52 protein-coding genes, 4 tRNA genes and 4 pseudogenes are annotated in these 55,466 nt (G+C 64.3%); 34 read left to right on the top strand and 26 right to left on the bottom strand.

The window, feature by feature from the left end; genetic code table 11:
* The first annotated feature begins 180 nt into the window (after positions 1–180).
* Positions 181–1,146 (top strand): threo-3-hydroxy-L-aspartate ammonia-lyase, encoded by a 966-nt coding sequence (locus tag QM685_RS08830; RefSeq protein ID WP_415114839.1) that lies wholly within the window; start codon positions 181–183, stop codon positions 1,144–1,146.
* Positions 1,147–1,225: 79 nt separating this feature from the next.
* Here QM685_RS08830 and QM685_RS08825 read toward each other — a convergent pair whose 3' ends face one another.
* Both QM685_RS08825 and QM685_RS08820 read right to left on the bottom strand, forming a co-directional pair.
* The gene (locus tag QM685_RS08825; RefSeq protein ID WP_415114837.1) at positions 1,226–1,906 is read right to left on the bottom strand and encodes a LysE family translocator; all 681 of its coding nucleotides are present in this window, start codon (positions 1,904–1,906) and stop codon (positions 1,226–1,228) included.
* Positions 1,907–1,969: 63 nt separating this feature from the next.
* Positions 1,970–3,547 carry a UbiD family decarboxylase gene (locus QM685_RS08820; RefSeq protein ID WP_415114835.1) on the bottom strand — a complete coding sequence of 526 codons (1,578 nt, stop codon included), beginning with the start codon at positions 3,545–3,547 and terminating at the stop codon, positions 1,970–1,972.
* Between the two features lie 625 nt (positions 3,548–4,172).
* Here QM685_RS08820 and QM685_RS08815 point away from each other — a divergent pair.
* Positions 4,173–5,399: a transglycosylase SLT domain-containing protein gene (locus QM685_RS08815; RefSeq protein ID WP_415114833.1), complete on the top strand. Its 1,227-nt coding sequence runs from the start codon at positions 4,173–4,175 to the stop codon at positions 5,397–5,399.
* A 125-nt stretch (positions 5,400–5,524) separates the two neighbouring features.
* On the opposite strand, the gene QM685_RS08810 is transcribed toward QM685_RS08815, so the two are convergent.
* The 4 genes from QM685_RS08810 to ribBA all read right to left on the bottom strand — a co-directional run bounded on the left by QM685_RS08810 (position 5,525) and on the right by ribBA (position 8,938).
* A complete protein-coding gene (locus tag QM685_RS08810) occupies positions 5,525–6,721 on the bottom strand; it encodes a pyridoxal phosphate-dependent aminotransferase (RefSeq protein ID WP_415114831.1) in 1,197 nt (398 codons plus the stop codon).
* Between the two features lie 79 nt (positions 6,722–6,800).
* Positions 6,801–7,235: a transcription antitermination factor NusB gene (gene nusB / locus QM685_RS08805; RefSeq protein ID WP_415114829.1), complete on the bottom strand. Its 435-nt coding sequence runs from the start codon at positions 7,233–7,235 to the stop codon at positions 6,801–6,803.
* A complete protein-coding gene (gene ribH / locus QM685_RS08800) occupies positions 7,232–7,744 on the bottom strand; it encodes a 6,7-dimethyl-8-ribityllumazine synthase (protein ID WP_415114827.1) in 513 nt (170 codons plus the stop codon). The genes nusB and ribH overlap by 4 nt, the downstream gene beginning before the upstream one ends.
* Positions 7,745–7,804: 60 nt before the next feature.
* The gene (gene ribBA / locus QM685_RS08795) at positions 7,805–8,938 is read right to left on the bottom strand and encodes a bifunctional 3,4-dihydroxy-2-butanone-4-phosphate synthase/GTP cyclohydrolase II (protein ID WP_415114825.1); all 1,134 of its coding nucleotides are present in this window, start codon (positions 8,936–8,938) and stop codon (positions 7,805–7,807) included.
* 147 nt (positions 8,939–9,085) lie between these two features.
* Here ribBA and QM685_RS08790 point away from each other — a divergent pair.
* Positions 9,086–9,255, top strand: a pseudogene (locus tag QM685_RS08790) (GMC family oxidoreductase); the annotation flags it as partial.
* Between the two features lie 39 nt (positions 9,256–9,294).
* Here the strand turns inward: QM685_RS08790 and QM685_RS08785 are convergent.
* Positions 9,295–10,275: a zinc-dependent alcohol dehydrogenase family protein gene (locus QM685_RS08785; protein WP_415114823.1), complete on the bottom strand. Its 981-nt coding sequence runs from the start codon at positions 10,273–10,275 to the stop codon at positions 9,295–9,297.
* Between the two features lie 147 nt (positions 10,276–10,422).
* Between QM685_RS08785 and QM685_RS08780 the strand changes: the two genes are divergently transcribed.
* The 9 genes and pseudogenes from QM685_RS08780 to QM685_RS08740 all read left to right on the top strand — a co-directional run bounded on the left by QM685_RS08780 (position 10,423) and on the right by QM685_RS08740 (position 18,152).
* Entirely contained in the window at positions 10,423–11,310 is an 888-nt protein-coding gene (locus tag QM685_RS08780) for a LysR family transcriptional regulator (RefSeq protein ID WP_415114821.1), read from the top strand.
* 163 nt (positions 11,311–11,473) lie between these two features.
* Positions 11,474–11,854 (top strand): VOC family protein, encoded by a 381-nt coding sequence (locus QM685_RS08775; RefSeq protein WP_415114819.1) that lies wholly within the window; start codon positions 11,474–11,476, stop codon positions 11,852–11,854.
* 210 nt (positions 11,855–12,064) lie between these two features.
* Positions 12,065–13,201, top strand: a complete 1,137-nt coding sequence (locus tag QM685_RS08770; protein WP_415114817.1) for a muconate/chloromuconate family cycloisomerase — start codon at positions 12,065–12,067, stop codon at positions 13,199–13,201.
* Positions 13,202–13,228: 27 nt separating this feature from the next.
* The gene (gene catC, locus QM685_RS08765; RefSeq protein ID WP_415114815.1) at positions 13,229–13,519 is read left to right on the top strand and encodes a muconolactone Delta-isomerase; all 291 of its coding nucleotides are present in this window, start codon (positions 13,229–13,231) and stop codon (positions 13,517–13,519) included.
* A 75-nt stretch (positions 13,520–13,594) separates the two neighbouring features.
* Positions 13,595–14,530 carry a catechol 1,2-dioxygenase gene (gene catA, locus QM685_RS08760; protein WP_415114813.1) on the top strand — a complete coding sequence of 312 codons (936 nt, stop codon included), beginning with the start codon at positions 13,595–13,597 and terminating at the stop codon, positions 14,528–14,530.
* A gap of 143 nt (positions 14,531–14,673) precedes the next feature.
* Complete coding sequence (locus tag QM685_RS08755) at positions 14,674–15,924, top strand: GTPase (protein ID WP_415114811.1); 1,251 nt, start codon at positions 14,674–14,676, stop codon at positions 15,922–15,924.
* A gap of 206 nt (positions 15,925–16,130) precedes the next feature.
* Positions 16,131–17,507, top strand: a complete 1,377-nt coding sequence (locus QM685_RS08750) for a dynamin family protein (RefSeq protein ID WP_415114810.1) — start codon at positions 16,131–16,133, stop codon at positions 17,505–17,507.
* A gap of 39 nt (positions 17,508–17,546) precedes the next feature.
* Positions 17,547–17,773, top strand: a pseudogene (locus QM685_RS08745) (transcriptional regulator).
* Positions 17,770–18,152, top strand: a pseudogene (locus QM685_RS08740) (type II toxin-antitoxin system death-on-curing family toxin). The pseudogenes QM685_RS08745 and QM685_RS08740 overlap by 4 nt, the downstream one beginning before the upstream one ends.
* A 43-nt stretch (positions 18,153–18,195) precedes the next feature.
* On the opposite strand, the gene QM685_RS08735 reads toward QM685_RS08740, so the two are convergent.
* From QM685_RS08735 to QM685_RS08720, 4 genes and pseudogenes are all read right to left on the bottom strand, one after another.
* The gene (locus QM685_RS08735; protein WP_415114808.1) at positions 18,196–18,825 is read right to left on the bottom strand and encodes a riboflavin synthase; all 630 of its coding nucleotides are present in this window, start codon (positions 18,823–18,825) and stop codon (positions 18,196–18,198) included.
* Between the two features lie 15 nt (positions 18,826–18,840).
* Complete coding sequence (ribD, locus tag QM685_RS08730; protein ID WP_415114806.1) at positions 18,841–19,992, bottom strand: bifunctional diaminohydroxyphosphoribosylaminopyrimidine deaminase/5-amino-6-(5-phosphoribosylamino)uracil reductase RibD; 1,152 nt, start codon at positions 19,990–19,992, stop codon at positions 18,841–18,843.
* 51 nt (positions 19,993–20,043) lie between these two features.
* Positions 20,044–21,327 (bottom strand): glutamate-1-semialdehyde 2,1-aminomutase, encoded by a 1,284-nt coding sequence (gene hemL / locus QM685_RS08725; protein WP_415114804.1) that lies wholly within the window; start codon positions 21,325–21,327, stop codon positions 20,044–20,046.
* Positions 21,328–21,661: 334 nt separating this feature from the next.
* Positions 21,662–22,192 (bottom strand): annotated as a pseudogene (locus QM685_RS08720) (hypothetical protein); the annotation flags it as partial.
* A gap of 246 nt (positions 22,193–22,438) precedes the next feature.
* On the opposite strand from QM685_RS08720, the gene QM685_RS08715 reads away from it, so the two are divergent.
* The 3 genes from QM685_RS08715 to QM685_RS08705 all read left to right on the top strand — a co-directional run bounded on the left by QM685_RS08715 (position 22,439) and on the right by QM685_RS08705 (position 24,699).
* The gene (locus tag QM685_RS08715) at positions 22,439–23,659 is read left to right on the top strand and encodes a Bcr/CflA family multidrug efflux MFS transporter (RefSeq protein WP_415114802.1); all 1,221 of its coding nucleotides are present in this window, start codon (positions 22,439–22,441) and stop codon (positions 23,657–23,659) included.
* Between the two features lie 216 nt (positions 23,660–23,875).
* Positions 23,876–24,106, top strand: a complete 231-nt coding sequence (locus QM685_RS08710; protein ID WP_415115379.1) for a hypothetical protein — start codon at positions 23,876–23,878, stop codon at positions 24,104–24,106.
* Between the two features lie 188 nt (positions 24,107–24,294).
* The gene (locus tag QM685_RS08705; protein WP_415114800.1) at positions 24,295–24,699 is read left to right on the top strand and encodes a RidA family protein; all 405 of its coding nucleotides are present in this window, start codon (positions 24,295–24,297) and stop codon (positions 24,697–24,699) included.
* A 70-nt stretch (positions 24,700–24,769) separates the two neighbouring features.
* Here the strand turns inward: QM685_RS08705 and QM685_RS08700 are convergent, their stop codons facing one another.
* The 5 genes from QM685_RS08700 to rph form a co-directional block, all read right to left on the bottom strand.
* Entirely contained in the window at positions 24,770–25,120 is a 351-nt protein-coding gene (locus QM685_RS08700; protein ID WP_415114798.1) for a hypothetical protein, read from the bottom strand.
* A gap of 131 nt (positions 25,121–25,251) precedes the next feature.
* A tRNA-Ser gene (locus QM685_RS08695) sits at positions 25,252–25,341 on the bottom strand.
* A 205-nt stretch (positions 25,342–25,546) separates the two neighbouring features.
* Positions 25,547–26,776 carry a radical SAM family heme chaperone HemW gene (hemW, locus tag QM685_RS08690; protein WP_415114796.1) on the bottom strand — a complete coding sequence of 410 codons (1,230 nt, stop codon included), beginning with the start codon at positions 26,774–26,776 and terminating at the stop codon, positions 25,547–25,549.
* Positions 26,773–27,378 (bottom strand): RdgB/HAM1 family non-canonical purine NTP pyrophosphatase, encoded by a 606-nt coding sequence (gene rdgB, locus QM685_RS08685; protein ID WP_415115377.1) that lies wholly within the window; start codon positions 27,376–27,378, stop codon positions 26,773–26,775. Before rdgB ends, hemW begins: the two co-directional genes overlap by 4 nt.
* Before the next feature lie 20 nt (positions 27,379–27,398).
* Entirely contained in the window at positions 27,399–28,136 is a 738-nt protein-coding gene (rph, locus tag QM685_RS08680) for a ribonuclease PH (protein ID WP_415114794.1), read from the bottom strand.
* A 387-nt stretch (positions 28,137–28,523) separates the two neighbouring features.
* Between rph and QM685_RS08675 the strand changes: the two genes are divergently transcribed.
* From QM685_RS08675 to QM685_RS08655, 5 genes are all read left to right on the top strand, one after another.
* On the top strand, positions 28,524–29,447 hold the full coding sequence (locus tag QM685_RS08675; protein WP_415114792.1) for a YicC/YloC family endoribonuclease: 924 nt from the start codon (positions 28,524–28,526) through the stop codon (positions 29,445–29,447).
* A gap of 17 nt (positions 29,448–29,464) precedes the next feature.
* Complete coding sequence (gmk, locus tag QM685_RS08670; protein ID WP_415114790.1) at positions 29,465–30,148, top strand: guanylate kinase; 684 nt, start codon at positions 29,465–29,467, stop codon at positions 30,146–30,148.
* 60 nt (positions 30,149–30,208) lie between these two features.
* The gene (rpoZ, locus tag QM685_RS08665) at positions 30,209–30,412 is read left to right on the top strand and encodes a DNA-directed RNA polymerase subunit omega (RefSeq protein WP_006025620.1); all 204 of its coding nucleotides are present in this window, start codon (positions 30,209–30,211) and stop codon (positions 30,410–30,412) included.
* Positions 30,413–30,494: 82 nt separating this feature from the next.
* On the top strand, positions 30,495–32,855 hold the full coding sequence (locus QM685_RS08660; RefSeq protein ID WP_415114776.1) for a RelA/SpoT family protein: 2,361 nt from the start codon (positions 30,495–30,497) through the stop codon (positions 32,853–32,855).
* A 175-nt stretch (positions 32,856–33,030) separates the two neighbouring features.
* Positions 33,031–33,516, top strand: coding sequence for a phage protein NinX family protein (locus QM685_RS08655; protein ID WP_415114774.1), 486 nt, complete (start codon positions 33,031–33,033; stop codon positions 33,514–33,516).
* Positions 33,517–33,637: 121 nt separating this feature from the next.
* On the opposite strand, the gene QM685_RS08650 is transcribed toward QM685_RS08655, so the two are convergent.
* Both QM685_RS08650 and QM685_RS08645 read right to left on the bottom strand, forming a co-directional pair.
* Positions 33,638–33,714: transfer RNA gene (locus QM685_RS08650), tRNA-Arg, on the bottom strand.
* A gap of 77 nt (positions 33,715–33,791) precedes the next feature.
* Positions 33,792–33,868, bottom strand: a tRNA-Arg gene (locus tag QM685_RS08645).
* A gap of 123 nt (positions 33,869–33,991) precedes the next feature.
* Here QM685_RS08645 and greB point away from each other — a divergent pair.
* Positions 33,992–34,561, top strand: a complete 570-nt coding sequence (greB, locus tag QM685_RS08640; protein ID WP_415114772.1) for a transcription elongation factor GreB — start codon at positions 33,992–33,994, stop codon at positions 34,559–34,561.
* An 88-nt stretch (positions 34,562–34,649) separates the two neighbouring features.
* On the opposite strand, the gene QM685_RS08635 is transcribed toward greB, so the two are convergent.
* Together QM685_RS08635 and QM685_RS08630 are read right to left on the bottom strand one after the other, a co-directional pair.
* The gene (locus tag QM685_RS08635) at positions 34,650–35,798 is read right to left on the bottom strand and encodes a porin (RefSeq protein WP_415114770.1); all 1,149 of its coding nucleotides are present in this window, start codon (positions 35,796–35,798) and stop codon (positions 34,650–34,652) included.
* A 527-nt stretch (positions 35,799–36,325) separates the two neighbouring features.
* Positions 36,326–36,574 carry a hypothetical protein gene (locus QM685_RS08630; RefSeq protein WP_415114768.1) on the bottom strand — a complete coding sequence of 83 codons (249 nt, stop codon included), beginning with the start codon at positions 36,572–36,574 and terminating at the stop codon, positions 36,326–36,328.
* A gap of 400 nt (positions 36,575–36,974) precedes the next feature.
* Here QM685_RS08630 and QM685_RS08625 point away from each other — a divergent pair, with 400 nt between their 5' ends.
* Together QM685_RS08625 and QM685_RS08620 are read left to right on the top strand one after the other, a co-directional pair.
* Entirely contained in the window at positions 36,975–37,178 is a 204-nt protein-coding gene (locus QM685_RS08625) for a cold-shock protein (protein WP_415115375.1), read from the top strand.
* Positions 37,179–37,467: 289 nt separating this feature from the next.
* Positions 37,468–38,613 carry an exonuclease domain-containing protein gene (locus QM685_RS08620; RefSeq protein WP_415114766.1) on the top strand — a complete coding sequence of 382 codons (1,146 nt, stop codon included), beginning with the start codon at positions 37,468–37,470 and terminating at the stop codon, positions 38,611–38,613.
* Positions 38,614–38,652: 39 nt separating this feature from the next.
* On the opposite strand, the gene QM685_RS08615 is transcribed toward QM685_RS08620, so the two are convergent.
* The gene (locus QM685_RS08615) at positions 38,653–39,252 is read right to left on the bottom strand and encodes a chorismate mutase (RefSeq protein WP_415114764.1); all 600 of its coding nucleotides are present in this window, start codon (positions 39,250–39,252) and stop codon (positions 38,653–38,655) included.
* A 297-nt stretch (positions 39,253–39,549) separates the two neighbouring features.
* The gene (locus tag QM685_RS08610) at positions 39,550–39,699 is read right to left on the bottom strand and encodes a hypothetical protein (RefSeq protein WP_008921206.1); all 150 of its coding nucleotides are present in this window, start codon (positions 39,697–39,699) and stop codon (positions 39,550–39,552) included.
* 629 nt (positions 39,700–40,328) lie between these two features.
* Here QM685_RS08610 and QM685_RS08605 point away from each other — a divergent pair.
* Positions 40,329–40,529 carry a hypothetical protein gene (locus tag QM685_RS08605; RefSeq protein ID WP_415114761.1) on the top strand — a complete coding sequence of 67 codons (201 nt, stop codon included), beginning with the start codon at positions 40,329–40,331 and terminating at the stop codon, positions 40,527–40,529.
* A gap of 108 nt (positions 40,530–40,637) precedes the next feature.
* Here QM685_RS08605 and QM685_RS08600 read toward each other — a convergent pair.
* The 3 genes from QM685_RS08600 to pepN form a co-directional block, all read right to left on the bottom strand.
* A tRNA-Thr gene (locus QM685_RS08600) sits at positions 40,638–40,713 on the bottom strand.
* A gap of 85 nt (positions 40,714–40,798) precedes the next feature.
* Entirely contained in the window at positions 40,799–41,815 is a 1,017-nt protein-coding gene (locus QM685_RS08595; RefSeq protein WP_415114758.1) for a class 1 fructose-bisphosphatase, read from the bottom strand.
* A gap of 237 nt (positions 41,816–42,052) precedes the next feature.
* The gene (gene pepN, locus QM685_RS08590; protein WP_415114756.1) at positions 42,053–44,749 is read right to left on the bottom strand and encodes an aminopeptidase N; all 2,697 of its coding nucleotides are present in this window, start codon (positions 44,747–44,749) and stop codon (positions 42,053–42,055) included.
* Positions 44,750–45,060: 311 nt separating this feature from the next.
* Here pepN and QM685_RS08585 point away from each other — a divergent pair, with 311 nt between their 5' ends.
* Complete coding sequence (locus QM685_RS08585) at positions 45,061–45,768, top strand: DUF4136 domain-containing protein (protein ID WP_415114754.1); 708 nt, start codon at positions 45,061–45,063, stop codon at positions 45,766–45,768.
* A gap of 22 nt (positions 45,769–45,790) precedes the next feature.
* Here the strand turns inward: QM685_RS08585 and QM685_RS08580 are convergent, their stop codons facing one another.
* Entirely contained in the window at positions 45,791–46,363 is a 573-nt protein-coding gene (locus tag QM685_RS08580; protein WP_415114752.1) for a TMEM165/GDT1 family protein, read from the bottom strand.
* 785 nt (positions 46,364–47,148) lie between these two features.
* Here QM685_RS08580 and QM685_RS08575 point away from each other — a divergent pair.
* From QM685_RS08575 to QM685_RS08535, 9 genes are read left to right on the top strand one after another with little or no spacing between them, the layout of a single operon-like run.
* Positions 47,149–47,862 carry a beta-ketoacyl synthase chain length factor gene (locus tag QM685_RS08575; protein ID WP_415114750.1) on the top strand — a complete coding sequence of 238 codons (714 nt, stop codon included), beginning with the start codon at positions 47,149–47,151 and terminating at the stop codon, positions 47,860–47,862.
* Positions 47,846–48,640 carry a lysophospholipid acyltransferase family protein gene (locus QM685_RS08570; protein WP_415114748.1) on the top strand — a complete coding sequence of 265 codons (795 nt, stop codon included), beginning with the start codon at positions 47,846–47,848 and terminating at the stop codon, positions 48,638–48,640. Before QM685_RS08575 ends, QM685_RS08570 begins: the two co-directional genes overlap by 17 nt.
* On the top strand, positions 48,615–48,914 hold the full coding sequence (locus tag QM685_RS08565; protein WP_415114746.1) for a phosphopantetheine-binding protein: 300 nt from the start codon (positions 48,615–48,617) through the stop codon (positions 48,912–48,914). Before QM685_RS08570 ends, QM685_RS08565 begins: the two co-directional genes overlap by 26 nt.
* A gap of 3 nt (positions 48,915–48,917) precedes the next feature.
* A complete protein-coding gene (locus QM685_RS08560; protein WP_415114744.1) occupies positions 48,918–49,169 on the top strand; it encodes an acyl carrier protein in 252 nt (83 codons plus the stop codon).
* The gene (locus QM685_RS08555) at positions 49,169–49,837 is read left to right on the top strand and encodes a hypothetical protein (RefSeq protein WP_415114742.1); all 669 of its coding nucleotides are present in this window, start codon (positions 49,169–49,171) and stop codon (positions 49,835–49,837) included. The genes QM685_RS08560 and QM685_RS08555 overlap by 1 nt, the downstream gene beginning before the upstream one ends.
* Entirely contained in the window at positions 49,834–51,525 is a 1,692-nt protein-coding gene (locus tag QM685_RS08550) for an AMP-binding protein (RefSeq protein ID WP_415114740.1), read from the top strand. Before QM685_RS08555 ends, QM685_RS08550 begins: the two co-directional genes overlap by 4 nt.
* Positions 51,525–53,297: a glycosyltransferase family 2 protein gene (locus QM685_RS08545; protein WP_415114738.1), complete on the top strand. Its 1,773-nt coding sequence runs from the start codon at positions 51,525–51,527 to the stop codon at positions 53,295–53,297. Before QM685_RS08550 ends, QM685_RS08545 begins: the two co-directional genes overlap by 1 nt.
* Positions 53,284–54,897, top strand: coding sequence for an HAL/PAL/TAL family ammonia-lyase (locus QM685_RS08540; RefSeq protein WP_415114736.1), 1,614 nt, complete (start codon positions 53,284–53,286; stop codon positions 54,895–54,897). Before QM685_RS08545 ends, QM685_RS08540 begins: the two co-directional genes overlap by 14 nt.
* Positions 54,894–55,352 carry an acyl-CoA thioesterase gene (locus QM685_RS08535; protein WP_415114734.1) on the top strand — a complete coding sequence of 153 codons (459 nt, stop codon included), beginning with the start codon at positions 54,894–54,896 and terminating at the stop codon, positions 55,350–55,352. Before QM685_RS08540 ends, QM685_RS08535 begins: the two co-directional genes overlap by 4 nt.
* Positions 55,353–55,466: the final 114 nt, after the last annotated feature.

Below are 55,466 nucleotides of genomic sequence, written 5' to 3'. Positions count from 1 at the left end.
CGCGCGGAATGTCGACGGCGTAACGCCGGCTTGAGGGCCGGCGTTACGCCGTTTTGTTTGGTGCGGCCACTTTTTTTGATTCCCGCGTCCAGTACGGCGAGCCGCGCAAGCGTCGTTCCAAAGCATCGGCGAAGCTGGGAGAATGCCTGTTTCGCCACCGCTCTCTGGAGAGTTTCGCCGATGCAAGCGCTTCCCGCTCCCACCTTTAATGACGTTCTCGACGCCGCCACACGCCTCGAAGGCGTCGCGCACCGCACCCCCGTCCTGACGTCGAGCACGTTCAACGAGCGCACGGGCGCGTCCGTGTTCTTCAAGTGCGAAAACTTCCAGCGCATGGGCGCGTTCAAGTTTCGCGGCGCGTACAACGCGATCTCGCATTTCGACGCGGAGCAGCGCAAGGCGGGCGTGCTGACCTATTCGTCGGGCAATCATGCGCAGGCGATCGCGCTGTCGGCGCGTCTCGCCGGCATCCACGCGACGATCGTGATGCCGCACGACGCACCCGAAGCCAAGGTCGCCGCGACGAAAGGCTACGGCGGCGAAGTGATCACCTACGACCGCTACAAGGAAAACCGCGAGGAAATCGGCCGGCGGCTTGCCGGGGAGCGCGGCATGACGCTGATTCCGCCGTACGATCATCCGCATGTGATCGCCGGGCAGGGCACCGCGGTGAAGGAACTGATCGACGAAGCCGGCCCGCTCGACATGCTGTTCGTGTGCCTCGGCGGCGGCGGGCTGATCAGCGGCAGCGCGTTGTCGGCGGCGGCACTGAGCCCGCAATGCACGGTGATCGGCATCGAGCCGGAGGCGGGCAACGACGGCCAGCAATCGCTCGCGCGCGGCGAGATCGTGCATATCGACACGCCGCGCACGATCGCCGACGGCGCCGCATCGACGCATCTCGGCGACTACACGTTCGCGGTTATCCGCAAGCTGGTCGCGCGAATCGAAACGGTCAGCGACGCGCAACTGATCGACACGATGCGCTTTTTCGCACAGCGCATGAAGATCGTCGTCGAACCGACCGGCTGCCTCGCGGCGGCGGCGGTGCTGAACGGCATCGTGCCGGTGAAGGGCAAGCGCGTCGGCGTGGTGGTGAGCGGCGGCAATGTCGATCTGCCGAAGCTCGCGCAGTATCTCGCCTGAGCGCTTTGATTCACTCCGCCTGAATGGAAAACGGCTCGCAGATGCGAGCCGTTTTCCTGTCGGTTCGACGCTTCACGCTTCAGCTTGCCAGCGGCGTGGTGCCCTGCACGATCAGATCGTGATACCCGTTGACGATCACGCTGTACGAGAAATACGCGAACAGCAGCGCCGACAGCACGTGACAAACGCGCAGCAGACCGGTGCCCGCGCGCTTACGCCCGTGACTGCCGAGCCCGCAGATAAAGAGCGTCCAGCACAGCCCGCCGAGAAAGAACCCGCCGAGGAAGATCAGCGCGGTCTTCGGGCTCGTCGCACCGGCTTTCGCGATCAGCGCGCCGCCGACCGCCGCGAACCACAGGATCGCCGACGGCGACGACACCGCGAGCAGCACACCGCGCAGAAATCCGCGCCACGCGGACAGATGCGGGCCGCCGGTATTGCCGTCGCCGGCCACCGCGGGCGCCGTGGCCGGGAACATCGCTTCGCGCGCCATCTTCCATGTGAGAAACAGCAGGATCGCCGCGCCGCCGACCCACACGACCCAGCGCACCGATTCGAATTGCAGCAGCGCGGCCATGCCCGCGAGCGCGAGCGTCGCGTAAATGAGGTCGCCGACGCAGGAGCCGAGACCGAGCCAGAAACCCGGCCGGAAGCCATGCGACAGCGTCAGCGAAATCATGGCGACATTGACGAGACCGATATCGAGGCACAGCGACAGCGACAGAAAAAATCCGTCCGACATCATTGAAAAGGCGTGCATCCGGGCAACCGCTCCATCCATTCCGTGGTTCGTTGTTTTGTGGCGCGGCTTGGGGCTCAAGGCTCAGGGCTTACCGAGGCCCAATTCGTTCCACAAGCCGTCGATGCGCTGCTTGACCGCGTCGTCCATCATGATCGGGCGCCCCCATTCGCGGTCGGTTTCGCCGGGCCACTTGTTGGTCGCGTCGAGTCCCATCTTCGAGCCGAGTCCGGCCACCGGGGACGCGAAATCGAGATAGTCGATCGGGGTGCGATCGACGAGCACCGTGTCGCGCGTCGGGTCGACACGCGTGGTGATCGCCCAGATCACTTCCTTCCAGTCGCGGATATTGACGTCCTCGTCGACGACGACGATGAACTTCGTGTACATGAACTGGCGCAGGAAGCTCCATACGCCGAACATCACGCGCTTCGCGTGGCCGGGGTAGCTCTTCTTCATCTGCACGATCGCCATGCGGTAGCTGCAACCCTCGGGCGGCAGATAGAAGTCGGTGATTTCGGTGAACTGCTTCTGCAGCAGCGGCACGAACACTTCGTTCAGCGCGACGCCGAGCACAGCGGGCTCGTCGGGTGGCTTGCCGGTGTAGGTGGAGTGGTAGATCGCGTCGCGCCGCATCGTGATGCGCTCGACCGTGAAGACTGGGAACCACTCCTGTTCGTTGTAGTAGCCGGTGTGGTCGCCGTACGGACCTTCGAGCGCGTGTTCGTAGCGCGCCGCGCCGCCCTTCGACGGACGCGGCGGTGCGCCCGCGGGAGCAGGGGCGGGCTCGCCGTCCTGCGGGTGGATAAAGCCCTCGAGCACGATCTCGGCGCGCGCGGGCACCTGCAGGCCATCGACGCCCGGCGTCAGGCACTTCGCGAGTTCGGTGCGCCCGCCGCGCAACAGACCGGCGAACTGGTATTCGGACAGCGTGTCGGGCACCGGCGTAACCGCGCCGAGGATCGTGGCGGGGTCCGCGCCGAGCACCACCGCCACCGGATACGGCTGGCCCGGATTGCGCAGCGCGAACTCGCGGAAATCGAGCGCGCCGCCGCGATGCGCGAGCCACCGCATGATCAGCTTGTTGCGGCCGATCAATTGTTGCCGATAGATTCCGAGATTCTGCCGGCTCTTGTTCGGGCCTTTCGTGACGGTCAGCCCCCAGGTGATCAGCGGGCCGGCGTCGCCGGGCCAGCAGGTCTGGATCGGCAGTTTGGCGAGATCGACGTCGCCGCCTTCCCAGACGATTTCCTGGCAGGGCGGCGCGCTTACCGTCTTCGGCGCCATATCCCACACCGCCTTGGCGAGCGAGAACAGCTTGCCGGCGTCCTTGAGCCCCTTTGGCGGCTCCGGTTCCTTCAGCGCGGAGAGCAGCCGGCCGACGTCGCGCAGCGACTCGAACGCCGCGTTGTCGCCAACGCCCGCCTGCGCGTCGATCCCCATGCCGAGCGCGACGCGGCGCGGCGTACCGAACAGATTGCCGAGCACCGGGAACGCGTGCTGCCCGGTGTTCTCGAACAACAAAGCCGGACCACCCGCGCGCAACACGCGGTCGCAAAGTTCGGTCATTTCGAGATTCGGCGATACCTTCTGCGAGATACGGCGCAATTCACCGATCGTTTCAAGGCGGCTGACGAAATCGCGCAGGTCTTTGTATTTCATCTGTGATGGTTCGGGGCCGCTGGGCGGCGGGTAAGGGGAAAGAGCGGGCAATCAGCGGCAAAGAGAACCCTGACCCTGCCTCAAAAAACGCGATTGTCGATTTTACCTGTGTTGGCGAGCGCACGTAGACCCAGCCAAATGGCCTGATCGAGGCGGCTAAGGCCAAATTGCCCCAAACGCGCCTCGCACGCGGTTATCGAGCAACTGAACACTGTTCATAATTACAAATAGTTATAAATTTTGATTCTTATAGTGTTGACGATCTATAAAACCGTGCATAGAATCCGTCGACATTGGTTGCAGGGCGCTAACCTTTTTACCGGCGCCCCCGGTTCTTAAGACGCATCGCGTCACCGTTTCCGCTCCCAAGCAGGGTACGAACGGCCTATTGAAGTCCTCGCCGGCGTTCATCAACGCTGGTTTTTTTCGCGCGGGAGCCGAGCCCGGCATGCATCGAGCATGTACGGGCTGTTTTTGAGATGGCTCCCCCAAACGGTATTTGCCGTTTTCCCGACGTCGCTGCTGCCCAACCAGACAGAGCATGCGATGTCTTGACTCTGCGAACACGTGGTATCGCCTGATCATCCGGGCGGGATTCGCGGATCATGCAAGATGGGAGATCTGAATGAACGCCTGGTTATCGTGGCGTCCCGATGAGCGTATTGCGCAGATTATGCGTGGGGCGCTGCGTCGCGGGACGCGACTGAGTCATCATCTGTTCAGCATTGTCGGCGGCATCGCCGTGGTGCTGGCTCTCGCACTGTGGCTGATGCCGACCTGGCGCGGCATGCTCGCCGCGCGGCTGATGCCCGTGATTTCCGCCGCCGTGCAGGCGGGCCCCGTCCGTCTGCTGCAAGGCAACCCGCTGCCGTCCATCGGACCGGCTGGAACCGCCGGCGCATCGTCCGACGAGTCGCTGTCGGCCAATTCCCCGAACAGCAATATCAATATCGACGGCGCGAACGACGGCAGCACTACCTTCACCGCGAGCAACACCAGCTTCGATGGCGCCTTCGACGGCTCGGGCTCCGCCGGCATGGGCATCGCGGCGCTGAACGGCCTCGATCCGCGCACGATGCAGAGCGTGAGCGCACTCGCGCGCCTGATTCCGGCGCAGCGCGTGTCCGCCGATGCGCGCGACGACCGCGTGCTCGTATCGAGCCATGAGCAGGAGCTGGTCGCGTCGTACCTCGCTCGCCGCTATCGGGTCGCTCAGGAGCCCGTCAGTGAGCTCGTCAAGGCCGCGTTCGATACCGGCCGCGAAGTCGGCCTCGATCCGCTGCTGCTGCTGTCCGTCATGGCGATCGAGTCGGGCTTCAATCCATACGCCGAAAGCGGCGTCGGCGCGCAAGGCCTGATGCAGGTGATGTCGAAGGTACATTCGGACAAATTCCAGTATTTCGGCGGCGAGAGCGCGGCGCTCGAACCGCTCGCGAACATCAAGGTCGGCGCGCTGGTGCTGAAGGATTGCATCGCGCGCGGCGGTTCGTTGCCGGGTGGCCTGCGCCTCTACGTTGGTTCGAGCACGCAGGACGACGGTGGCTACGGTGCCAAGGTGATGGCCGAGCGTGGCCGTCTGCGCGACGTCGCGCGCGGCCGCAAGGTGCCGATCAACGCACCGCAGGCGCCGGTTCTGACCGCGTCGGCCAATCCGGCTCCGGCCGGCGCAACCAGTAGCGGCGGTAACGGCAAGCGAGTGCAGGTGACGCTGCAGACCGGCCATACGTTGAGCTCGGCGGCAGCGGCGACGACGTCGGCGGCGCCGGCAACGCATACGCAATCGGTTGAGCAGGACGATGCGAGCGCCGGTGCGACGCGGCATGTGGCGTCGGCTTCGGAGCTTGGAGCCTGAATCAGGCGACTCTGAGTTTCGCGGCGGTGCGCGCCTGAAAATCTCTGGCACGTGTGAAAAAAGGACACTCGAGGGTGTCCTTTTTGCGTTTGGGGCGCTACCGCCGTTTTACGTGCGCGCCTCGCTCAATGCCGCCCGAACAGCTTCGCCAGCCGCTCGACCGCCTCTTCGAGCTTCGGATACGCGGTTGCATACGACAGCCGGATGTACGCCTGCGGCGCATGCGTGCCGAAGTCCATGCCCGGCACCAGCACGACGCCGGCGTCGTGCAACATCGCCCTGGTGAGGGCCGCGCTATTGCCGGCCTCCGGATGCGCGACGCCGCGGCAATCGGCATATACGTAGAACGCGCCGTCGGGCATCACCGGCACCGCGAAGCCCAGCGATTCGAGCGCCGGCGCGATGAAGTCGCGGCGCCGCTTGAATTCGAGGCGCCGCGCTTCGTAGATCGCGATCGTCTCGGGTGCGAAGCAGGCGAGTGCCGCGTGCTGCGCGAGCGCCGACGCGCAGATGAACAGGTTCTGCGCGAGTTTTTCGAACGCGCTGACCATCGCGGGCGGCACCACGAGCCAGCCGAGTCGCCAGCCGGTCATGTTGAAGTACTTCGAGAAACTGTTGACGGTGATCACGTCGTCGCCGTACGACAGCGCCGACACGGGCTTTGCATCGTAGCTCAGGCCCTGGTAGATCTCGTCGACGATCGTGAAGCCGCCACGCGCCCTGACGGCCTTCACGATGCGCTCGAGCTCGGCCGGTTCGATCGACGTGCCGGTCGGATTCGACGGCGAAGCGAGCAGCACACCGCGCGTGTGTTCGCCCCACAGACGCTCGACGTCGGCGGCCGTCAGTTGGAAACGCTCGGCCGGCCCACTCGGCACCAACACCGGCTTGCCTTCGGCGGCGATCACGAAATGGCGGTTGCACGGATAGCACGGGTCGGGCATCAGCACTTCGTTATCGCGATCGACGAGCGCCGCGCACGCCAGCAGCAGCGCCGCAGACGCCCCCGCGGTGACGACGATCCGTGCCGGGTCGACGCTGATGCCGTAGAACCTGGCGTAATGCGCGGAAATCGCGTCGCGCAGCGCGTGCAGGCCGAGTGCGCTCGTGTACTGCGTGACGCCGCGGCGCAGCGCGTTCGCCGCTGCGTCGATGACCGGCTCGGGCGCGGTGAAATCGGGCTCGCCGATGCCCATGTGGATGATGTCGCGCCCTTCGCGCTCGAGGAGCGCGGCCTCCTTGGCCAGTTCCATCACGTAGAAAGGCTGGATGGCGTCGACGCGGGCAGCAAGCCGCGCCAGCGGTTCGGTCACGGAGTTCATACAGTCAGATCCAGTTCAGAAGCAGAAGCGGGACGTCGGCGCATGACCGCCACGACGCATGGCGGCATGCGCGCCGCGCTCAGCTCTTGCGGGCCGCCTGCGTCTCGGCGGCGCGCATCTGCGCCGAGAGCTTATCCAGCACGCCGTTCACGTACTTGTAGCCGTCCGAGCCGCCGAACGTCTTGGTGAGTTCGACCGCTTCGTTGATGACCACGCGGTACGGGATGTCGAGGTGATTCTTCAGTTCGAACGCGGCGACCAGCAGTACCGCGCGCTCGACCGGCGACAGTTGATCGATCGGACGATCGAGGCACGGCGCGATCTCGGCGGACAGCGCCGCCGAATCGCGCATCACGCCATGCAGGATCGCGTCCAGATGCTCGTGGTCGGCTTTGTCGTAACCTTGCGCGCCGCGCAGCTGCGCGTCGATCTCACCGCCGGGCGAGCCCGACAGTAGCCACTGGTAAAGCCCCTGCGTGGCCAGTTCGCGGGAGCGTCGGCGTGCGCTCTTCATGCTTCTTCCTCGTCGTCCTCGTCTTCTTCATCATCGTCGTCGCCGCCGAGTTGCTCGAGCGCGACCGCGAGATTGGCCATTTCGACGGCCACCCGCGCGGCGTCGCGACCCTTCTCGGTCATGCGCGCGACAGCCTGCTCGTCGCTCTCGGTGGTCAGCACCGCGTTCGCAACCGGAATGCCGAAGTCGAGGCCGACGCGCGAGATGCCCGCGCCGCTTTCGTTCGAGACCAGCTCGAAGTGGTACGTCTCGCCGCGAATCACCGCGCCGAGCGCGATCAGTGCGTCGAATTGCGCGCTTTCCGCGAGCTTTTGCAGTGCGAGCGGGATTTCCAGCGCACCCGGCACCGTGACGAGCAGCACGTCTTCGCCGGTCACGCCGAGGCGTTCGAGTTCTTCGATGCAGGAGTCCGCGAGGCCATTGCAAACGGGTTCGTTAAAGCGCGCCTGGACGATGCCGATGCGCAGTCCGTCGCCGTCGAGATTCGGTTGGTATTGTCCGATTTCCATGTGAATTCCGTAGTGTTTAAGTGGGCGCAGTGAGTGGGGCGCGTGGCGTGAGTGGCCGGATCAGCCTTGCGGGGCTTGCGTGCTGCTGCCGGGCATCGGAATGAAGCCCGTGACTTCGAGACCGTAACCCGACATGCTGCCGAGCTTGCGCGGGTTCGACAGCACCTGCATCCTGCCGACGCCGAGTTCGCGCAGAATCTGCGCGCCGATGCCGTAGGTCTTGAAGTCGACCGGGCGGCGCTTGAGTACGTTGGCTTTTTCCTGCGAGTCGAACGCCTTGAAGACGTCGATCAGATGGTCTTTCGAGTCGCCGCAGTTCAGCATCACCACCACGCCGAGATCGCGTTCGGCGATTTCTTTCATGGCCGCATCCAGCGTCCACGAATGGGTGGATTCGCCGACTTCGAGCAGATCCAGCACCGATAGCGGCTCGTGCACGCGCACCAGCGTGTCCTGATCCGGCTTCGGCGTGCCGCGCACCAGCGCGATGTGCGGCTGGCCGCTCGGCTGGTCGAGATACATGACCGCGCGGAACGCGCCGTGCGCGGTCTGCATCGTGCGTTCGCAGATGCGCTCGACGATCGATTCGGTGCGGCTGCGATAGTGGATCAGATCGGCGATCGTGCCGATCTTCAGGCCGTGCTCCCGCGCGAACTCGATCAGGTCGGGCAGGCGCGCCATCGTGCCGTCGTCGTTGATCACTTCGCAGATCACCGAGGCCGGCGTGAGGCCGGCGAGCGCGGTGAAGTCGCAGCCGGCCTCGGTATGGCCGGCGCGTACCAGCACGCCGCCCGGCTGGGCCATGATCGGGAACACGTGACCCGGCTGCACGATGTGCTCGGGCCGCGCGTCCGGCGCGACCGCGGCGGCAACCGTGCGGGCGCGGTCGGCCGCGGAAATGCCGGTGGTGACACCTTCGGCCGCCTCGATGCTGACCGTGAACGCGGTACCGTACTGCGTGCCGTTGCGGTAGGTCATCAGGGGCAGGTTCAACTGCTTGCAGCGTTCCTGGGTCAGCGTCAGGCAGATCAGGCCGCGGCCGTAGCGGGCCATGAAGTTGATCGCTTCCGGGGTGACGAACTCGGCGGCGATCACGAGGTCGCCCTCGTTTTCGCGGTCTTCTTCGTCGACGAGGATCACCATCCGGCCGGCTTTCAGTTCGGCGATGATCTCTTGGGTGGAGGCGAGCGTCATGTTGGCGAGATTTTCGGGAAAGCGCGTATTTTACGCCACGCGCGGGTCCAAGTCGCCTCCGCCGGACGACATAGGCCGTTTGGCCGACTGGCGAGGAGAGGGGCGCCGTTGCTATGCTCGTCGAACCGGTGGACGAGGGCCGGGACGTGGCGCTACTACGCGCAGGTCGAGGACGCGCTGAAGATCGCCCAGGCCCGTGAACTATCCGTGGGGGCCGAAGCGCCCGCGCTATCCGTACCGCGCGCACGAATTGAACGCGGCGGCGCTCGGCATCGGCTGAAGCCCTACCGCTTGCCACGATATCGGCGCTGCGCGGCGAACTGTGGCGGGCGCGAACCGTTACGCCCGCGCCTGGGTCATACGACGTCGATCACGACCTTGATGGTCGCGCCGGCTTCGGCCGCATCATGCGCTTCCATCGCCGTATCGAGCGTGAAACGGCGTGGATCCACGATGGGACGAATCTTGCCGGCTTCGACCAGTGCGGTGATCTCGCGCAGAATCGCCCCGTGATGAGCGCGACGTTCGCCACCCAGCATCGGGTACAGCACGAACACGCCGCTGATGTCCGCGCAGCGGAACGACGAAGTCGCCAGATTGTGCGTGCCGTACGCCGCGCAACTGACCACGCGGCCATAGGGGAGCGTGGCGCCGAGCGACGCTTCGAGCGTGTCGCCGCCCACGGTGTCGTAGACGACGTCGAAGCCTTTGCCGCCGGTGTATTGCCGCAGATATTGCTCGATGGTAGTGCTCGTGTAGTCGATCGGCGTGGCGCCGAATTGCCGCATGAGATCGTGCTTGCGGCTGGAGGCGGTGGCGTAGACGTCCGCGCCGAGCGCCTTCGCGATCTGCACAGCCAGATGGCCCACGCCGCCCGCGCCGCCCTGAACCAGCACCGTCTGTGCTGGCTGCACGTGCGCGCGGTCGACCAGGCCTTCCCAGGCGGTCAGCGCGACGAGCGGCAGCGCGGCGGCCTCGCGCATCGTCAGATTGGCGGGCTTTTTCGCCATCAGCGCGGCGTCGACGGTCATGAATTCGGCGAGCGAGCCCTGTAAGCCACGCACGCCGCCGGCGAGCCCGTACACCTCGTCGCCAGCCGCAAAGCCTTGCACGCCCGCGCCCACCTCGGTGACGACGCCGGCGACGTCGGTGCCCAGCACGGCCGGCAACTCCGGTGCCGCGAAGGGCGCGCGCCCCTGGCGGATCTTGTAGTCGAGCGGATTGACGCCGCTCGCGTGGACGCGCAGCCGCAATTGCCCCGCGGCGGGGAGCGACGATTCGATATCGGCGACGCGAAAACGGCCGTTCTGGTAGGTGTCGAGAAGAAGTGCTCGCATGATGGATGATCCTGAATCGGCTTGAAGTGAGAGGTTGACGGTGCTTCTCGCGGTTCTGTGCGCCGCGAGAATGAGGTCATTCTGGACGCGGTCGATCGATCGGATAAGATGGTCAATCGCGCACTCAATGCTGAGCAGAATTCATCAATGAACGAGAACAGCGAGCTATCGGAACTGGCGGTCTTTGCCAGCGTGGCGACCCATCGCAGCTTCAGGAAGGCGGCACTCGAGCGCGGCACGTCCGCGTCGGCGGTGAGTCATGCAATACGCAGCCTCGAGAGCCGGGTTGGTGTGCGGCTCTTTCATCGGACCACCCGCAACGTGTCGCTGACCGACGCCGGACAGATGCTGTTCGCGAAACTGGGCCCGGCGCTCGCGGACATCCGCGCGGCCGTCGACGAACTCAATTCGTGGCGCGATACGCCGTTCGGCACGGTCCGGCTCAATGTGCCCAATACGCTTGCGCCGTTCGTGCTCGGCGAGACGATCGAGACATTGCTGAAGACCAATCCCGGCTTGCGTCTCGAGATCGTCGCGACGGACCGGCGCGTCGACATCGTGGAAGAGGGCTTCGACGCGGGCATTCGCTTCGGCGAACGGCTGTCGCAGGACATGGTCGCGGTGCGCATTCGTTCGAATCTGCGTTTCGCGGTTATCGGCTCGCCCGCTTATTTCGATGGCAGGGCGGTTCCGGCGACGCCTCAGGATCTGCACGATCACGTTTGCATCCGCTATGCGTTTCCAGGCGGCACGATTCTGCACTGGGAGTTCCTGAAGGATGGCGAGTCGATGCAGGTGGACGTCGACGGCCCGCTCACGCTCGACAGCCAGGAACTGATGGTGGACGCCGCCGTGCGTGGACTGGGTCTCGCGTACGTGTGGGAGCAGCGCGCGGCACCCGCCTTGCGGGAGGGTTTGCTGATGCGCTGCCTTGAAGAATGGTGCCCGGTCGACGAAGGGCTTTTTCTGTATTTCCCGAGCCGCAGGCATCAAACCGCGGGCTTGCGCGCGGTGATCGAGGCATTGAGGGCGTGAGGCGCCCCGGTCGGCTTGGTTTGCCGCCGTTTGTCGCCCCACGGCACGCGTCGCTTCAGTCGATTCCCGCTGCTCTTTTTGCGTCTACATTGTCTATATCGTTTGCGGAATGCTTCCGCTTCCGCGCGAAATTCCGTACGTCAGACCGCAGGAGGACCTTTCAATGAAACGCACATGGACGATCATCGGGGTGGCTGATGTGGCGGCGAGCTTCGGGTGGTACCAGTCTCTCTTTGGCCAGCCGCGAACCTCTCCCGCTCATGACTATTTCGGCCAGATCCTCGACACCGATGGCACGGTGCTGCTCTGCCTTCACGAGTGGGGTTCCCACGATCATCCGCCGTTGATGAGCCCCGCCAACGGCAAGCCAGGCAATGGCCTTCTACTGTTTTTCCGGGTCGACGATTTCGACCCGTGTCTGGCCAGAGCGAGGACGCTGGTTAGTCGGTTCGAAGAAGAACCGCATCTGAACCCGAAGACGGGAACGATGGAATTCGCGCTACGTGATCCGGATGGGTATTACGTGATGGTCAGCGCGCTTTAGGCGGCGTGAAAACTTGACTGGGGTCAACGATTTTTCAATGCCTGAAGCGTATGGTGCGGCCCGATCGCCGCGCGATGTCCGCTGAAAAACCGGGGGTTTCAGAGATATCATACCTTGTGGGTATGAAAGCGGACAGGAAAAGTATTGGACTCTCCAAACTCGCGAAGGGTATAAAAACGTCCAATGAACTCTCCTCTCGCAGCATCCGCCATGACCCTAGCGACCATCGAACGCATCGAAACCCGCCTCGTCGATTTGCCGACGATCCGCCCTCACAAGCTGTCGGTTGCCACGATGTACGGGCAGACCTTGATGCTCGTCAAGGTGTACTGCAGCGACGGCGTCGTCGGCATCGGCGAAGGCACCACGATTGCCGGCATGGCCTACGGCCCGGAAAGCCCGGAAGCGATGAAACTCGCGATCGACGCGTACTTCGCGCCGGCACTGATCGGCAAGGACGCGACCCGTATCCAGGCGTTGATGGCGCATCTCGGCAAGCTGGTCAAGGTCAATCACTTCTCGAAGTGCGCGCTCGAAACCGCGCTGCTCGACGCGCAGGGCAAGCGGCTCGGCGTGCCGGTGAGCGAACTGCTCGGCGGCCGTCGTCGTGAGCGCCTGCCGGTTGCGTGGACGCTCGCATCGGGCGATACCGCGAAAGACATCGCCGAAGCGGAGCATATGCTCGAAGCGCGCCGGCACAAGGTCTTCAAGCTGAAGATCGGCGCGAAGGAACTGAAGACCGACATCCGCCACGTCGCCGAAATCAAGAAGGCGGTGGGAGACCACGCCGCGGTGCGGGTCGACGTCAACATGGCGTGGAGTGAGACCCAGGCGGCGTGGGCGATCCCCGCATTGGCCGACGCCGGCTGCGATCTGGTTGAGCAGCCGGTGGCGTGCGCCGCGGCGCTCGCGCGTCTGATGCGCCGTTTCCCGGTTGCGCTGATGGCCGACGAAGTCCTGCAGGGTCCGGAAAGCGCATTCGAGATCGCGAAGAACGGCGGCGCCGACGTGTTCGCGATCAAGATCGAACAAAGCGGCGGTCTGTTCGCCGCGCAGCGCGTCGCCGCGATCGCCGATGCCGCCGGTATCGAACTCTACGGCGGCACGATGCTCGAGGGCGCGTTCAGCACGGTTGCCTCCGCGCATCTGTTCGCGAGCTTCGCGAACCTGCAATGGGGCACCGAATTGTTCGGACCGCTGCTGATCACCGAAGAGATTCTGACCACTCCGCTCGACTACAGCGACTTCGAGCTGACCGTGCCGAACGGCCCGGGTCTCGGCATCGAACTGGACGAAGCCAAGGTCAAGCGCTTCACCCGAGAAGGGCTGATGAAAGTCACCCAGTAAACGGACACCGATCAGGAGGATTCAAAGATGCTTTTCCATGTACGAATGGACGTGTACCTGCCGGTCGACATGCCGGCCGATGTGGCAAACGAAATCAAGAGCCGCGAGAAGGCTTATTCGCAGGAACTCCAGCGTAGCGGCAAGTGGCGCCATATCTGGCGATTGGTTGGCGAGTACGCGAACTACAGCATCTTCGATGTCGGGAGCAATGCCGAACTGCACGACATTCTGTCCGGCTTGCCGCTCTTCCCGTACATGAAGATTTCGGTGACGCCGCTGTGTCGTCACCCGTCGTCGATTCGGGACGACGACATCTGAGCCCAGGAAGCACGCGTCGAAGACGAGCGCAGCCCACGCCATTTTTTCCCCTAATACAAACTGGAGACAGTCATCGTGAGCGTCAAAGTATTTGAAACCAGGGAAGTTCAGGACCTGCTGAAGGCAGCATCCAATCTCGATGCGGGCAATGGCGACGCCCGCTTCCAGCAGATCGTTTTCCGTCTGCTCGGTGACCTGTTCAAGGCCATCGACGACCTCGACATCACGCCGGACGAAGTGTGGGCCGGTGTCAACTACCTGAACAAGCTCGGCCAGGACGGCGAAGCGGCGCTGCTCGCGGCCGGTCTCGGTCTCGAGAAGTACCTCGACATCCGCATGGACGCCGAGGACAAGGCGATCGGCGTCGAAGGCGGCACGCCGCGTACGATCGAAGGCCCGCTGTACGTCGCCGGGGCGACGGTGCGCGACGGCGTCGCGAAGATCGACATCAATCCGGACGAAGACGCGGGCCCGCTCGTGATTCACGGCACGGTCAAGGATATGGACGGCAAGCCGGTCGCCGGCGCGGTCGTCGAATGCTGGCACGCGAATTCGAAGGGCTTCTACTCGCACTTCGACCCGACCGGCGCGCAGAGCGAGTTCAACCTGCGCGGCGCGGTGAAGACCGGCGCGGACGGCAAATACGAGTTCCGCACGCTGATGCCGGTGGGTTATGGCTGCCCGCCGCACGGCTCGACCCAGCGGCTGCTGAACGTGCTCGGCCGTCACGGCAACCGTCCGGCGCACGTGCACTTCTTCGTCACGAGCGATTCGCATCGCAAGCTGACCACGCAATTCAACATCGAAGGCGATCCGCTGATCTGGGACGACTTCGCGTACGCAACGCGCGAGGAACTGATTCCGCCGGTCGTCGAGAAGACCGGTGGCGCGGCGCTCGGCCTGAAGGCCGACGCGTACAAGGACATCGAATTCAACTTCACGGTGACGCCGCTGCTCCAGGGTAAGGACAACCAGCTCGTCCATCGCCTGCGCGCGTCGGCCGAGGCGTAACTCGCTCGCGGCGGGCATCATCCGGACCGATGCAAGTCCTCGTGCATGGCGTTGGCCATGCACGAGGATTTCTCGCGTACCGGCAACCCTGACGGTCGGCAGCCATGCCGGCCAAATATCTGTGAAGCGTTGAGGAGCTGACGGTGTCGAACAAAATTCGTGAGCAGGCAGCGCACGATATCGCGTCCGTGCTGCCGGGCCGGATCCACGATCTGGCGCGGCTGCGGATTCTGATCGATGACAGTGAACCCGTCGTTACCGTCGTCGGCAAGTACAACCACGGCAAGAGCAGTCTGCTCAACGAATTGCTGGGCCGCGACGCGTTTGCCGTTTCCGACAGGCGTGAAACGGTGCGTCTGTCGGACAGCGTGCATCAGGGCGTGCGCTGGCTCGACGCACCGGGACTCGACGCGGACGTCGGCACGCAGGACGATCGTGAAGCGTTGCGGGCCGCGTGGTTGAACTCGGACATCCGGCTCTTCGTGCACGCCGCGAAAGAAGGCGAGCTCGACGCGAAGGAACTGAAGCTGTTGACCGAACTCGACGCCGATCGCGTCAGGACCGGGCGGCGAACCCTGTTCGTGCTTTCGCAGGTGGACCAACTGGCTGACGATGCCGCGCTGCGCAAGGTTGGCGACGCTATCGACCGGCAGATGCCGGGCATCGTGCTGAATGCCGTGTCGTCGGTACGTCATCGCAAGGGGCTCGAGGGCGGCAAGAAACTGTTGCTGGAAAAGAGCGGCGTTCCCGCGCTGCAGGCGGCGCTGCACGCGGAACTCGCGCGCGTGCCGAACGCGCGAGCGCATGAAACCGCGCTGCTGGTCGGCGAGATTCACGAGGAATTGCGGTTGCTTTGCGCCGCGCAGCAGACCTCACTGGATCTTCTTCGCTGCACGCGCCAACAGCAGAAGCGGGACTTTGATCGGGACCTCGCGGCCGTCATCGAAAAGGTGGCCGGCGATATCGATACGATGTTGAACGGGCTGGGCACCGACCATGCGATCGTGCCGGATTCCGCGAAAGACGCGTACATGATCACCGCGGGCAAGCTGGAACGCGCGCATATCCAGATCGCCTACTCGCGCGCGTGCATCGAAATCGACGCGGTGTTGACCGGACACGGCGTCGTCGGTTTGCCGTCGGAACAGCGCACAGCGGCAAACAGCCTGAACTCCGTGATGATCGCGGTGATGGGCGTGTCGGTGAAGTTCCGCAAGGACCTGCGCAGGATGTTCTGCGAGGCGTCGGGCCGGGAGCGCATGCAGCGCGAGTTCACGCACTACTACGAACTCTCCGCCGACCAGAAGGCACTGGCTGCGCAGATTGCCGATACGGAATCCGCGATTGCCGCGTCGGAAAAGGCGTCGGCTGCAATACGGATGTTCGGGGCGTGAGCATGAAAGCCGACGCGAACCATGAGCAGCGCTTCATTGCCGGAATCGATGCGTTCGACTTCATCGCCGGGGACATCGACGCGCTTCTTTCCGTGCTGAACGCGTGGCTCGCGAAGCTGAACGCCGATCTGCAGGCCGGCCGTTTGTCGTGGGATGGGCTGCGGGCACACAACGCGCTGGCGGTTCAGGCCGATGCGGTCAACACGTTGCTGCGCGATAGCGAGCAGACGTGGACACAGCAGTGGGTCGGCCTGCAAGCCACCCGGGATCTGGCGGATCAATTCGACGACGAAGCGTTGCTGCTGGTGTTCGGTAAGTTCAACGCCGGCAAGAGCTCGTTCTGCAATTTCCTCGCTGAGCGCTTCGCCGCGCACAAGCGGCCGGTGCGGTATTTCCACGTCGAGGCCGGCCGCATCGTGGAAACTTCGGAGCCGTTCAGGGAGGGCGCGACCGAAACGACGTCGCGGCTGCAAGGTGTGTGTCTCGGCGAAAAGCTGGTGCTGCTCGACACGCCCGGATTGCATTCGGTGACGCCGGAAAATGCCGCATTGACGCAGCGTTTCACCGAGAGCGCCGATGGCGTCTTGTGGCTGACCAGTTCCACGTCGCCGGGACAGGTGCAGGAGCTCGACGAACTCGGCCGTGAGTTGCACAGGAACAAGCCGCTGCTGCCGGTCGTAACGCGTAGCGATGAGTACGACGAAGACGAGGTCGATGGCGAGATCGTCAAGCGTCTGTGCAACAAGAGCGCGCGGCGTCGCGCGCTGCAGGAGCACGACGTCCGGGTTCGGGCGCGGGAAAAGCTCGTCGCGATGGGCGTCGACGCGGCGCTGCTGGAGCCGCCTGTTTCGATCTCCGTGTATGTGGCGCGCGAGCAGGAGCAGACGCCGGAGGCTCTGGCAGACGCCGGGTTTGGGAAGCTTTATGCCGCGTTGCTCGCGATTGCCGAACCCGCGCTGGCTTACAAGCGGCGCAAGCGGGCCGAGATACTGCTGCATCATCTTGAAGAAAACGTATTGGGTCGCTTGCAGGGCGACGTGCTGCCGTTGCTTGGCGAGCTGGACAGGTCGTCGCAAGCCGCGCTTGCGACGCTGGAGCACGAGCAGGAGCGGATCGCGAATGCCGTGTGGCGCGGTATCGTGCCGACGTTGCCCGGATTGCTGGATACGTATGTGGCAGCACGTGATGTGAAGGCGCTGTGCGATACCGTGTCGGAATCGGTCGTCGAGATGTTCGGCCGCGAAGCGGAACGGTTGTTGGGCGATTACGTTATCGCGCCTGAGGTTTCGCTGGCGCGGTTCGAACTCGATGATGTGGCGGATTTTGACGGCATCGCGGTCGGGCATCCTGGAGCGGATGGGCAGGTATGCGAGGTCGCTGGTATTGATTTTGGGCGTCTCCATGCCGCATTGAGCAACGCGATCCGGGAGTGTTTGCTGCGCCTCTGCAGCGATGCCGCTCGACGGTGCCGCGCGTCGATTGCCAGATTGACAGCGCTCACGCGGGGCCTCGAGGAAGCGTTAAAGGTCCACGAAGAACAGTTGCGCGAACTGAAGCGGAAGGTGCGGTCGGAATCGGTCTGATGTGGAGCGGTTCAATCCTTGTCCTTCGAGGAGGGCGTCATGCTTACATTCAAGGTCACAACGGTCGGGGCTTCGGTTGGCTTCATTCTTACCAGGGAGGCGATGGCACGGCTCAAGGTGCAGAAGGGCGATACCGTGTATCTGACCGAGGCGCCCGAAGGCGGCTATCGGATTACGCCGTACAACCCGGATTTTGAACGCCAGATGAAGCTCGCGGAAGAAATCATGCACGATGTCGCGATATTCTGCGGGCGCTGGCCAAATGACACCGTGGCGCTGGGTGCGCGCGGATCTGACCTATGCCGTCCATGATCGCCAGCTTGCCGAGCATGGGGGCTCGATGGCGTGCGTGACAAAGGGGCCGCGGAGCCAGCGCTGGCACGCCCGCAGAATCTCGAGGTTTATGCGGGAGCGGACGCAGCGGCGCTCGCCGCCGCATATGCCTATGGGCTAGAGCGCAATCATGGCTTTGCGGACGGCAACAAGAGAACCGCCTGGGTGGTTGCGCGCCTTTTCCTGGCAGACAACGGCTATCGGTTGAAGTTTGATCCGGCCGACGCCGTCAGGACCATGGAAATGGTTGCCGCTGGCGCGCTCGACGAAGCTGCGCTGGCGGAGTGGTTCCGGCAACGGATCGCCGGGTAAGTCGACAGACGATCAAACTCGAAACTCGCGCTGGATTAACCAGTTACGAGCGTCCCGTCGGGGACGCCGACGACAGCATCCGCTCCACATACCGCGCAATCAGATCGATCTCCAGATTCACCCGCACGCCTTCCCGCAGGTGCTTGAGCGACGTGACCTGCACGGTATGCGGAATCAGGTTGATCGAAAACTCGCAGCCGTCCTCGCGATCACTCACCGAGTTCACGGTCAGGCTCACGCCATTGACGGTAACCGAGCCCTTGTACGCGAGATAACGCCCGATCTCACGCGGCGCGAGAATCCGCAATTCGTGTGATTCGCCGACCGGCGCAAACCGGGTCACCGTGCCGAGCCCGTCCACATGACCGGCGACGATATGGCCGCCAAGCCGGTCATGCGCGCGCAGCGCCTTCTCGAGATTGACCTCGCCGGGTTCGCCCAGCCCCACCGTACGGTTCAGGCTTTCTCGCGACACATCCACCTCGAACGAATGATCGGTCTTCGCGACCACCGTCATGCAGGCGCCCTGGATCGTGATGCTGTCGCCGAGCTGAACGTCGGCGAGATCAAGGTCGCCGGCTTCGACGTTCAGGCGCACGCCCGCGTCGCCGCCCGCGCCGAGCGGCTTGACTGATTCGATGCGGCCCACTGCCGCGACAATTCCTGTAAACATCGTGCTAGTCCTCGATCATTTCGAAACGGTGGGAGACACAGGGTCGGCCCCGGGCACGGCTTGCCGCGCGAAGCGCGCGAGAATTCGCAGATCGTCGCCGATCCGCTCGACCGTGTGGAAGTTCAGTTTGATGCGCTCGTCGAGCGCGTCGGGCGCGGCGAGATTGAACATGCTCATCGAGTCCATGCCGAGCAGGCTCGGCGCGAGATACACGAGCAGTTCGTCGACGCAGCCTTCGCGCAGCAGCGAGCCGTTCAGCTTGTAGCCCGCCTCCACGTGCAGCTCGTTCACGCCGCGCTCGCCGAGCACGTTCAGCAGCCGCGGCAGATCGACCTTGCCGGCTGCATTGGGCAGCGGCACGATCTCGGCGCCGCGATCGCGCAGCGCGCTCGCCCGTTCTGCAAGCCGGTGATCGAGATGGCCGCAGAAGATCAGCGTCGGCGCGCCGGCCAGAATCTGCGCGTCGAGCGGCACCTCGAGCTGACTGTCGATCAGCACGCGCTGCGGCTGGCGCGGCGTATCGACCGCGCGCACCGTCATGCGCGGATTGTCCTCGCGCACCGTGCCGATGCCGGTCAGGATCGCGGATGCACGCGCGCGCCACGCATGGCCATCGGCGCGCGCGGCCTCGCTCGTGATCCACTGGCTCACGCCCGACGGCAAGCCGGTGCGGCCATCGAGCGACGCCGCCACTTTCATGCGCACCCACGGCCGGCCGCGCGTCATGCGCGACACGAAGCCGATGTTCAGCTCCTGTGCTTCATTCGCGAGCAGCCCGCAGCGCACCTCGATACCGGCTCCGCGCAGCATCGCGAGACCGCGTCCGGAGACCTGGGGGTTGGGATCTTCCATCGCGGCGATCACGCGGCCGATCTGCGCTTCGATCAGCGCGCTCGCGCACGGCGGCGTACGGCCGAAGTGGCTGCACGGTTCGAGCGTCACGTAGGCGGTCGCGCCGCGCAGATCGTGGCCGCGCGAGCGCGCATCCTTCAGCGCGCGAATCTCCGCGTGATCCTGGCCGGCCGGCTGCGTGTAGCCTTCGCCGATCACCTCGCCGTTCCTCACGAGCACGCAACCGACGCGCGGGTTCGGGTCGGTCGTGTACATGCCGCGCTTCGCGAGGGCGAGCGCGCGTTCCATATGGACGAAATCGGTTTGCGAAAACATCGGGGTCCGTTGTAGTGCGGTGTCTGGGTCGCGCTGGTTTCAGCCCTTCATTCAGCCCTTCAGCGACGCGAACGCGCCGCGCGCGGCGTCGATCGTCGCGTCGATCACCGCGTCGTCGTGCGCGATCGACACGAAGCCCGCTTCGTACGCGGACGGCGCGAAGTACACGCCCGTGTCGAGCATCTTGTGGAAGAACGCGTTGAAGCGCGGCACGTCGCTTTGCGTGACCTCGGCGAAGCTCGCCGGAATCGACTCGCGGAAGTAGAGGCCGAACATGCCGCCGAGCGCATCGGCCGCGAACGGCACGCCGGCTTCGCGCGCGGCCTGCTCGAGGCCTTGCGCGAGACGCGTAGTGCGCGCGGCGAGCGTGTCGTGGAAGCCGCGCGCCTGGATCAGTTGCAGCGTTTTCAGGCCGGCCGCGACCGCGATCGGATTGCCAGACAGCGTGCCCGCCTGATAGACGCCGCCGAGCGGCGCGAGGTGGGCCATGATGTCGCGCCGGCCGCCGAACGCCGCCGCCGGCATGCCGCCGCCGATCACCTTGCCGAGGCACGTGAGGTCCGGCGTGATGCCGTACAGTTGCTGCGCGCCGCCGAGCGCGACGCGAAAGCCGCACATCACTTCATCGAAAATCAGCACGGAGCCGTATTCGCTGCACAGGCGCCGCAGCGCCTGCAGGAATTCAGGCGTCGCGCGTACGAGGTTCATGTTGCCCGCGACCGGCTCGACGATCACCGACGCGATCTCGTTGCCGAACGCCTTGAACGCTTCTTCGAGCGCGGCGACGTTGTTGTACTCGAGGACCGTGGTGTGCTTCGCGATATCGGCCGGCACGCCCGCCGAGGTCGGATTGCCGAAGGTCAGCAGGCCCGAGCCGGCCTTCACGAGCAGGCTGTCCGCGTGGCCGTGATAGCAGCCTTCGAACTTGACGATGCGGCTGCGGTTCGTGAAGCCGCGCGCGAGACGCAGCGCGCTCATCGTCGCCTCGGTGCCGCTCGACACCATGCGCACCTGTTCGATCGACGGCACCAGCTTGCAGATTTCCTCGGCGATCTCGACTTCCGACTCGGTCGGCGCGCCGAACGAGAAGCCGTTCGCGAGCACGCGCTGCACCGCTTCGAGCACTTCCGGATGGACGTGGCCGAGGATCATCGGGCCCCACGAACCGATGTAGTCGGTATAGCGCTGGCCGTCCGCATCCCAGAAGTACGGGCCTTGCGCGCGCTCGATGAAGCGCGGCGTGCCGCCGACGGAGCGGAAGGCGCGCACCGGCGAGTTCACGCCGCCGGGGATGGTGCGTTGCGCGCGCTCGAAGAGGGTTTCGTTTCTGGACATGGCGATGGCTGGGATGGCTGGAATAGGGGTTACGAAGCGGCGCAAAGGGCCTCGGGCGATTGCCGCGGGCGATTCGCGCGATGCTGGGACAGGTCGAGAAATTGTACCGGAGTCGGCGTTGGAGAGCTTTGGGGCCGGGCTCGAGCGGCGGCGCGGGGTAGGGCTTTCAAGGGCTTCGGCGGCCGCGTTTCGGCTGGTTTTCCGGCGCGTGACGCGTGGCGGTTTTGCGTGGCGCGGCGTCGGCAGCGGGCGCGTTGCCAGTCGAAGCGCGGCGAGTCGCGGCGCGGGCTCGCTGCGTCGTGCCCGGTTCGCTTGCCGTGGTGGACTGTGCGGCAGCGAGGCTTGCCGCTTTCCGTGCCGCCGCCGTGTGAGCCGTGACTTTCGTCGAGTGTGTCGGGCCGGCCGGCGCGTCGAGCTTCGGCGGCTTGCGCTTGCCGGTCAGCTCGGCCCAGCGCTTTTCCAGCGCGCCCTCGGCGATCGGCTTGATGATCGTTCCCGAACTCTGCGCGTCCCACGTCTGCACCGACAACGGATGCACGCGCAACTGCTCGCGCGGAATCACCGGCGCCTGATGCGCGTCGACGAGCCAGTCGTAGACGAAGTCGATGCATAGCCGGTAGCCGCGTTTGGTCGACGGATCGGGGACTTCGTAGGGCGCGCGCGTCACGTAGCCGGAGCCGAAAACGCCCTTCGGCTGCTGGGCGACGCGATGCAGGAACACGCGGTCGCCGGGCAGGATGCCGCGCGCAAAACCGCAGCCCCATACATCGGCTACCGCCTCGCCGGCGGCAACGCGTTTCGCGATGTCGGGCAACTCGGGCCACGGCCATTTCTTGGGGCTCCAGATCAGCAGGAAGGCGGTCATCGCAGGCTCGAAACAGGATCAGGGAAGGGCGCCGCGCGGCGTCGCGCACGGCCAGGATGCGCACGGCGCTGCACGGACCCATGCGCGCGGGCATGCAGGCGGCAGCTTAACCGATCGGTGGCGTGGTTGCCCGGTTGCGCGGCTGTCCGGTTAACCGTCGCGTACAATTGAGCCCGTCAGGCCATTGCTGCCCGCTTCGCCCGTTCCGCTGCCGATGCCGGCGCGGCGTTCCATCCGGATTTCCCCATGTCTCATGTCGTCAAACGCCGGCCCGATGGCCGGCTGATCCTGTTGCTCGGTGCGCTGGCCGCCTGCGGCCCGATTTCCATCGACATGTATCTGCCGAGCCTGCCGACCATCGCGCAGGCCTTCGCGGTCAACACCGCCGCCGCGCAATCGACGCTCACGAGCTTCATGTTCGGCTTCTCGATCGGCATGCTGCTCTACGGGCCGCTGTCGGATACCTACGGGCGCCGGCCGATTCTGCTCGGCGGCATCATCATGTATGCACTCGCGAGCATCGCGTGCGCGCTGTCGTTCTCGATCGGCTCGCTGATCTCGTTCCGCTTCGTGCAGGCGTTGGGCGCGGGCGCGGCGTCGGTGCTCGCGCGGGCGATCGCGCGCGACGCGCACGAGCCGGGCGACGCCGCCCGCGTGCTGTCGATGATCGCGATCGTCACGTCGATCGGCCCGCTGCTCGCGCCGCTGATCGGCGGACAGTTGCTGCTGCTCGGCGGCTGGCGCACCGTGTTCGCCGCGCTGACGCTGTTCGGTTCCGTGTGCGCGGTGACCGCGTTCCTCAAGGTGCCGGAGACGTGGCCGCGCGAGAAGCGCGCGCAATCGGCGCTGCTGAAATCATTCGCCGCATACGGCACGCTGCTGCGCGACCCGGTCGCGTGGGGCCACATGCTGTGCGGCGGCATGGCGTTCGCGTCGATGTTCGCGTACATCACGGCGACGCCGTTCGTGTACATCGAATATTTCCACGTGTCGGCGCAGCATTACGGCTTCCTGTTCGCGCTGAATATCGTCGGCATCATGTTCGGCAATTACATGAACACGCGGCTCGTCGGCCGCCTCGGTCCGCTGCCGATCATTTCGTTCGCGGCAACCGTGAGCTTCGTCGCGTCGCTGTTCGTCAGTGTCGTATCGCTGACGGGGTGGGGCGGCTTGTGGTCGATCGTGTTCGGGCTGTTCTTCGTGGTCGGCGTAGTGGGCGTGCTGTCCGCCAATTGCACGACCGACCTGATGCATCGCTATCCGGCCAACGCCGGTGCCGCGGCGGCCGTGTTCGGCGCGGTGCAGCTCGCGCTCGGCGCGTTGTCGAGTCTCGCGGTCGGGCTGTGGCAGGACGGCTCGCCGAAGGGCATGGGTGTCGTGGTCGGCGTGGCGGGCGGTCTGTGTTTCGTCGGGCGGTTTCTCGTGATGCGCTGGCACGCGACCAGGACACCGGTTGCCGCTGTGTGAGCGGTGTACGAGCGGTGCGCGAGCTCGTGTGCATGTCGCGGTTGCCGCATGCCGTGCATTGTCTGATGACGCCGCGAGCATGTCGTGGCCCATACATGGGCATTGTCTGACGACCACGGCGCGCATCTACGGAAAACACCAGGTGTTGTGCGCGCGCCACCGTGTGTTTCAAATTGCATTGCTATGATGAAGCCACTGTTCCTCGGAGCGGCAATCATGGCGATCAAAGACCTGATGAACGGCGAACGGCAACACGCTGCATTCGCCGAAGCGCAAAGGCTGGCAGACAGTGGCGCTTATTACGACTACACCGACATCGAATACGTCTTGCGCTTTGATTACGGTTTGACCGATGTATCGGCGTTGCTGGATGGCCAGTTGGTGCATCGCGATCTGAATCGTCGTTGCGCGGATGCGCGCGAAAAGCTCGCAATGGCCGACGCGTGATGGCGGCTGTGGCGGGCGTGCGGCTTGGCGGATGAGGCAGGCGGGGTGGGGCGTGGCCCGATGGATTGCCATTACTTTATGTCGTGTGTTTCGAATTCGCCTGATCGTGAAGACGGGTGTTCGTTGTGCGGGCGTTGCGCGCAGGGTCGTCGATGCCGCCCGGACGTTCCCGACTTCTGGAGTGGTTCATGACCGATAGCTCGCACGACCCGCATCTGCCGCGGACGAACAACCCCGCCGCGCTCGCGAAACCCGGCGGTCACTATAGTCACGTCGCGGTTGCGAATGGCTTCGTGTTCGTGTCGGGGCAATTGCCGATCAACGCGCAGGGCGACAAGCTCAACGATGCACCGTTCGAAGCGCAGGCCGAACAGGTGCTGGCCAATGTGCGGGCAGCGCTCGAAAGCGTCGGCAGCAGCGTCGCACAACTGGTGCAGGTGCGCGTTTATGTCGTCGATGTCGAAAACTGGGCGAACTTCAACCAGATCTACGCGCGCTGGGCCGGCGACGCGAAGCCGGCGCGGGCGGTTGTGCCGGTGCCTCAGTTGCACTATGGGTTCAGGATCGAGGTTGAGGCGACGGCGATCGTTTAGTGCCGCCTATCGCATTTACGGGTGCGCGGCGTTGCGTGCTTTTCGACCTGAAGCCGTAGCTGGAACTGGGCTATTCAGCGTCAATTTCGAGCGTCTCGAACTCGACGGCCAGCTCCGCGCCGGCCGTTGCGAGGACTATCGCTATTTGACACCCCGGCGTGTCAGAAAAACGCTCGCTTTTCGAGAGCATGGCGAGTGCGAGATCGTAATTCGTGTCCCCCGGCTCGAGAAGCTTTATCTCAAAGACAATATTATTGGACACGCTGAAATGTTCAACGGTGCAGCGACTGGTTCCGTTAAAAGTAGCGGTTGCGTGCTTCCCGTCATATTCCAGCATGACAATAAGTTTATGCCTGTCGCGAACGGCGAGAGCGTCGATGTTCCAATCGTGGAAGTAGTCAAATTCCTTTAGCTTGTCCATCAAAAAACCTCTTTATCAAGGTAGCAGAGGAAATGCATTTCTCTTATCTCCAATGCCATGGCTGAATGACGAGCCAGAAAAAACAAAACCCCGCAAGTCCTTTGAACTTACGGGGTTTCAGCCGCCATCACTGGCGGAGGCGGTGAGATTCGAACTCACGGAAGGATTGCTCCTTCGCCGGTTTTCAAGACCGGTGCCTTAAACCGCTCGGCCACACCTCCAAGCGGGCGATTGTAGCGTATTTGCCGACCAATCCTCAACCGCACGGCGTGCCGCGAACCGCTCCAATTGACTGCGCAGGCAGCCGCGCACAAAAAGACCAGGCAGGCCAGCAGGCGTGCGTCAGCCTGATTTCTCCGGCGGCGCGTGGGGCGGCGGCCCACCGTGCGATCGGGCGCTTCTTCGCCACGTCCGGTTGCTTCGCAACTAGTGCGGATCTTTCAGAAACAGCGCCTGCAAATCGTTCAGGAACGCCTGGCCGAGCGGCGTCGGCGCAATTTTTTCGTGGTCGCGCGTGATCAGCTTGCGCCGTTCGGCTTCCTGCAACGCCGGTTCGATCGTCGTGATCGACAAGCCCGTGCGCTCGATGAACCGATGCACCGGAAACCCTTCCACCAGTCGCAGCGCGTTCAGCATGAACTCGAACGGCAGATCGCGCGGGCCGACCTCGTGTTCTTCCTGTACGGCCGCGCCGGCCTTCGCCTGCTCGATAAACGTCGCCGGGTGCTTGTAGCGCGCCTGGCGCAGCACGCGATTCGGGAACGACAGCTTCGTATGCGCACCGGCGCCGATGCCGAGATAGTCGCCGAAACGCCAGTAGTTCAGATTGTGTTTGCTCTGCCGATGCGGCTGCGCGTACGCAGACACTTCATAGCGCTCGTAGCCGGCCTCGGCGGTGCGCTGATGGATCCAGTCCTGCATGTCGGCGGACGCATCGTCGTCGGGCAGCGCGGGCGGGAACTTCGCGAACAGCGTGTTCGGTTCGAGCGTCAGGTGATACAGCGACAGATGCGGCGGCGCGAACGACAACGCCATTTCGACGTCGGCCTGGCATTCGGCGAGCGTTTGCTTCGGCAGCGCGAACATCAGGTCGAGGTTGAAATTGTCGAATGTAGTCGCGGCGACTTCGACCGCGTGGCGCGCTTGCGCGGCGTCGTGAATCCGGCCGAGCGCCTTCAGATGCGTTTCGTTGAAACTCTGGATGCCCACCGACAGCCGGTTCACGCCGCTCGCGCGAAACTGCGCGAACTTGTCGGCTTCGAACGTGCCGGGATTCGCTTCGAGCGTGATTTCCGCGTCGGCGTCGAGCGGCAGCAGCGCGCGCACATCCGACAGCAGCCGGTCGAGCCCCGCGGCGGACAGCAGGCTCGGCGTACCCCCGCCGATGAACACCGTATGCACCTGGCGGCCCCAGATCAGCGGCAGCGCCATTTCGAGATCGGCACGCAGCGCATCGAGGTAGTCGCTCTCGGGGAACGTGTCGCCTTTCCACTCGTGCGAATTGAAATCGCAGTACGGGCACTTGCGCACGCACCACGGGAAATGCACGTACAGCGCGAGCGGCGGCAGCGAGGTCAGACGGATGCTGCCCGGCGACGTGAACGCCTTGACGATGCCGTTGCTGACGTCGGCCGGCGTCGGTCGAACCGGAATCACGCTTCCTCCGACAGACGCGCGAGCAGTTGCCGCAGCGCGATCGCGCGATGGCTGCTCGCGTTCTTCACCGCCGGCTCGAGTTCGGCGGCGCTCGCGTTCAGCGACGGCAGATAGAAGTACGGGTCGTAGCCGAAACCGTGGCCGCCGCGCGGCGCGTCGAGGATTTCGCCATGCCAGCGGCCTTCGGCGATCAGCGGTTCGGGGTCGTCCGCGTGACGCACCAGCGCGAGCACGCAGTAGTAATAGCCGCGCCGGTCGCTGACGTCCCGCAGTTCGGCGACGAGGCGGGCGTTATTCGCTGCGTCGCTCTTTTCGCCGCCCGCGCGCTGCGCGTAGCGCGCCGAATAGACGCCCGGCGCGCCACGCAGCGCGCGCACGCACAGGCCGGAATCGTCGGCGAGCGCCGGCAGGCCGGTGAGCTTCGCCGCGTGGCGCGCCTTGGTCAGCGCGTTTTCGACGAAGGTGGGATGCGGCTCTTCCGCTTCCGGCACGTTGAGCGCGCCTTGCGCGATCAGTTCGATCCCGGCCGCGCCGAGCAGCGCCGCGAATTCGCGCAGCTTGCCCGCGTTGTTCGATGCGAGCACGACTTTCTTCAGCGGCATGCCGTTTTGACCCGCTTCATTCACTGCTGTACTCCCAGCGCCTGCTTCTGCTTCGCGATCAGCGTGCTGATGCCGTCGCTCGCGAGATCGAGCAACGCGTCCATTTCGTCGCGCGAAAACGGCATGCCTTCGGCTGTGCCCTGGATTTCGACGAAGCCGCCCGAGCCTGTCATCACGACATTCATGTCGGTGTCGCACTGCGAGTCTTCGTCGTAGTCGAGATCGAGCACCGGCACGCCGTCGTACACGCCGACCGAAATCGCGGCGACGTAATCGGTGATCGGCGAGCTTTCGATACGGCCCGTTGCCAGCAGTTTCGCGACCGCGTCGTGCGCGGCGACGAATGCGCCGGTGATGCTCGCGGTGCGCGTGCCGCCGTCGGCCTGGATCACGTCGCAGTCGAGGTTGATGGTGCGCGCGCCGAGCTTCTCGAGGTCGAACACCGAGCGCAACGCGCGGCCGATCAGCCGCTGGATTTCCTGCGTGCGGCCGGTCTGTTTGCCGCGCGCGGCTTCGCGGTCGCTGCGGGTGTGCGTCGCGCGCGGCAGCATGCCGTATTCGGCGGTGAGCCAACCCTGGCCGCGGTCGCGCAGAAACGGCGGCACGCTTTCGCTGACGCTCGCGGTGCAGATGACCTTGGTGTCGCCGAATTCGACCAGCACCGAGCCTTCCGCATGCTTCGTGTAATGACGCGTGATGCGCACGTCGCGCAACTGATCGGGTTGGCGGCCGCTGGGGCGTTGAGTATCGTTGCTCATGTCGGAATGGATTGGGATGGGATGGTTCGGAAGAACGGCGCAGGGAAACTGCAATTTTACCGCCGATCGGGTAGCGCGGTGACGCGTATGGAGGGTGCGCATAGTTGCATGCCAGAAGCACGGCTGCGGCACGTGAAGAGCATGGGGATGCGGCGGCAATGCATCGCGGCGCCCGGCAAGAAAGCGCAACGCCCGCCGCGCCGCGACGATGACGGCGCCGGCCGGCGCCAGGCGAGCGCGTGCAAACCCGCATGCGCGCTGGCGCGCGCCGGATGTCGCCGCCAAAAATGGGATAATGCGGATTCCCCGCCTCGCGTCTCGTACACGCCGGGCGTTCCGCTTCTCAGGCCAGACGTCGAACGCATGGCCGCAATCGCGAGAACTACGATGATCTACAGCATGACTGGCTATGCGAGCGCCACGCGCGAACTCGTGGCGGCCTCGGGTACCGGCGGCGTGAGCGTGTCGGTCGAACTGCGCACGGTGAACTCGCGCTTTCTCGATCTGAACTTCCGTATGCCTGAAGACGTGCGCGTCGTCGAACCGACGCTGCGCGAGATGCTGATGAACAAGCTGTCGCGCGGCAAGGTCGACATCCGCGTCAATCTGCAGCGCAGCGAGCAGTCGGCTAACGCGGGGACGGTCAATCACGACACGCTTGCGCAACTCGCGCTGCTCGAGCGCACGGTGCTGTCGACGTTTCCGGAAGCCGGCCGTCTGCGCGCGGGCGAAATCCTGCGTTGGCCCGGCGTGCTGGCCGAAAGCAGCATCGCGCCCGACACGCTGCGCGACGCGGTGCTCGCGTGCGGCAAGCAGGCGATCGGCGATCTGGTCGAGGTGCGTGCGCGCGAAGGCGCGCAGCTCGCGAAGGTGCTGCTTTCCAACGTCACCGAAATGGAAACGATCGTCGCGAAGATCACGCCGCTCGTGCCGGAGCTGATTACGCGGCATCAGCAGAAGATCGTCGAACGTTTGCAGGAGGCGCTGGGCATCGCCGCGCCGGATGCGGCCGCGACGATCGTCTCGCGCGAGGAGATCAACGAGCGGATCCGCCAGGAAGTGACGATGTACGGCGTGCGCATCGACATCGCCGAAGAGCTGTCGCGCCTCACCGCGCACCTGAACGAAACGCGTCATGTGATCGAGAAGGGCGGCAGGATCGGCAAGCGGCTCGACTTCATGATGCAGGAGCTGAACCGCGAAGCGAACACGCTCGGCTCGAAGGCGGCCGCGAAGGAGCTCGCGGATTCCTCGATGACGCTGAAGCTGCTGATCGAACAGATGCGCGAGCAGGTACAGAATCTCGAATAAGGCTGGAGCGCTACACCATGACCGACCATCACACACGCGAACCCGGCGCGCCGCGCCATCCCTATGTGGGCGCTTATCCCGGCAATCTGTTCATGGTCGTCGCGCCGTCGGGTGCCGGCAAGTCGACACTCGTGAACGCGCTGCTCGCGGGCGACGACGCGATCCGTCTGTCGATCTCGTACACGACGCGCCCGCCGCGTCCGAAGGAGCAGGACGGCGAGCACTATCACTTCACGACCGTCGAAGACTTCATGCAGCGCCACGACGCGGGCGAGTTTCTCGAGAGCGCGGAAGTGCACGGCAACTACTACGGCACCTCGCGCGTGTGGATCGAGGAGCAGATGAAAAGCGGCCACGACGTGCTGCTCGAAATCGACTGGCAGGGCGCGCAGCAGGTGAAGAAGCAGTTTCACAACGCGGTCGAAATTTTCATTCTGCCGCCGTCGCTCGAAGCGCTCGAGGAGCGTCTGAAAAAGCGCGGCCAGGACGAGCCGAACGTGATCACGCGACGCCTGCTCGCGGCGGGTGGCGAGATGGCGCACGCGGCCGAGGCGGAGTACGTGGTGATCAACGAGAACTTCGATCGCGCGCTCGCCGAACTGCGCTGTCTCGTCGGCGCGACGCGTTCGCGCTTCGCGTCGCAGTACGCGCGTCACACGCAGCTTTTCATGCAGCTCGGCATCCACCTGCCGCACGCGTGAGCGCGGCGTTGTGCCGAGCACATAAGGTAGAATAAGCAACATACTGAGAAGGAACCCAACATGGCCCGCATTACCGTCGAAGACTGCCTCAAACAGATCCCGAACCGTTTCGAACTCGCGCTTGCCGCAACCTATCGCGCGCGTCAGCTCGCTCAAGGCCATACGCCGAAGATCGAAAGCCGCGACAAGCCCACCGTCGTCGCGCTGCGTGAAATCGCGGCAGGCCAGGTCGGTGTCGAAATGCTGAAGAAGGTGCCGGTTTAAGGCGCGCTGTTTTCCGTTTTCGATTGCCATGTGATTTCGAGTTGCAGACCTGCGTTCAACCCTGACTGCTCCGGAGGCGACCATGAGTGCTACCCCGCCCACCGTGACGGAAGCGGACCACGACGCAGATTCCCCCTCGTCTGCACGCAAGTACATCGACGCGGTCCTCGAACAGTCGTTTCGCCATCTGTTCGGGCCGACCGCCACGCCGGAGCAGCCGCGCCGGCATGACGTCGTTTCCATCGCCAGGCTGACGTCCGTGCTGTCCGGCTATCTGCAGCCGGAAGAGATCAAGGACGTCAAGGCGGCCTTTCATTTCAGCGACGAAGCCCATCTCGGTCAGTATCGCCAGAGCGGCGAGCCCTACATCACGCATCCTGTCGCCGTCGCGGAAATCTGCGCGGGCTGGAATCTCGACGCCCAGTCGATCATGGCGGCGCTCCTGCACGACGTGATGGAAGACCAGGGCGTGACCAAGGCGGAGCTCGCCGAGCGCTTCGGCGCGAAGGTCGCCGAGCTGGTCGATGGTCTGTCCAAGCTGGACAAAATGGAGTTTCGCAATCGCGAGGAAGCGCAGGCGGAAAACTTCCGCAAGATGCTGCTCGCGATGGCGCGCGACGTGCGCGTGATTCTGGTGAAGCTCGCCGACCGACTGCACAACATGCGCACGCTCGGCGCGGTGCCGCCGGAAAAGCGCCGCCGCGTCGCGCGCGAAACACTCGACATTTACGCGCCGATCGCCCATCGGCTCGGCCTGAACAATACTTATCGCGAGCTGCAGGATCTGAGCTTCGCGAACTTCAACCCGCACCGTTACGCGACGCTCGAAAAGGCCGTCAAGGCCGCGCGCGGTAACCGGCGCGAGGTGGTCGGCAAGATTCTCGAATCGGTGCAGCGCGCGATCGCGGATGCGAAGATCGACGCGGAAGTCACCGGCCGCGAGAAAACCATCTTCAGCATCTACAAGAAGATGCGCGACAAGCAGTTGTCGTTTTCGCAGGTGCTCGACGTGTACGGTTTTCGCGTGGTCGTCGAGAGCGCGCTCGAGTGCTATACGTGCATCGGCGCGCTGCATGCGCTCTTCAAGCCGGTGCCGGGCAAGTTCAAGGACTACATCGCGATCCCGAAGGTGAACGGCTACCAGTCGCTGCACACCACGCTGGTTGGTCCGTTCGGTGCGCCGATCGAGTTTCAGGTGCGCACGCGCAAGATGCACGAGATCGCCGAGGCGGGCGTCGCCGCGCACTGGCTGTACAAGAACGGCAGTGCGGATCTGAACGACGTGCAGAAGCGCGCGCACCAGTGGCTGAAGTCGTTGCTCGACATTCAGAGCGAAGCGGGCGACTCGAGCGAGTTCCTCGAACACGTGAAGATCGACCTGTTCCCGGACGCGGTCTACGTGTTTACACCGAAGTCGAAGATCATGGCGCTGCCGCGCGGCGCCACCGCGCTCGACTTCGCCTATTCGATCCATAGCGATCTCGGCAACCAGTGCGTCGCCGTGAAGATCAACAACGAATTGCTGCCGCTGCGTACCGAGCTGAAGAGCGGCGATATCGTCGAGGTCATCACGGCGCCGTATTCGAAGCCGAATCCCGCATGGCTTGGTTTTGTGCGCAGCGGCAAGGCGCGTTCGGCGATCCGCCATTATCTGAAGACGATGCGTCTGAACGAGTCGGTGCAGCTCGGCGAGCGTCTGGTCGATCAGGGGCTGAAGGGCTACGGGCTCGCGCTGTCGGACGTGACGCCGGAAGCGTGGGAAAAGCTCGTGCAGTGGACGGGCAACAAGAACCGTCAGGAAATCTTCGCGGACATCGGTCTCGGCCGGCGTGTCGCGGCGGTGATGGCCAAGCGCATCGAGGTGTTGATGAGCGGCCGCGACGCCGACGACGACGGCTCGCGCTCCGAGTCCGGTTCGACGCCGCATGCGCCACCGGTCGTCATCACCGGCACCGAGGGCATGTCGGTGCAACTATCCGCCTGCTGCCGTCCGATTCCGGGCGACGACATCATGGGCTATATCGGCATCGGTCTCGGTATGGCAATTCATACCACCGACTGCCGTGTCGCGCAGCGCATTCACCGGCGCGATCCGGGCCGCTGGATCGATGTTGCATGGGCGCCGCAGCCGGGCCGTCTGTTCGACGTCGCGGTGAAGGTGCTGGTGAAGAACACCAAGGGCGTGTTTGCCCGCGTGGCGGCCGATATCACGTCGGCGGACGCCAACATCGTCCACATCGCGATGGACGAAGATCTGTCGCAGGAATCCACGGTGCTGCGCTTTGTGATCCAGGTCAGCGACCGCGTCCATCTGGCCAACGTGATGCGCCGGGTGCGCACGAACCCGGACGTGATGCGTATTGCGCGCGAACGGCCGAGCGAAGAGGGGCACCACCGTCACGACGGCGGCATGCGGATCGATCGCGAGCGCGCGGATTACTGAGTCGCCCGGCTGCCGTTCTGGCATTGTCGGGTTTTGATGGTACGTGCTCTGCCGGCGCCTTGATTGCATTCCTTCGGCGCTTCGACGCTGTTTCCGCGCGCCGTTTCTTTAATGTAATCAGGCATGCAGGCATCGTTCGTGCGGCTCCTTAGACCTGAACCCGCGGAGAACGCTGATGAACGTATCCGACCTCACTGGCGTGGCGCTCGATTACTGGGTGGCGCGCGGCTTGCACGACTTCGTGCGCGAAATCTATTTCACCGACAGCGGCGAGACCGTGTCGATCCGCGGCAACGATCGCGGTCGCCCGTGGGACGGCCGTTTTACGCCCAGCGCGTCGTGGGAGGCGGCTGCCCTCGTGCTGGAGCGCGCGCGGCGCCTGGAAGTGCGTGAGCAGAGCGACCAGGGCGCGGTATGCGTCGCGGAGTTCGAAGGCGGCCGGCGGCCTGCGGAGGGGCGGGGGGATTCGTTGCGAATAGCGTTGCTGCGGGCGTTCGTCGCGAGCCATTTCGGCGATACCGTGGGCGACGTGCTGCGCGAGCGTCAGGCGCTGACCGGCGCGCGAGCCGAGACGATCAGCGAGCAAACGGTGGGCGGGGTTATCGAGGATTTGCCGAGCCCGGACGGGCAGATCGGAGATATTCAGTCGCCGCCGCGATGATCTGCCGGCGGGAGGGGGGGTAGCGTGCAGGGATATATGTCGGTCGAAAAAAACGACTGAAGGCCGGCCAACAAGGCACCCGGAAAAACAAAGGGCCTTCCGACTGGAAGGCCCTTATAGGTGGCGCGGCTGGCAGGATTCGAACCCACGACCCCTTGGTTCGTAGCCAAGTACTCTATCCAACTGAGCTACAGCCGCACGCTAAAACGTTGATGCCTAACTGCATGAAAGGGGTAAAACTTGAGGGCTTCCCAGGAGAGAAGCCCTCGAATAGGTGGCGCGGCTGGCAGGATTCGAACCCACGACCCCTTGGTTCGTAGCCAAGTACTCTATCCAACTGAGCTACAGCCGCACACAGAAACGAGATTATAGCCAACGGATCCGAAAAATGGAAGCCCATCACGGCGATTTGTGTCGCGGGCCCGATCGTGTAACCTCTTGGGAGGTTGTTGCTAGCTGTTGTTACTGGATCACTATGAACAAGGCCTTTGTCAAAGAGTCGAGCGAAGACGACGATGACGATCTCGACGTTGCCCAGCCCGATGTGCCCGCGGGCACCAAAAACTATATTACGCCCGCCGGCCACCGGCGCATGCGTGACGAGCTGCTGCATCTGATCGATGTCGAGCGGCCGGAAGTGGTCAGGCTCGTGTCGTGGGCGGCGTCGAACGGCGACCGCTCGGAGAACGGGGATTACATCTACGGCAAACGCCGTCTACGCGAGATCGACCGGCGCATCCGCTTTCTGACCAGGCGTCTCGATCTGGCCGAGGTGGTCGATAGCAGCCGGCAGGAGAACGTCGATCAGGTGTTCTTCGGCGCGACGGTCGACTATGCGACCGAGGATGGCGAAGAGCACACCGTGACGATTGTCGGCATCGACGAGGTCGATCTGGATATCGGGCACGTGAGCTGGATTTCGCCGATTGCGCGCGCGCTGCTCAAGGCGAAAGTCGGCGATACGGTCACGCTGTTCACGCCGGCGGGTCCTCAGCCGATCGATATTCTCGACGTCAAATATCCGCCGCGCGATAGCACGGGTTAGCCTGTGTCCGCGGTACGCAAGGACGGGATATAAGCATAAAAAAGGCGCCGCAAGCGGCGCCTTTCTACTGCCAGTGCTTCCGCAGTGCTTAGAAGCGGTGACGCAGACCTGCCGTCACAGCGACCTGCTTGTTGTTACCCGATGCCGCACCGAGACCATTGATGTTGGCATCGACGATAGCACCGTCGTTAGCTTCCTGATACACGCCCTGCAGGTACACGTCGGTGCGCTTGGACAGCGCATAGGCGGTTTGCAGGTTGAACTGGTTCCAGTGGTTATGCGTGCTCGACAGGTTGGCACGCGTGTACGTGTACGCACCCGCGATGCTCAGTGCCGGCGTCAGAGCGTAACGGGCATTGGCTTCAAAGTTCTGGAACTGTGCGCTGTTGGTCGGGAAGCCCACGCCGCCCGTAATGCCGGATGCGCTCTGGCTGATGCCGGCAAGACCTTGCAGGTTCGTCTGCGAGTACACGAGGCCGACGGTCGCCGGGCCGAATGCATAGTTGGCACCCGCGCCCCACGTTTGCTGACGTGCCGCGAAGAACGTGTTGTCGCCCGACACCGCGCCACCCGAGTTGAACGCCGCGGCCGCGCTGTTCGCGCCGTTGCTGTTCAGTTGCAGGTAAGCGGCGGCGATGTTCAGGCCACCCCAGTTGTACGATGCGCCCGCGCTGTACGCGCGGTTGTTCGAGAAGCCGTCAGCCTGGTTCGAGAAGCCGTACAACGCGCCGAACTTGAAGCCGCCGTAGTTGGCGCTCTGGAACTTGACCGAGTTGTTGATACGGAACGAGTTGTTCAGGTTGTCGTTGTCGAACGGGTGTGCGAATTCCGTGCCGCCGTATTGCGTGCCGGTCAGCGCCAGCGGGCCGACGTAGTCGACCATGCTGTCATATTGACGGCCCAGGGTGACGGCGCCGAACTGGTCGCTCGACAGTCCGACGAAAGCCTGACGGCCGAACAGGCGGCTGTTCTGCTTGAGCGTGCCGTCATTGATGCCGAAGCCGTTTTCCAACGTGAAGATGGCCTTCAGACCGCCGCCGAGGTCCTCGGCGCCACGCAGGCCGAAGCGGCTGCCGTTCACCGAGCCGCTCGTCATTTGCCAGTTGGTATGACCGTGCTGGTTGTTCGTATAGGTAATACCGGCGTCGATCAGGCCGTACAGGGTGACGCTGCTTTGCGCATGCGCTGCGGTTGCAAAAACGCTCGTGACGGCAGCGAGCATGAGTGTCTTCTTCATTTGTATAACTCCAAGAGCGAGAGAGATATAAAACCCTGGCTTGGGAGACCTTCACGCGGCGCTGCGAGAAGCGGAATCCACGTGAGAAGCGCGATGATCCGATTCGCGCCGGTTTCCGATTAGGCAGAGTGTAGAGAGACACCTCCGGAGTGGGCGTTCCGATTTTCGCAATAAAGTATTACTCGATGAGAAACGATGCGCGAATGTCATTTGAGCCTTATGGATAAAGGCTTTGCGCGCTATTAAAGGGATTGGAAAGGTGAGTCGGCTGGAATCGCGTTGCTCATTCGCGACACTAAACGATGCGAAAAAACAACGTAAAGAATGCCGTAAAATGATTGTTGTTATTGCGGCAACAGATGATTGTAAATAGTGTTAATAATCGAAGGGGATACGGCCGCTATACTGAGGTCTCTGCTTTCCGAAGCAGACTTTTTCGTTGATGAAAAAGATCTCCAAACCTTTGTCAGCGCGACTTTCCAGTCGCGCTTTTTTTTGCCCGCCGATTGCGTTATTCGCGGATCCCGCTAATGCGCCGGCGCCGTGCCGTCCGCGTCGTCCCAGTCGGTTGCGGATGGGACGCTCCAGTCTTCCATTACGTAACGGCGCGCGTCCATTGGCGAGGACAGCAGGTTCTGCCAGTGATCGCCGTGCCACATCGGATCGAAGTCGAAGATGGAAGAGGTGTCGTCGGTCCGCACGGGCTGGTCGGATACCGACCTTGCGTGCGACTGAGTGAGCCAGGCGACAAGACGGCGGATCTCATTGAACAGCATGGCAACCTCCTGATGCACATCGCTACTACTGATTTTCCATCATGCGATTGTGAATGCGCTGCAACAACTCGGACAAACACTTACCGAAACATGGGTTTTGTTACATTGCCCGGTGAGTCACTGCAAATTTTCCCGCTATTTGATTTGGATTAAATCTGGCGAGGTAATATTGACAGATTCTCGTTTCCCCGCGACCCGCGAGGCATATCTTTTAATACGCTAAACGCATACGAAAAGTTTACTTGACTGCGATTCTTCGTTCCCCTTATAACGGCAAGGCCGTATTTCATTAGCCCATTCGGCTTTTCAGTATCCGTTGTCATCCGGTTGCTAATGAATTCGGGGTTGGATGGACTCAAGGGCAATGCCCGATCTGATAAATCAAGAGGGAAACAGGAAAATGGAAACCGGTATCGTCAAATGGTTCAACGATGCTAAAGGCTTTGGCTTCATCACGTCGGATGCGGGCGGCGAAGATCTGTTCGCGCATTTTTCGGAGATCCGCACGGAAGGCTTCAAGTCGCTGAAGGAAAACCAGCGCGTCTCCTTCGAAGTCAAGACCAGCCCCAAGGGCAAGCAGGCGGCGAATATTCAGCCGCTGTAAAAAGCAGCGCCGAGTCGCCGCTTTCGCAGCTTTTAAGGGATAACCCTCGCCGGAGTGCGGGGGTTTTTATTTTTCCCGTCCCATATTTTCTATCGGAGCCGGTTTGTATAACTGCCCGGTTAAAAAGAATGGCTTTCGTCAGGAGATAAATGCGTCGAGCGAATGCGTTCTAGAGGCTTTTAAATGATTTTCGGCTCAGGTGTCTGGGCGACTCTCGCCCAGAATCCGCGGCGCCTGCTATATGGTGCATACTTGCCGCAAAGTCACGCGTCCGAAATCTCCTTTTCCCATGTCCGAACTGTTTTCGCCGGAACCGGCCCTCGATGTACCCATTGTCTTCGTCGACCTTGAAACGACTGGCGGCTCCACGAGCGAGCACCGCATCACCGAGGTCGGTGTTGTCGAGATAGGGCCGGCTGGCGTGTCGCGCTGGAGCAGTCTGATCGATCCGCAGCAGCCGATTCCGTCGTTCATCCAGCAGCTCACCGGTATCACGAACGAAATGGTGCGTGGCGCGCCGACCTTCGAGTCGATCGCGCCGGCGCTGTTCGAGCGCCTGAACGGCAAGCTGTTCGTCGCGCACAACGCAAGTTTCGATCGTGGATTTCTGCGCAGCGAATTTCGCCGCATCGGGCTCGCGTTCGATCCCGACGTGCTGTGCACGGTGCGGTTGTCGCGCGCGCTGTTTCCGGCCGAAAAGCGTCACGGTCTCGATGCGCTCGTCGAACGCCACGCGCTCCTGCCATCGGATCGCCACCGCGCGCTTGCCGACGCCGATCTGATCTGGCAGTTCTGGCAGCGTCTGCATGCGCTCGTGCCGCTCGACGCATTGCGCGCGCAGATCGAGCGCACCACGCGGCGCTACCGGCTGGCCGGCGATATTACCGAGGATCTGCTCGATACCGCGCCGGGGGGCTGTGGCGTGTATGCGTTCTACGGCGAAGGGGACGCGCCGCTCTACGTCGGGCGAAGCGTGCGCGTGCGTCAGCGGTTGCGCTCGCATCTGACTGGCGAGCGGCGTTCATCGAAGGATATCCGCCTCGCGCAGCAGGTGCGTCGCGTCGAATGGCGCGCGACCGGCGGCGAGCTCGGCGCAATGCTCGCGGAGGCACAGTGGATCGCGACGCTGCGGCCGGCGCACAACCGGCTGCAGCGCGTGACGAAGAGTGATCCCGCGGATGCGCCGTGGCCGTTCGACGGGCCGATCGTTTTCGAAGAGCACGAGAACGCGCAGCGCGTTTTTCACGTCGTGGACCGTTGGCGCTATTTCGGACACGCGCCGTCGCTCGTGCAGGCGGCTCGGCTGCATGCGTCGGTTATTGCCGGATCGTTCGAGCTGTCGACGTATCGCATCCTTCAGAGTCATCTCGCGCGCGGTCTGCGCGTGATGCCGTTGAGCGTATCGAGCGACACGGCCGAGTCCAGTCTCGTCTAGGCGCCGCCCATCAGCACGCACTGCGTCGCGCGAACGCGATCAGCCCGTCGCGCCGACACCGCCCGTTTCGCACACATGACCGAGTGCGCGGGTCAAGGCGCTCGAACGCGCCGAGTCATAACGCGTCAGTGATTTCCAGTTAGCGAGCGACTGCGCGACACGCGTCGGGCAATCCGCCGCCGCGCGCAGCGGCTGCACGCGCGCAAGGCTGGCGACGAGCGATTGCGTGAGCTTGTCGAGTTGCGGCCGTGTGCTCGTCGCGAGATCGGGCGCGGGTTCCTGTGGCGGCTGCGTGCTGCGCCACGTGGCAAAAAGCGCGTTCTGCACGTCCTTGCTCGCGTCGATCTGATCCTGGAAGAACGCCCGCGCAAATGCCGGGTCGACGTTTGCCGTCGCGGCACGCTTTTCCACATCGGCGAGCAGCGCGTTTTCACGCGGAGTATCGGTGATGGGCTGGTGGTGTGCCCACTTCCAGCGCGCGACCGGTTCCGCAAGCGCAAGCCGTTGCGAGGCCAGCGCGATCAGATTGGTGAGCGCGGTGTCGTCGCCATCGGCGAGCGCGGGAACGGGCGCGAAAACGAAACTGGCGGCGGCAAGTGCGAGCGCGCATGAGGCGCCGAAGCGATGCGAACGATTCATGAAGTGGACGGGGCCGACCGGCCGCTGATGGAAAAACGAGAAGAATAAATGATGCCCGGCAAACGGCGCGTATTTATCCGATGAAAATGGCTGCCGGCGCAGAAGACAACGACAGCACGACGTACCTGACGGACGCGCGCATAGGGACACCGGAGCCGCGCGCCCCGGCGCTGTTACATCAGACGAGCCGATCCACCGTCACGACACGCAGGCCGGACGGATAAGAGGGACGAGCGTACTCATCGCCCGCTACCGTTAGCTGCGCGAGCAGCAATGCTGCGCCGCGCCAATGCCCGGTTACTTCGGGTCGCACGATTTACGTTGTTCGTCGAAGAAAGCGCGAACGTGCTCAGGCAGTTCGGCACCCAGAAATTCGACGGCCACGGGTTCCGGATCCGGGTAAAAAACTTTATCCGGGGTCGGAATCTTCGGTGGTTTGGCATCCATGATCTTTCTCCTTTACAAACCGATTATCTGCCTCGGTCCCCTTGTCGCACCAGCGTCCGGTGCAAGTCACATGTTCTCTGTTGCTTTAACGGCACAAGCCAACATCTGAACAGAGTGTTTGAATAAAATTTATCCTCTGCCTGTCGTTATCCACACTTATGTCCGTTTTATCGCGGGCGCCAGAATCGAAGCGCTTGCGCTTTCCCGTGCCGTTCTCTTCCCTGCCTTGTCCAGCCACCTGCCATAACGGTTTCATGTGAATAAATCATGACATCGTTGTGCAATGCCGCATCGACGAGACTTTCTTTCCGTCGATAAGACTGAACGTTCGTATTTGTCAATTGAACGATTCGGCGCTGATTCTTTTGTAAACGGCGCATTCCAAACTGCGTTGACGATCTGAACACTCTTTAAATAATTTTCGTCCGAGAATTAATGGCTGACAGTTAGCTAGCAGACCTATTACCACGCTTTTGCGACAAAATATCCGCGCACGATGACAGGCCATCCGGCGTGGTCTCGTCCTTTCTATGATTGAAACGCCGTCGGTCGTCCGGCGTGCGGTGACGAACGGACGCGCAACACGTGGCGCGGATCATGACAGTCTTCGTTTCTCGGGAGAGATTGCGATGGAAAACGCTGTTTACTGGAACGGGCGTCAGGTCGGCATCGAATGCGACGGCAGGATTTCGTGGTTCGTGTCGGCGCCCGCGGAAGCGATCGCCGCGTATGGCGCGCCGCGCGGCGCGCCGGTCGTTGCCGTGGATTCGGTCATCGCCCGCAATCTGATGACGACGCGGACGTATGACCCACTGAATTCTCGTGACTGAGCAGGGCGGTTGACTCATGGCCCAGTCGAGCGATACGTACTGTGAAATAACACCGCTGAAAAACAAAAAGCCCAGTCGCGAGGACTGGGCTTTTTGCTTGAAACTGGATGGTGCCGGAAAGAGGAATCGAACCCCCGACCTTCGCATTACGAATGCGCTGCTCTACCGTCTGAGCTATTCCGGCATCAGGAGAAACGAAATTATAGGGACTAATTTAGCAGCTTGGCAAGCCCCTTCGAGCCATTTTTTATTTCGAGATCACTCCGGGATCACTGTTTCGCTTCGAAGTGATAGCGGGTCACGCGATCGACTTCGTTCTTCGAGCCGAGGAACACCGCGACTCGCTCGTGCAGGCTCTTCGGCTGGATGTCGAGAATGCGCTTCTCGCCATTGGTCGCGGCGCCGCCCGCCTGCTCGACGATGAAGGCCATCGGATTCGCTTCGTACATCAGACGCAGCTTGCCCGGCTTGTCCGGCGTGCGCTTGTCGGCCGGATACATGAAGACGCCGCCGCGATTGAGGATACGATGCACGTCGGCAACCATCGACGCGATCCAGCGCATGTTGAAGTCGGCCTGGCGCGGGCCTTCCTTGCCTGCCTTCAGCTCGCCGATGTACTGCTGAACCGGCGCGTACCAGTGACGCTCGTTCGACGCGTTGATCGCGTACTCGCGCGTTTCGACCGGAATGCGCATATCGCTTTGCGTGAGCACCCACGAGCCGAGTTCGCGATCGAGCGTGAAGCAGTTCACGCCGTTGCCGGTGGTCAGCACCAGCACGGTCTGCGGACCATATACCGCATAGCCTGCCGCGACCTGCTGCGTGCCCGGCTGCAGGAACGACTGCTCGGTCGCCTGATGGCCGTCCGGGCAGCGCAGCACCGAAAAGATCGTGCCGATCGACACGTTGACGTCGATGTTCGACGAGCCGTCGAGCGGATCGAACACGAGCAGGTATTCGCCCTTCGGATAGTTGGCCGGGATCGGGAAGAACTGTTCCATTTCCTCGGAGGCCATGCCGGCGAGGTTGCCGCCCCATTCGTTCGCTTCGAGCAGGATTTCGTTCGACAGGATATCGAGCTTCTTCTGCACTTCGCCCTGGACATTCTCGCTGCCCGCCGAGCCGAGCGCATCGCCGAGCGCGCCTTTGCTGACGTGGTAGCTGATCGCCTTGCAGGCACGCGCGACGACTTCGATCAACAGGCGCAGGTCGGCGGGCAGGTTGTTCGTTTCGCGCTGCTGCTCGATCAGGTACTTCGAGAGAGTGGTACGACGTTGCAAAGACATTGCAGTACTCCGGGAAGGCCAAAAGAATATTGGGATTTTAACCGCTCGACGTGTCGGTTCTGTGCTTTTAGCCGCGTTACGCGGCCGTGGCCACCGCGGCGCGCCGCGACGCCCAGGCACCGATGCGCGCGGCCTCGCGCATCCCATTGATTCCGCGCGAAAAAAAGCCGGCAACGTGGGCCGGCCTGGCGGGGTAGGGCGGGGTGGGGCGGAGCGGCTGCCCCGCTCACCCGAACATCATGCCAGCGCCTTTTCGACGATTTCGCGCACGTCGCGCGATTTCACCTGCGCGGCGACTTTCTCTAGTGCCGCGCGCATGCTGTCGCGCAGCGCCGGCGTGAAGCGGCGCCACAATTCGAGCGAGCGCGCGAGGCGGGCGGCCACCTGCGGATTGAATGCGTCGAGCGCGATCACCTGTTCGGCCCAGAACGCATAGCCCGAGCCGTCTTCGGCGTGGAACTGCGCGGGGTTCGCCGCGCAGAAGCTGAAAATCAGCGAGCGCGCGCGGTTCGGGTTCTTCAGGTTGAAAGCCGGATGCGTCATCAAGCGGCGCACCGTATCGATTACCGGATGCTGCGCGCTGCCGCGCTGCGTGGCCTGCAACGCGAACCACTTGTCGATGACGAGCGGTTCCTTTTCGAAGCGCCGGTAGAAGTCGTCGAGCGCGCGCTGCGCGTCGGCGCTGCCGCCTTGCGGCACGGCTGCGTTGAGCAGCGCGGACAGCGCCGCCGCGCGGTCGGTCATGTTGTCGGCGGCTTCGTATTGCGCGGATGCGAGGCGCACGGCGTGCGCCGGATCGTCGAGCTCGGTCAGGTACGACAGCGCGAGATTCTTCAACGCGCGATGACCGGCCGCTTCGGGCGTCGCTTCATAGGCGCCCGGCGTGCGATGCCGTTCGTACACGTTCAGCCAGTCGTGGCGCAGCGCATTGGCGAGGCGCTTGCGCACGAACTGCCGCGCCGCGTGGACGGCAGCCGGATTCGATTCGGCCATCTGCTCGGCCAGATAGGCTTCCGACGGCAGCATCAGTGCGAGCTCGCGGAACGCCGGAGACAGTGTTTCGTCGGTCAGCACGCGCGCGAACGCGGCCACCACCGAATCGTCGAGCTCCAGCGCCGCGCCCGTGGCCGCGCGCGCGGCGAGCGTGAGCAGTTCGCGCGTCGCGAGCCGCTGGCCGGCTTCCCAGCGGTTGAACGGATCGCTGTCGTGCGCGAGCAGGAACGCGAGCTGGTCGGCCGTGTAGTCGTATTCGACGATCACCGGCGCCGAGAAATTGCGCAGCAGCGACGGCAGCGGCTCTTCCCCGACATGAACGAACGTGAAAGTCTGCTCGGTCTGCGTAAATTCGAGCACGCGCGTGGTCGATGCCGCCGCCTGCGCCTCGTCTTCGAGCTGCAGCGGCAGATCGTTGCCGTCCTTGCCGATCAGGCCGATCGCGAACGGGATCAGGAGCGGGCCCTTCTGCGTTTCGCGCGCGGCCGGCGCGGCGTCGCCGTAACCCTGGCGCAGCGTCACGCTGTAGCGCTGCTGGGCGGCGTCGTAGCGGGTGCGTACCGACACGCGCGGCGTGCCGGCCTGGCTGTACCAGCGCTCGAACTGCGCGAGATCGCGGCCGTTCGCGTCGGCGAGCGCGTGGCGGAAGTCGTCGCAGGTCACGGCCTGGCCGTCGTGGCGCTTGAAGTACAGATCCATGCCCTTGCGAAAGCCGTCGCGGCCGAACAGCGTCTGGTACATCCGCACGACTTCCGAGCCTTTCTCGTAGACCGTCATCGTGTAGAAGTTGTTGATCTCGACGTAGCTCTCCGGGCGCACCGGATGCGCCATCGGCCCGGCGTCCTCGGCGAACTGCATCTGGCGCAGCACGCGCACGTCCTCGATGCGTTTCGTGGCGCGCGCGGCTTCGTCGGTGGCGCCGCCCGCCATGTCGGCCGAGAACTCCTGATCGCGGAATACCGTCAGGCCTTCCTTCAGGCTCAACTGGAACCAGTCGCGGCAGGTCACGCGGTTGCCGGTCCAGTTATGGAAGTATTCGTGGCCGACCACCGCCTCGATGTTCGCGAAGTCGGTGTCGGTCGCGGTTTCGGGGTTCGCCAGCACGTACTTCGTGTTGAAGATGTTGAGCCCCTTGTTCTCCATCGCCCCCATGTTGAAGTCGCTGACCGCGACGATCATGAAGCGGTCCAGATCGAGTTCGAGCCCGAAACGTTCCTCGTCCCAGCGGATCGAGTGGATCAGCGAATCCATCGCGTGACGGGTCTTGTCGAGATCGTGCGGCTCGACCCACACCTGCAGCAGCTTTTCCTTGCCGGAGCCGGTCTTCACGCGTTCTTCGAGCGCGACCAGCTTGCCCGCCACCAGCGCGAACAGATAGCTCGGCTTCCTGAACGGATCTTCCCAGCGCGCGAAATGGCGGCCCTCGGGTAGATCGCCTTCTTCGAGCAGGTTGCCGTTCGACAGCAGCACCGGATAGTCGGCCTTGCTCGCGCGCAGCGTGACGGTGAAGCTCGCCATCACGTCGGGGCGGTCGAGGAAGTAGGTGATGCGGCGAAAGCCCTCGGCCTCGCACTGCGTGAAGAAGTTGCCGCTCGATACATACAGGCCCGACAGCGTGGTGTTTTGCGCCGGATTGCAGATGCTCGTGAGCGTCAGCTCGAAGCTGTCCGGCACGTTGTCGAGCACGAGGCCATGCTCGTGCGGATGCGCATTGAGGAACGGCTTGCCGTCGATCTCCGCGCTCACGAACTCGAGCTGTTCGCCCATCAGTTCGAGATGCGCGGCACGCGACGCATCCGGGTTGCGGCGCACGCGCATCGTGTTCCTGACGACGGTGCGTTCGGGGACCAGATCGAACTCCAGCGCGACGGTGTCGATCAGGAAGGCGGGCGGCGCGTAATCGGCGCGGCGGATCACATTGGGCGTTGCGGTATCGGCCATGGCGTTCTGTGGTGGAGTACTCGATCGGTCGCGCGCAAATGGCGCGCGAGCCGGGCTTGGTCGACTCATTGTACAAAGCCTCGGGCAATCGTGCGGCGCGAAACGGGGACGGTGCCGGGTTGGGTTTGCGGGGACGAACCTTGGGTAGGACCGTGGGTCGAGTCTCGAGGCGGAACCTCGAGGCAGAGCCGGGCGGCAAGAACCTTTTACCGGCCGGCGAGGTCAGCGTATTATCGGGCGCCCGTGCGACGGAATAATCGCAGTCAGTCCACGTTTAAGTGAAGCAACCTGAAAGCGTTACGAGGTAGACCATGAACATCGATCGATGGACCCGCCGCATCGCGCTGCTGTTCGCCGCGCTGACGGTGCTGCTGTCGGGCTGCACGACCTACGTGACGACCCAGGTCACGGCGTTCTCCGCTTGGAACGGCAGCGACGCGACCCGCACCTATGCGTTCACGCGGCGGCAGGATCAGCAGAACAATCTCGAACTGAGCGCATACGAGCGGGTCGTCGCGAACGAGCTCGCCGTGCATTCGTTTCGCGAAGTCGCGCGCGACGAAGCGCGCTATCTGGTCGAACTCGCGTATGGAATCCGCTCGGACATCGTGACCGTCGCCGAGCCGGTCTATTACAACCCGTGGCCGGGTCCTTACTGGGGCTGGGGCCGGCCGTTCGATCCGTGGGGACCGTGGGGGCCGTTTCCGGCGACTTATGTGAACCAGAGCTACCCGGTATTCACGCATCTGCTCGGCATCCGGATCACCGAGCGCGCGAGCGGCAAGGAGGTCTACCACGTGACGGCGCGCAATTTCGGCGGCGAGTCGTCGCTGGTCAGGGCGATGCCGTATCTCGCGCGCAGCGCGCTGGCTGACTTTCCGCTCGGCAACGGCGTCGTGCATACGGTGAAGATTCCGGTCGGCAACGGCGGCACGCCCGTGAATGAAGTGTCGCTGCCGGCGGCGCCCGCCGCGGCTTCGGCGCCGGCCGCCGCGTCGGGGGCAAAGGGCGCGATGTAAGAAAAACCGGGGGACGTCCGCCTTAAACCCCGATACCTAGTAGCGCCATCGCGCCGAGCACGACGAACATCACCGCGGCGATGCCGTGCACGAGTTTCGTCGGCAGCCGATGCGCGAAACGGTCGCCGAGCAGGATCGCCGGCACGTTCGCGATCATCATGCCGAGCGTCGTGCCGGCCACCACGCCGAAAAAATCGTGAAAGCGCGCGGCGAGGGCGACCGTCGCGAGCTGCGTCTTGTCGCCCATCTCCGCAATGAAGAACGTCACGACCGTCGCGCCGAACACGCCGAAGTGCGTGCGGTTCGTGTGAGCTTGCGCGTCGTCGAGCTTGTCGGGCACGAGAATCCACAGCCCCATGCCGATAAACGACGCGGCGAGCGCCCAGCGCATGATGGTCGGTGTCAGCAGCGAACCGAGCCACGCGCCGAGCGCGCCGGCGCCCGCGTGGTTGATCAGCGTCGCGATGAGCACGCCGAGAATGATCGGCACCGGCTTGCGGTAGCGCGCGGCCAGCACGAGCGACAGCAGTTGCGTCTTGTCGCCGATCTCGGCGAGCGCGACCGCGCCGGTCGAAACAAGAAAGGCTTGATTCACGTTGAATGGATTCCCTGGGCCAGAGATGAGCGAGCGACGACCCACGACACGCCAGGCCCTGTTGCGGCGCGCGGTGGATCATCGGTCTCGCCAGGCCAGAGGCTGCGGCTGCCATGGCCGTAACGGCCAAGTCTGTTGACAGGCGCCCCCGCGAGCCACCCGTGCGACGCACCGGCAAAACGCGGTGCGGACGGGCCGCGGGGCGGCTACTCCCCAATGAGGGCCGGAGTATAACAGGCCCGGGCGCGCCGGTGCCGCGAGTGTTGCGCGAAGGATGCAGCGCCGGGAACAAAGTCGGATGCAACGTCCGCCATAGCTGTCTGTAACACTTTCACGAAAGCAGGATGAAAGCCTGGCGTCGATCTGGAACGCGCATCGGCTAGCCCGACCACGTCGGAAATCGTCACAAAATGCAGATTTGCCGGCCTGCGGGACAGACTGAAATACACGCGGGGACAGCGATAGGCACGCGCTCGCCGCCGATTTTCAAATCGTCTGACAATCTGTTGTTTTACGGCGCGGAAACAGATGGATACGTCTTTTCCGGCTGATTTAATCCACAATATTCAGTATGATTCCGGCCACGAAAGGAGCCCGAGCCAAATATTTTCGTATCAGTTGACAGGGGCGCCTAAATAATCGGGGCTGAGTGCCGATAATTCGCTAACTCTCCAAAAGAAGCCGATCGATCCCGGAACCCCCGATCCGCGCGGCGCTGCACGCTGTGACGGCTGTATTCCGTCAGGCGCTTGAGTCTCTTCTCCGTTTCTACGCGCGAACACCGTATGCCCGATCTGCACTGGACCATTCCGGTCGGTCGCTGGTCTAGCTGGCCGGCTACCGCACCCGCCGCACCCGATATCGGCTTCATCGAGCCGATCGTGCGGCGACGTCTCAGCACGCTGTCCAAGGTGGCGCTCAAGGTCGCGCACGATTGTGTCGCGCGGGAACCGGTGCGCGTGGTGTTCGCGTCGCGGCACGGTGAATTGCGGCGCACCACTGACATCCTGCGCTCGATCAGCGCGGGCGAGCCGGTGTCGCCGACTGCGTTCAGCCTGTCGGTGCTGAACGCGATGACCGGCGTGTTCGGCATCGCGCGGGGCGACCGTTCGGCGGCGAGCGCGGTGTCGGCCGGCGCGCAGACGCTCGGCTACGCGCTGCTCGAGGCGTATGCGCAATACGCGGCACAGCCCGGCTCGCCGGTACTGCTCGTGTACGCGGACGAACCGGCCGATCGCGCGTACGGCACGATCGAGGACGAAGTGCAGGGCGGCGCGATCGCGCTGTTGCTCGATCAGGAAGCGTCGACCGGGCACATCGTTTGTTCGCTGTCCCGCGCTGACGGCTCGCCGCACGCGGACGAAGCCGCCGCGGACGACGTCTCCAGCTTTCCCACCCAGAGCCAGGCGCTGCTGCACTGCCTCGAAACCGGGCAGCCCGCGCGCTGGCAACACGCCGGCGCGCTGTGGCATTGGAGGTGGCATGATCGCGCGGCTTGATTATCTGTGGCGCTTTTGCGCGACCGCCATGGCCTTCGTCGTGTTCGGCGTATGCGGCGTGCTGTTTTCAGTGCTGGGGTTTCCGCTCGCGTGGCTGTGGCCGCATCGCGCATCGCGGCAGCGCGCGGTGACGGCCGTGATCCACTGGTTTTTTCGCGCGCTCGTCGCGGCGTTGCGCACGCTCGGCGTGATGGAGCTCGAAGCGTCGGGCGCGCAGACATTGCGCGCGGGGCGCCCGGCGGTCGTGGTCGCCAATCACCCCACCTATCTCGACGTGATGGTGCTGCTGTCGCTCATGCCGCGCGCGTGCTGCGTCGTCAAGAGCGCGCATTGGCGCAACCCGTGTTTCTGGGGCATCGTGCGCGCGGCCGAATACGTGAGCAACGCCAACGCCGTCGAACTCGTCGACGCGGGCGCGCGCCAGCTCGCGGCCGGCTATACGATGATCGTTTTTCCCGAGGGCACCCGCAGCCCCGCGCCGAACCGGCTGCATGCGTTCTCGCGCGGTTTCGCGCACATGGCGCTGAAGGCCGGCGCGCCGATCGTGCCGGTGCTGATGGATTGCGATCCGCCTGCCTTCACGCGGCAGATGCGCTGGTACGACGTGCCGGCGCGCGCGTTCCGCATGCGCGTGAACGTGCTCGCGCCGCTTGGCGTCGACGGACTCGCGGCCGCCGCGACGACCCCGGCCATCGCGGCGCGCAGCGTGACGGATGCCGTCGAAGCTCACATTACCCAGCACCTGTTCGATTATGGATTCTTTAAAACTCGAAATTAAAAAGCTTCTGATCGAGGCACTCGATCTCGAAGACCTGAGCCCCGCCGACATCGACGACGACGCCCCGTTGTTCGGTTCCGACGGCATCGGTCTCGATTCGATCGACGCGCTCGAAATCGGCATCGTGCTGCGCAAACAATACCAACTGACCATCGCGGCGAACGACGAACGCACGCGCGAGCACTTTCGCTCGATCAACACGCTTGCCGCGCTGGTCGAGAGTCAGCGCGAAGCGGCGCATGCTGCGAACGAAACCACGAGGAAAGGGGAGTGAACCGTGTCCGAGACTGAGATTCTTGAGCGCATCCGCGCGATCTTCTACGACAATTTCGCGATCGAGCCCGAACGCGTGACGCCCGACGCGCACCTGTTCGAAGACCTCGATCTCGACAGCATCGACGCCGTCGATCTCGCGATCAAGCTGCAGGAAATGACGGGCCGCCGCATCAAGCCGGAGAACTTCAAATCCGTGCGCACCGTCGGCGACGTGATCGCGGCGGTCGAATCGCTGCTCGCGGCCCAAGGCTGATGCCCGCCGAGCGCTTGCGATCGCGGATGTCCGAGCCGCGTTCCGGCGGAATCGGGTCCGGCACGCGGCGACCCTGGAGCAGGGCCGTCGTGCAGGTGCTGCTGAAACTCGCTTACCCCGCGCTGATTTTATGCGCATGGCGCTGGGATGCGCCGCGCTTCGTCGGCGTCATGCTGCTCGCGACGCTGTGGCTGCAACGCTGGGCGGGCGGCGGTCCCGTTGCGCTCCCGTTGCGGCGGCTGTCCGCGCTCGACTGGTTCGTGGTGGCGCTGCTGAGCGGCGCGTCGGCGGCGATCGTCGTTACCGATAGCGAGCTGCTGCTGCGTTTCTATCCGTCGCTCGTCAATCTCGGTCTGCTGATCGCATTCGGCGCGACGCTCGTGCGCGGGCCGTCGATGATCGAAAAATTCGCGCGGCTCGGCCAGCCCGATCTGCCGCCCGGCGCGGTGCGCTATACGCGGCGCGTCACCCAGGTCTGGTGCGGATTCTTCGTGCTGAACGGCGCGTTTTCCGCGTATACGGCGCTGTACTGGAGCCGCGCGAGCTGGTCGCTGTACAACGGGATGATCGCTTATGGGTTGATCGGCGTGTTGCTGGCCGGCGAGTTCGCGTGGCGGCGCCTCGTCGTGTTGCCGCGTGTCGCGCGAGCGGGTTCGGAGGCGTCATGATCGCGCTGCACGATCTGTTGTCGGCCGACGCCGCGCTCGCTGCGCCTGACACGCCGGTCTGCCGCGACGGCGCCGCGCTGCTCGATCGCGCGGCATTTCGCGCGCGCGTCGCGACCCTGGCCGCACTGGTCGACACGCACGGCGCATCGCGTTGCGCGCTGTGCATCGACGATCCGTTCGATTTCGCCTGCGCACTGTTCGCGCTCTTCGCGCGCGGCAAGGCGCCGGTGATTCCGGCCAATGCGACGCCGGGCTATCTTGCCGATCTCGCGGGCGCGTACGACTTCATGCTGACGGACGCGGACCTGCCGCCGTTCGCTTCGGCAGCCGGCGCCATGCGCATCGATTTCGCCATCGACCCCCACGCGCCGCTCACGCTGTACACGTCCGGTAGCAGCGGCACGCCGAAGCCGATCCGCAAGACGCTTGCGCAATTCAACGCCGAGGTGCACACGCTCGAAAAGCAGTGGGGCGCGTTGATCGGCGCCGCGACGATGCTCGCGAGCGTGCCGCATCACCACATCTACGGTCTGCTGTTTCGCGTGCTGTGGCCGCTCGCGGCCGGCCGCGCGTTCGATCGCGCGATCGGCATGGAGCCGCTGCAGTTGCAAGGCCGCATCGCGCAATGCGGCGCGACGGCGATCGTGTCGACGCCCGCGCAACTGTCGCTCTGGCCCGCGTTGCCGGGCTTCGCCGCGCTGAATCCCGCGCCGCGCGCGTTCTTTTCGTCGGGCGGCCCGCTCGCGGCCGATGCCGCGCGGCACTATGCGGCGACTTACGGCGCCGCGCCGCTCGAAATCTACGGCAGTACCGAAACCGGCGGCATCGCGTGGCGCCGCCAGGATCAGGGCGATGCATGGCAGCCGGTCATGGGCGCGGAGGTGCGCCGCGATGAAGACGGCGCGCTCAGCGTGCGCTCGCCGCATCTCGATCACGCCGGCTGGCATCGTACCGGCGACCGCATCGCCTTCGATGCCGATGGCCGTTTCCGTCTGCAAGGCCGGCTCGACCGCGTGCTGAAGCTCGGCGGCAAACGCGTATCGCTGCCGGAACTCGAAGCGCGTCTCGCACTGCATCCGTGCGTTGCGCAGGCGGCGCTGGTGCCGCTCGAAGGCGCGTCGCGCGAACGCGTCGGCGCGCTCGTCGCGCTCACCGATGCGGGTAGCGCGGCGCTGCGCGACGCAGGCCGCGTCGCGCTCGCGAAAACGCTGCGCCGTCATCTCGCCGATTACTTCGACGCGGTCGTGCTGCCGCGTCACTGGCGTTTTTGCGTGAGCCTGCCGTTCGACGCGCGCGGCAAGCTGCCGGTGAGCGCCGTCGCCGCCGCCTTCGCGCCGCGCGCCGAAGGCATGGAAGTGCTCGCGCAGGCGCGCGGCGGCGACACGCTGCATTACGATCTGCGCGTGCCGCCCACGCTCGTGCATTTCGCCGGTCACTTTCCGGGCCTGCCGATTCTGCCCGGCGTCGTGCAGGTCGACTGGGCGGCGCGGCTCGCGGCCGCGCATTGGCCACAGGTGCGCACGCTCGCGTCGGTCGATCGTCTGAAGTTCATGGCGCCGGTGCCACCGGGCGCGGTACTCGAGCTCACGCTCAGTTACGACGCCGCGCGCCGGCGCGTGCAGTTCACGTACCGGCTCGACGGGCGCGAATGCGCGTCGGGCGTGCTCGTGCATCGGGAGGACGCGTAATGCGCTTCGCGCCCTGCATCGTGATTCCGATCTACAACCACAAGGACGCGATCGGCGCGACCGTCGCGCATCTCGCGGTTCACGGCCTGCCGATCTTCGTCGTCGACGACGGCAGCGACGCCGCGACCCGGCAGGTGCTCGCCGCGCTCGCGCGGCAGTACGCGCCTCAGCTCACGCTGCTGCGTCTGCCGCAAAACGGCGGCAAGGGCGCGGCGGTGATGGCGGGCTTGCGCGCCGCGCGCGCGGCACGCTACACACATGCGCTGCAGATCGACGCCGACGGCCAGCACGACGCGGCCGACGTGCCGCGCTTCATCGACGCGGCGCGCGCCGAACCGGCCGCGGTGATTCTCGGCCGCCCGGTCTACGACGACAGCGTGCCGAAGGCGCGTCTCTATGGCCGCTATCTGACGCACGTGTGGGTATGGATCGAAACGCTGTCGCTGACGATCCGCGATTCGATGTGCGGCTTCCGCCTCTATCCGCTCGCGCTCGCGTGCGAACTGATCGACAGTGTGCGGCTGCCGACGCGCATGGATTTCGACATCGAGATCCTCGTGCGTCTGCATTGGCGGCGCGCGGCGTTCCGTTCTATTCCGACGCGGGTGACCTACGCGGCCGACGGCGTGTCGCATTTCGACGTGCTGTGGGACAACGTAAGGATCAGCCGTAGTCACGTGCGGCTCGTGTTCGGCATGCTGTGGCGTCTGCCGCTGCTGCTCGCGCACAAGCTGATGCCGCGCCGTCGCGCGGTGACCGATGACACGGGACATGCAGCGGGAGAAGCAGCAGGCGAACCGGCAGGCGAGCCGGGCGACGAGTCCCGGCCCGACGCCTGGTGGCGCATCGCCGAACGCGGCAGCCAGCTCGGCATGAACCTGCTCGCGCTGAGCTGCAAGCTGTTCGGCCGCCGCTTTACCGCGCTGTGGCTGCATCCGATCGTCGCGTATTTTCTGTTGACGGGCCGCGCCGCGCGAGAGGCGTCGGACAATTATTTCCGGCATCTCGGCGCGGTCGCGCCGCAGGGCGGGATGCCGCGTCCGGGCTGGGTGTCCGCGTACCGGCATATGCTCGCGTTCGCGCAGTCGGGCTTCGACAAGCTCGCCGCGTGGACCGGCCGCATCGACGACACCGACGTCACGTTCGACGATCCGTCGGCATTCGAAGCCCTGATTGCGAGCGGCAAGGGCGCGCTCGTGATCGGCGCGCATCTCGGCAATCTCGAGATGATGCGCGCGCTCGCGGTGCGCGGCGAACACGCGAAGGTGACGGCGGTCGTCTATACCGGGCACGCGCGCCGCTTCAACCGCGTGCTCGCGTCATCCAGTCGCGACTTCACGCGGCATCTGCTCGAAGTCGGCGACTTCGGCCCGCAAACCGCGGTGCTGATGCAGCAGCGCATCGAGGCGGGCGAACTGCTGGTGATCGTCGGCGACCGCGTGCCCGCATGCGAAGCGGGGCGCACCACCGATGCGCAGTTTCTCGGCGCCAGTGCCCGGTTCGCGCAAGGCCCGTACGTGCTCGCGCATGCGCTCGGCTGCCCGGTCTATCTGTTCTTCTGTCTGAAAGAGCGTGACGGCTACCGCATGTATTTCGAGCCGTTCGCCGAGCGTATCGAACTGCCGCGCCGCGAACGCGCGCAGCATCTCGCCGCGTGGGCGCAGCGTTACGCGATGCGTCTCGAACACTACTGCCGCAAGGCCCCTTATCAATGGTTCAATTTCTTCGATTTCTGGGCCGGCCCGAAGCGAGGTGCGAATGGCCGAACATGATTTGAGTCGCGCGCCGGACGCGCGGTCCGTGGCTGCCAACGCCAATGTCGATGCCGACGCGGCGGTCGTGATCGGCGCACGCCGGCTGACGATCGAAGAGGTCGTCGCGATTGCCCGGCAGCGCGCGCCGGTCGCATTGAACGACGATCCGGGATGGCGCGCGCGCATCGAGCGCGGCGCGGATTTCCTGCGCCGCCAGCTTGCCGCGGGCGCAACCGTGTACGGCGTCAACACCGGTTACGGCGATGCCTGTGTCGTCGACGTGCCGATGGAACTGGTCGAAGCATTGCCGCTGCAACTGACGCGTTATCACGGCTGCGGCATGGGCGAATATCTCGACGACGAAGAAACGCTCGCGGTGATCGCCGCGCGCCTCAATTCTCTCGCGTATGGTTTTTCGGGCGTGCGTGCCGTGCTGCTCGAACGTCTCGCGGCACTGATCAATCAGCGCGTGTTGCCGCGCATTCCGTCGGAAGGCTCGGTCGGCGCGAGCGGCGATCTGACGCCGCTGTCGTACGTGGCCGCGGCGCTCGTGGGCGAGCGCGACGTGCGGCACGCCGGCGTGTTGCGCGCGGCGCGCGACGCGTGGGCCGAACTCGGCCTCGAACCGCTCGCGCTCGCGCCGAAAGAAGGCCTCGCGCTGATGAACGGCACCGCGGTGATGACCGGCCTCGCGTGTCTCGCGTTCGCGCGCGCCGATCATCTGACGCGGCTCACCGCGCGCCTGACCGCGCTGTCGACGGTCGCGCTCGAAGGCCGCGCCGCGCATTTCGACGCGACGCTGTTCGACGTGAAGCCGCACGCGGGCCAGGCCGAAGCGGCCGCATGGATCCGCGACGATCTGAGCGGCCGCGCCGACACGTCGGGGCATCGCCTGCAGGACCGCTATTCGATTCGCTGCGCGCCGCACGTGATCGGCGTCGCGCGCGATGCGCTGAGCTGGGTGCGCCGCGATGTCGAAAACGAGCTGAACAGCGCGAACGACAATCCGCTGATCGATCCCGACAACGAACGCATCCTGCACGGCGGCAACTTCTACGGCGGCCATATCGCGTTCGCGATGGATGCGCTGAAGGTGGCGGTCGCCAATCTCGCCGATCTGATGGACCGGCAGCTCGCGCTGCTCGTCGACGTCAATTTCAACAACGGCTTGCCGCGCAATCTGTCGGGCGCGGCGCCCGCGCGCGCGGCGATCAATCACGGCTTCAAGGCCGTGCAGATTTCGTCGTCCGCGTGGACCGCCGAGGCGCTGAAGAACACCATGCCCGCCAGCGTGTTCTCGCGCTCGACGGAAGCACACAATCAGGACAAGGTCAGCATGGGCACGATCGCCGCGCGTGACTGCCTGCGCGTGCTGGAGTTGACCGGGCAGGTCGCCGCCGCGCATACGCTCGCGACGGTGCAGGCCGTGCGTCTGCGCTTGCGTATCGACAGCGCGACGCCGGTGCCCGCGCCACTGCGCGCTTTTATCGACCACGTGGGCGCGCAATCACCGTTCGTCGACGAAGACCGCGCGTTCGAGGGCGAGCTGCGCGCGTTGAGCGCGCGCATTGCCGCGTGCGAACTGCTGGACGACTATCGCAAAGGAACCCACGCATGAGCGAGGCCGCGAAAGTGCCTGACGTGCCGAAAGCGCCGCGCGTGCTGAGCGCGAGCGCGACGGTCGAAGTGCCGTTTCACGACGTCGACGCGATGAATGTGTGCTGGCACGGCAATTATCTGAAGTACTTCGAGATGGGCCGCGCGGCGCTGTTGCGCGCGTTCGACTACGACTATCGCGAGATGCAGGCGTCGGGCTATCTGTGGCCGATCGTCGAGGCGCATCTGAAGTACGTGCGGCCCGCCGTGTACGGACAGCAGCTCGAAGTTCGCGCGCAACTGCTCGAATACGAAAACCGCCTGAAAATAGGCTACGAAATCGTCGATTGCGCCTCGGGCACGCGGCTGACGAAGGGCTATACGATCCAGGTCGCGGTCGATGCCGCGACCGAGGAATTGCAGTTCGTGTCGCCGCCGGTCGTCTTCGAAAAGCTGGAGCGCGTATGGGGACGATGAACCGGCGTCGGGCGAAAGCGGCCGCGTGGCGTGTCGGGCGCGCGATGAGTGCGATCGGCATGATCGGCGTTGCCGCGTGCGCCGGGTTCGTGTGGCCGGCCGCGCCGGCCCACG

This window comes from Paraburkholderia sp. (assembly GCF_047605525.1).
GTDB lineage: Bacteria > Pseudomonadota > Gammaproteobacteria > Burkholderiales > Burkholderiaceae > Paraburkholderia.
This window is presented reverse-complemented; position numbering and strand designations above follow the sequence as displayed.

What these genes read in the sequence shown, in the direction of transcription:
- QM685_RS08675 (WP_415114792.1), top strand. Translation starts at nt 28,524, where the DNA reads ATGATCTACAGCATGACTGGCTATGCGAGCGCCACGCGCGAACTCGTG.
- QM685_RS08825 (WP_415114837.1), bottom strand. Translation starts at nt 1,906, where the DNA reads ATGCACGCCTTTTCAATGATGTCGGACGGATTTTTTCTGTCGCTGTCG.
- QM685_RS08620 (WP_415114766.1), top strand. Translation starts at nt 37,468, where the DNA reads ATGTCCGAACTGTTTTCGCCGGAACCGGCCCTCGATGTACCCATTGTC.
- QM685_RS08625 (WP_415115375.1), top strand. Translation starts at nt 36,975, where the DNA reads ATGGAAACCGGTATCGTCAAATGGTTCAACGATGCTAAAGGCTTTGGC.
- QM685_RS08575 (WP_415114750.1), top strand. Translation starts at nt 47,149, where the DNA reads ATGCCCGATCTGCACTGGACCATTCCGGTCGGTCGCTGGTCTAGCTGG.
- QM685_RS08555 (WP_415114742.1), top strand. Translation starts at nt 49,169, where the DNA reads ATGCCCGCCGAGCGCTTGCGATCGCGGATGTCCGAGCCGCGTTCCGGC.
- rph (WP_415114794.1), bottom strand. Translation starts at nt 28,136, where the DNA reads ATGAGCAACGATACTCAACGCCCCAGCGGCCGCCAACCCGATCAGTTG.
- QM685_RS08810 (WP_415114831.1), bottom strand. Translation starts at nt 6,721, where the DNA reads ATGAACTCCGTGACCGAACCGCTGGCGCGGCTTGCTGCCCGCGTCGAC.
- ribD (WP_415114806.1), bottom strand. Translation starts at nt 19,992, where the DNA reads ATGTTTTCGCAAACCGATTTCGTCCATATGGAACGCGCGCTCGCCCTC.
- QM685_RS08700 (WP_415114798.1), bottom strand. Translation starts at nt 25,120, where the DNA reads ATGGACAAGCTAAAGGAATTTGACTACTTCCACGATTGGAACATCGAC.
- QM685_RS08615 (WP_415114764.1), bottom strand. Translation starts at nt 39,252, where the DNA reads ATGAATCGTTCGCATCGCTTCGGCGCCTCATGCGCGCTCGCACTTGCC.
- QM685_RS08595 (WP_415114758.1), bottom strand. Translation starts at nt 41,815, where the DNA reads ATGTCTTTGCAACGTCGTACCACTCTCTCGAAGTACCTGATCGAGCAG.
- QM685_RS08535 (WP_415114734.1), top strand. Translation starts at nt 54,894, where the DNA reads ATGAGCGAGGCCGCGAAAGTGCCTGACGTGCCGAAAGCGCCGCGCGTG.
- nusB (WP_415114829.1), bottom strand. Translation starts at nt 7,235, where the DNA reads ATGAAGAGCGCACGCCGACGCTCCCGCGAACTGGCCACGCAGGGGCTT.
- QM685_RS08635 (WP_415114770.1), bottom strand. Translation starts at nt 35,798, where the DNA reads ATGAAGAAGACACTCATGCTCGCTGCCGTCACGAGCGTTTTTGCAACC.
- QM685_RS08630 (WP_415114768.1), bottom strand. Translation starts at nt 36,574, where the DNA reads ATGCTGTTCAATGAGATCCGCCGTCTTGTCGCCTGGCTCACTCAGTCG.
- ribBA (WP_415114825.1), bottom strand. Translation starts at nt 8,938, where the DNA reads ATGACGCTCGCCTCCACCCAAGAGATCATCGCCGAACTGAAAGCCGGC.
- rdgB (WP_415115377.1), bottom strand. Translation starts at nt 27,378, where the DNA reads ATGCCGCTGAAGAAAGTCGTGCTCGCATCGAACAACGCGGGCAAGCTG.
- QM685_RS08735 (WP_415114808.1), bottom strand. Translation starts at nt 18,825, where the DNA reads ATGTTTACAGGAATTGTCGCGGCAGTGGGCCGCATCGAATCAGTCAAG.
- QM685_RS08545 (WP_415114738.1), top strand. Translation starts at nt 51,525, where the DNA reads ATGCGCTTCGCGCCCTGCATCGTGATTCCGATCTACAACCACAAGGAC.
- gmk (WP_415114790.1), top strand. Translation starts at nt 29,465, where the DNA reads ATGACCGACCATCACACACGCGAACCCGGCGCGCCGCGCCATCCCTAT.
- QM685_RS08830 (WP_415114839.1), top strand. Translation starts at nt 181, where the DNA reads ATGCAAGCGCTTCCCGCTCCCACCTTTAATGACGTTCTCGACGCCGCC.
- QM685_RS08585 (WP_415114754.1), top strand. Translation starts at nt 45,061, where the DNA reads ATGAACATCGATCGATGGACCCGCCGCATCGCGCTGCTGTTCGCCGCG.
- pepN (WP_415114756.1), bottom strand. Translation starts at nt 44,749, where the DNA reads ATGGCCGATACCGCAACGCCCAATGTGATCCGCCGCGCCGATTACGCG.
- greB (WP_415114772.1), top strand. Translation starts at nt 33,992, where the DNA reads ATGAACAAGGCCTTTGTCAAAGAGTCGAGCGAAGACGACGATGACGAT.
- QM685_RS08610 (WP_008921206.1), bottom strand. Translation starts at nt 39,699, where the DNA reads ATGGATGCCAAACCACCGAAGATTCCGACCCCGGATAAAGTTTTTTAC.
- QM685_RS08660 (WP_415114776.1), top strand. Translation starts at nt 30,495, where the DNA reads ATGAGTGCTACCCCGCCCACCGTGACGGAAGCGGACCACGACGCAGAT.
- QM685_RS08770 (WP_415114817.1), top strand. Translation starts at nt 12,065, where the DNA reads ATGACCCTAGCGACCATCGAACGCATCGAAACCCGCCTCGTCGATTTG.
- QM685_RS08705 (WP_415114800.1), top strand. Translation starts at nt 24,295, where the DNA reads ATGACCGATAGCTCGCACGACCCGCATCTGCCGCGGACGAACAACCCC.
- catC (WP_415114815.1), top strand. Translation starts at nt 13,229, where the DNA reads ATGCTTTTCCATGTACGAATGGACGTGTACCTGCCGGTCGACATGCCG.
- QM685_RS08570 (WP_415114748.1), top strand. Translation starts at nt 47,846, where the DNA reads ATGATCGCGCGGCTTGATTATCTGTGGCGCTTTTGCGCGACCGCCATG.
- QM685_RS08820 (WP_415114835.1), bottom strand. Translation starts at nt 3,547, where the DNA reads ATGAAATACAAAGACCTGCGCGATTTCGTCAGCCGCCTTGAAACGATC.
- QM685_RS08540 (WP_415114736.1), top strand. Translation starts at nt 53,284, where the DNA reads ATGGCCGAACATGATTTGAGTCGCGCGCCGGACGCGCGGTCCGTGGCT.
- ribH (WP_415114827.1), bottom strand. Translation starts at nt 7,744, where the DNA reads ATGGAAATCGGACAATACCAACCGAATCTCGACGGCGACGGACTGCGC.
- QM685_RS08655 (WP_415114774.1), top strand. Translation starts at nt 33,031, where the DNA reads ATGAACGTATCCGACCTCACTGGCGTGGCGCTCGATTACTGGGTGGCG.
- QM685_RS08715 (WP_415114802.1), top strand. Translation starts at nt 22,439, where the DNA reads ATGTCTCATGTCGTCAAACGCCGGCCCGATGGCCGGCTGATCCTGTTG.
- QM685_RS08565 (WP_415114746.1), top strand. Translation starts at nt 48,615, where the DNA reads ATGGATTCTTTAAAACTCGAAATTAAAAAGCTTCTGATCGAGGCACTC.
- QM685_RS08780 (WP_415114821.1), top strand. Translation starts at nt 10,423, where the DNA reads ATGAACGAGAACAGCGAGCTATCGGAACTGGCGGTCTTTGCCAGCGTG.
- hemL (WP_415114804.1), bottom strand. Translation starts at nt 21,327, where the DNA reads ATGTCCAGAAACGAAACCCTCTTCGAGCGCGCGCAACGCACCATCCCC.
- QM685_RS08775 (WP_415114819.1), top strand. Translation starts at nt 11,474, where the DNA reads ATGAAACGCACATGGACGATCATCGGGGTGGCTGATGTGGCGGCGAGC.
- QM685_RS08710 (WP_415115379.1), top strand. Translation starts at nt 23,876, where the DNA reads ATGGCGATCAAAGACCTGATGAACGGCGAACGGCAACACGCTGCATTC.
- rpoZ (WP_006025620.1), top strand. Translation starts at nt 30,209, where the DNA reads ATGGCCCGCATTACCGTCGAAGACTGCCTCAAACAGATCCCGAACCGT.
- QM685_RS08815 (WP_415114833.1), top strand. Translation starts at nt 4,173, where the DNA reads ATGAACGCCTGGTTATCGTGGCGTCCCGATGAGCGTATTGCGCAGATT.
- QM685_RS08605 (WP_415114761.1), top strand. Translation starts at nt 40,329, where the DNA reads ATGGAAAACGCTGTTTACTGGAACGGGCGTCAGGTCGGCATCGAATGC.
- QM685_RS08550 (WP_415114740.1), top strand. Translation starts at nt 49,834, where the DNA reads ATGATCGCGCTGCACGATCTGTTGTCGGCCGACGCCGCGCTCGCTGCG.
- QM685_RS08785 (WP_415114823.1), bottom strand. Translation starts at nt 10,275, where the DNA reads ATGCGAGCACTTCTTCTCGACACCTACCAGAACGGCCGTTTTCGCGTC.